Origin of the sequence: Streptomyces sp. TRM68416, from assembly GCF_014596915.1 — a bacterium.
GTDB lineage: Bacteria > Actinomycetota > Actinomycetes > Streptomycetales > Streptomycetaceae > Streptomyces.
In genome coordinates this window covers 1-57,671 of sequence record NZ_JACVWU010000011.1, presented here as the reverse complement: position 1 = coordinate 57,671, position 57,671 = coordinate 1, and the positions used below count along the sequence as shown (strand labels likewise).

The 57,671-nt window shown below is 69.7% G+C and carries 45 protein-coding genes, 1 tRNA gene and 1 riboswitch (1 of these 47 running past the window's edge); of the genes, 23 read left to right on the top strand and 23 right to left on the bottom strand.

All coding sequences use genetic code 11. The features are described 5' to 3' along the window. The 8 genes from ICC28_RS18895 to galU all read right to left on the bottom strand — a co-directional run. Positions 1–266 carry the 5' end (the start) of a bifunctional 5,10-methylenetetrahydrofolate dehydrogenase/5,10-methenyltetrahydrofolate cyclohydrolase gene (locus tag ICC28_RS18895; protein ID WP_188289787.1) on the bottom strand. 601 nt of this gene lie to the left of the window's left edge, so only the first 266 of its 867 coding nucleotides appear in the window; the start codon lies at positions 264–266; its stop codon lies off the left edge, out of view. A 21-nt stretch (positions 267–287) separates the two neighbouring features. After that, positions 288–374: riboswitch (ZMP/ZTP riboswitch) on the bottom strand. Between the two features lie 1,316 nt (positions 375–1,690). After that, positions 1,691–1,764 (bottom strand) — tRNA-Ala (locus ICC28_RS18890). A gap of 144 nt (positions 1,765–1,908) precedes the next feature. Next, a complete protein-coding gene (gene glpR, locus ICC28_RS18885) occupies positions 1,909–3,177 on the bottom strand; it encodes a gephyrin-like molybdotransferase receptor GlpR (protein ID WP_188289786.1) in 1,269 nt (422 codons plus the stop codon). Positions 3,178–3,361: 184 nt separating this feature from the next. Beyond that, positions 3,362–4,030 carry a GNAT family N-acetyltransferase gene (locus ICC28_RS18880; protein WP_188289964.1) on the bottom strand — a complete coding sequence of 223 codons (669 nt, stop codon included), beginning with the start codon at positions 4,028–4,030 and terminating at the stop codon, positions 3,362–3,364. After that, positions 4,027–4,575: a molybdenum cofactor biosynthesis protein B gene (locus tag ICC28_RS18875; protein WP_188289785.1), complete on the bottom strand. Its 549-nt coding sequence runs from the start codon at positions 4,573–4,575 to the stop codon at positions 4,027–4,029. The genes ICC28_RS18880 and ICC28_RS18875 overlap by 4 nt, the downstream gene beginning before the upstream one ends. Beyond that, complete coding sequence (moaC, locus tag ICC28_RS18870) at positions 4,572–5,051, bottom strand: cyclic pyranopterin monophosphate synthase MoaC (protein WP_188289784.1); 480 nt, start codon at positions 5,049–5,051, stop codon at positions 4,572–4,574. Before moaC ends, ICC28_RS18875 begins: the two co-directional genes overlap by 4 nt. Before the next feature lie 130 nt (positions 5,052–5,181). Then, a complete protein-coding gene (gene glp, locus ICC28_RS18865; protein ID WP_188289783.1) occupies positions 5,182–6,504 on the bottom strand; it encodes a gephyrin-like molybdotransferase Glp in 1,323 nt (440 codons plus the stop codon). A 5-nt stretch (positions 6,505–6,509) separates the two neighbouring features. Further along, complete coding sequence (galU, locus tag ICC28_RS18860) at positions 6,510–7,412, bottom strand: UTP--glucose-1-phosphate uridylyltransferase GalU (RefSeq protein WP_188289782.1); 903 nt, start codon at positions 7,410–7,412, stop codon at positions 6,510–6,512. Positions 7,413–7,505: 93 nt separating this feature from the next. Between galU and ICC28_RS18855 the strand changes: the two genes are divergently transcribed. Continuing rightward, positions 7,506–8,147 carry a 5-formyltetrahydrofolate cyclo-ligase gene (locus ICC28_RS18855; RefSeq protein ID WP_188289781.1) on the top strand — a complete coding sequence of 214 codons (642 nt, stop codon included), beginning with the start codon at positions 7,506–7,508 and terminating at the stop codon, positions 8,145–8,147. A gap of 194 nt (positions 8,148–8,341) precedes the next feature. Here the strand turns inward: ICC28_RS18855 and ICC28_RS18850 are convergent, their stop codons facing one another. After that, on the bottom strand, positions 8,342–11,149 hold the full coding sequence (locus ICC28_RS18850; protein WP_188289780.1) for a penicillin acylase family protein: 2,808 nt from the start codon (positions 11,147–11,149) through the stop codon (positions 8,342–8,344). A 239-nt stretch (positions 11,150–11,388) separates the two neighbouring features. Between ICC28_RS18850 and ICC28_RS18845 the strand changes: the two genes are divergently transcribed. The 6 genes from ICC28_RS18845 to mscL all read left to right on the top strand — a co-directional run bounded on the left by ICC28_RS18845 (position 11,389) and on the right by mscL (position 17,210). Further along, on the top strand, positions 11,389–12,933 hold the full coding sequence (locus tag ICC28_RS18845) for a potassium/proton antiporter (protein ID WP_188289779.1): 1,545 nt from the start codon (positions 11,389–11,391) through the stop codon (positions 12,931–12,933). Between the two features lie 333 nt (positions 12,934–13,266). Then, positions 13,267–14,556: an MFS transporter gene (locus tag ICC28_RS18840; protein ID WP_188289778.1), complete on the top strand. Its 1,290-nt coding sequence runs from the start codon at positions 13,267–13,269 to the stop codon at positions 14,554–14,556. Positions 14,557–14,623: 67 nt separating this feature from the next. After that, positions 14,624–14,935, top strand: coding sequence for an FmdB family zinc ribbon protein (locus tag ICC28_RS18835; protein ID WP_188289777.1), 312 nt, complete (start codon positions 14,624–14,626; stop codon positions 14,933–14,935). A gap of 99 nt (positions 14,936–15,034) precedes the next feature. Beyond that, positions 15,035–15,868, top strand: a complete 834-nt coding sequence (locus tag ICC28_RS18830; RefSeq protein ID WP_188289776.1) for an S-methyl-5'-thioadenosine phosphorylase — start codon at positions 15,035–15,037, stop codon at positions 15,866–15,868. A 184-nt stretch (positions 15,869–16,052) separates the two neighbouring features. Further along, complete coding sequence (locus ICC28_RS18825; RefSeq protein WP_188289963.1) at positions 16,053–16,595, top strand: hypothetical protein; 543 nt, start codon at positions 16,053–16,055, stop codon at positions 16,593–16,595. Between the two features lie 138 nt (positions 16,596–16,733). Beyond that, positions 16,734–17,210: a large conductance mechanosensitive channel protein MscL gene (gene mscL / locus ICC28_RS18820; RefSeq protein ID WP_188289775.1), complete on the top strand. Its 477-nt coding sequence runs from the start codon at positions 16,734–16,736 to the stop codon at positions 17,208–17,210. Between the two features lie 52 nt (positions 17,211–17,262). On the opposite strand, the gene ICC28_RS18815 is transcribed toward mscL, so the two are convergent. The 3 genes from ICC28_RS18815 to pflB are packed head-to-tail and all read right to left on the bottom strand — an operon-like array spanning position 17,263 to position 20,632. Then, positions 17,263–17,445, bottom strand: coding sequence for a hypothetical protein (locus tag ICC28_RS18815; RefSeq protein ID WP_188289774.1), 183 nt, complete (start codon positions 17,443–17,445; stop codon positions 17,263–17,265). A 52-nt stretch (positions 17,446–17,497) separates the two neighbouring features. Then, complete coding sequence (gene pflA / locus ICC28_RS18810) at positions 17,498–18,322, bottom strand: pyruvate formate-lyase-activating protein (protein ID WP_188289773.1); 825 nt, start codon at positions 18,320–18,322, stop codon at positions 17,498–17,500. 12 nt (positions 18,323–18,334) lie between these two features. Next, positions 18,335–20,632 carry a formate C-acetyltransferase gene (gene pflB, locus ICC28_RS18805; RefSeq protein WP_188289772.1) on the bottom strand — a complete coding sequence of 766 codons (2,298 nt, stop codon included), beginning with the start codon at positions 20,630–20,632 and terminating at the stop codon, positions 18,335–18,337. A gap of 228 nt (positions 20,633–20,860) precedes the next feature. Here pflB and ICC28_RS18800 point away from each other — a divergent pair, with 228 nt between their 5' ends. The 4 genes from ICC28_RS18800 (at position 20,861) to ICC28_RS18785 (ending at position 25,450) form a co-directional block, all read left to right on the top strand. After that, positions 20,861–22,087, top strand: a complete 1,227-nt coding sequence (locus ICC28_RS18800; RefSeq protein WP_188289771.1) for a low temperature requirement protein A — start codon at positions 20,861–20,863, stop codon at positions 22,085–22,087. Between the two features lie 37 nt (positions 22,088–22,124). Further along, complete coding sequence (locus ICC28_RS18795) at positions 22,125–23,162, top strand: P1 family peptidase (protein WP_188289770.1); 1,038 nt, start codon at positions 22,125–22,127, stop codon at positions 23,160–23,162. 166 nt (positions 23,163–23,328) lie between these two features. Continuing rightward, on the top strand, positions 23,329–24,546 hold the full coding sequence (locus ICC28_RS18790; RefSeq protein ID WP_188289769.1) for an Ig-like domain-containing protein: 1,218 nt from the start codon (positions 23,329–23,331) through the stop codon (positions 24,544–24,546). Positions 24,547–24,703: 157 nt separating this feature from the next. Then, on the top strand, positions 24,704–25,450 hold the full coding sequence (locus ICC28_RS18785) for a DUF6227 family protein (protein WP_188289768.1): 747 nt from the start codon (positions 24,704–24,706) through the stop codon (positions 25,448–25,450). Positions 25,451–25,586: 136 nt separating this feature from the next. Here the strand turns inward: ICC28_RS18785 and ICC28_RS18780 are convergent, their stop codons facing one another. The 4 genes from ICC28_RS18780 to ICC28_RS18765 form a co-directional block, all read right to left on the bottom strand. Further along, a complete protein-coding gene (locus ICC28_RS18780; RefSeq protein ID WP_188289767.1) occupies positions 25,587–27,620 on the bottom strand; it encodes a fructose-specific PTS transporter subunit EIIC in 2,034 nt (677 codons plus the stop codon). Between the two features lie 292 nt (positions 27,621–27,912). Continuing rightward, a complete protein-coding gene (pfkB, locus tag ICC28_RS18775; protein ID WP_188289766.1) occupies positions 27,913–28,860 on the bottom strand; it encodes a 1-phosphofructokinase in 948 nt (315 codons plus the stop codon). Beyond that, the gene (locus ICC28_RS18770; protein ID WP_188289765.1) at positions 28,857–29,618 is read right to left on the bottom strand and encodes a DeoR/GlpR family DNA-binding transcription regulator; all 762 of its coding nucleotides are present in this window, start codon (positions 29,616–29,618) and stop codon (positions 28,857–28,859) included. Before ICC28_RS18770 ends, pfkB begins: the two co-directional genes overlap by 4 nt. A gap of 215 nt (positions 29,619–29,833) precedes the next feature. Continuing rightward, the gene (locus ICC28_RS18765) at positions 29,834–31,387 is read right to left on the bottom strand and encodes an MFS transporter (RefSeq protein WP_188289764.1); all 1,554 of its coding nucleotides are present in this window, start codon (positions 31,385–31,387) and stop codon (positions 29,834–29,836) included. A 62-nt stretch (positions 31,388–31,449) separates the two neighbouring features. Between ICC28_RS18765 and ICC28_RS18760 the strand changes: the two genes are divergently transcribed. Then, positions 31,450–32,415: a helix-turn-helix transcriptional regulator gene (locus ICC28_RS18760; protein ID WP_188289763.1), complete on the top strand. Its 966-nt coding sequence runs from the start codon at positions 31,450–31,452 to the stop codon at positions 32,413–32,415. A gap of 81 nt (positions 32,416–32,496) precedes the next feature. Here the strand turns inward: ICC28_RS18760 and ICC28_RS18755 are convergent, their stop codons facing one another. Together ICC28_RS18755 and ICC28_RS18750 are read right to left on the bottom strand one after the other, a co-directional pair. After that, positions 32,497–33,252, bottom strand: a complete 756-nt coding sequence (locus ICC28_RS18755; protein ID WP_188289962.1) for a TetR family transcriptional regulator — start codon at positions 33,250–33,252, stop codon at positions 32,497–32,499. A 780-nt stretch (positions 33,253–34,032) separates the two neighbouring features. Beyond that, positions 34,033–35,031, bottom strand: a complete 999-nt coding sequence (locus ICC28_RS18750) for an RNA polymerase sigma factor RpoD/SigA (protein ID WP_188289762.1) — start codon at positions 35,029–35,031, stop codon at positions 34,033–34,035. Positions 35,032–35,237: 206 nt separating this feature from the next. Here ICC28_RS18750 and ICC28_RS18745 point away from each other — a divergent pair, with 206 nt between their 5' ends. Continuing rightward, entirely contained in the window at positions 35,238–35,768 is a 531-nt protein-coding gene (locus ICC28_RS18745) for a GNAT family N-acetyltransferase (protein ID WP_188289761.1), read from the top strand. 19 nt (positions 35,769–35,787) lie between these two features. On the opposite strand, the gene ICC28_RS18740 is transcribed toward ICC28_RS18745, so the two are convergent. Continuing rightward, positions 35,788–36,573, bottom strand: a complete 786-nt coding sequence (locus ICC28_RS18740) for a dioxygenase (RefSeq protein ID WP_188289760.1) — start codon at positions 36,571–36,573, stop codon at positions 35,788–35,790. 160 nt (positions 36,574–36,733) lie between these two features. Between ICC28_RS18740 and ICC28_RS18735 the strand changes: the two genes are divergently transcribed. Next, positions 36,734–37,249, top strand: a complete 516-nt coding sequence (locus ICC28_RS18735) for a MarR family winged helix-turn-helix transcriptional regulator (RefSeq protein ID WP_188289759.1) — start codon at positions 36,734–36,736, stop codon at positions 37,247–37,249. A 210-nt stretch (positions 37,250–37,459) separates the two neighbouring features. On the opposite strand, the gene ICC28_RS18730 is transcribed toward ICC28_RS18735, so the two are convergent. Then, positions 37,460–39,022 carry an MFS transporter gene (locus tag ICC28_RS18730; RefSeq protein ID WP_188289758.1) on the bottom strand — a complete coding sequence of 521 codons (1,563 nt, stop codon included), beginning with the start codon at positions 39,020–39,022 and terminating at the stop codon, positions 37,460–37,462. A 224-nt stretch (positions 39,023–39,246) separates the two neighbouring features. Continuing rightward, positions 39,247–39,894 (bottom strand): TetR/AcrR family transcriptional regulator, encoded by a 648-nt coding sequence (locus tag ICC28_RS18725; RefSeq protein ID WP_188289757.1) that lies wholly within the window; start codon positions 39,892–39,894, stop codon positions 39,247–39,249. A gap of 253 nt (positions 39,895–40,147) precedes the next feature. On the opposite strand from ICC28_RS18725, the gene ICC28_RS18720 reads away from it, so the two are divergent. From ICC28_RS18720 to ICC28_RS18705, 4 genes are all read left to right on the top strand, one after another. Continuing rightward, positions 40,148–41,425, top strand: coding sequence for a M6 family metalloprotease domain-containing protein (locus ICC28_RS18720; protein WP_188289756.1), 1,278 nt, complete (start codon positions 40,148–40,150; stop codon positions 41,423–41,425). A gap of 364 nt (positions 41,426–41,789) precedes the next feature. Further along, a complete protein-coding gene (locus ICC28_RS18715) occupies positions 41,790–43,352 on the top strand; it encodes a helix-turn-helix domain-containing protein (protein WP_188289755.1) in 1,563 nt (520 codons plus the stop codon). Between the two features lie 346 nt (positions 43,353–43,698). Continuing rightward, entirely contained in the window at positions 43,699–44,157 is a 459-nt protein-coding gene (locus tag ICC28_RS18710) for a hypothetical protein (RefSeq protein WP_188289754.1), read from the top strand. 12 nt (positions 44,158–44,169) lie between these two features. Beyond that, entirely contained in the window at positions 44,170–44,880 is a 711-nt protein-coding gene (locus ICC28_RS18705) for a hypothetical protein (RefSeq protein WP_188289753.1), read from the top strand. Positions 44,881–44,882: 2 nt separating this feature from the next. Here the strand turns inward: ICC28_RS18705 and ICC28_RS18700 are convergent, their stop codons facing one another. Together ICC28_RS18700 and ICC28_RS18695 are read right to left on the bottom strand one after the other, a co-directional pair. Next, positions 44,883–45,734: a hypothetical protein gene (locus ICC28_RS18700; protein ID WP_188289752.1), complete on the bottom strand. Its 852-nt coding sequence runs from the start codon at positions 45,732–45,734 to the stop codon at positions 44,883–44,885. Continuing rightward, positions 45,637–51,924 (bottom strand): ATP-binding protein, encoded by a 6,288-nt coding sequence (locus ICC28_RS18695; protein WP_188289751.1) that lies wholly within the window; start codon positions 51,922–51,924, stop codon positions 45,637–45,639. Before ICC28_RS18695 ends, ICC28_RS18700 begins: the two co-directional genes overlap by 98 nt. 291 nt (positions 51,925–52,215) lie before the next feature. On the opposite strand from ICC28_RS18695, the gene ICC28_RS18690 reads away from it, so the two are divergent. The 5 genes from ICC28_RS18690 to ICC28_RS40630 all read left to right on the top strand — a co-directional run. Beyond that, complete coding sequence (locus ICC28_RS18690) at positions 52,216–52,983, top strand: transposase (RefSeq protein ID WP_188289750.1); 768 nt, start codon at positions 52,216–52,218, stop codon at positions 52,981–52,983. A gap of 646 nt (positions 52,984–53,629) precedes the next feature. Continuing rightward, entirely contained in the window at positions 53,630–54,073 is a 444-nt protein-coding gene (locus tag ICC28_RS18685; protein WP_188289749.1) for a hypothetical protein, read from the top strand. A 71-nt stretch (positions 54,074–54,144) separates the two neighbouring features. Beyond that, positions 54,145–56,160, top strand: coding sequence for a hypothetical protein (locus ICC28_RS18680; RefSeq protein WP_188289748.1), 2,016 nt, complete (start codon positions 54,145–54,147; stop codon positions 56,158–56,160). Positions 56,161–56,163: 3 nt separating this feature from the next. Further along, entirely contained in the window at positions 56,164–56,931 is a 768-nt protein-coding gene (locus tag ICC28_RS18675; protein WP_188289747.1) for a hypothetical protein, read from the top strand. A gap of 330 nt (positions 56,932–57,261) precedes the next feature. Continuing rightward, positions 57,262–57,671 (top strand): hypothetical protein (locus tag ICC28_RS40630; RefSeq protein WP_223189079.1); only part of this gene is annotated, 410 nt, incomplete at its 3' end.

Genomic DNA, 57,671 nt, shown 5'->3' with positions numbered 1-57,671 from the left:
GCGGTGAGTGTGTCGACCAGTTCGGCGGTCGTGGTGGTGGCGGACAGAGGGACATGGCGGGAGGTGATGCCCGCCTTCGCGCAGCGCGCCTGCTTCATGCGGACGTACGTCACGGACGCTGGGTCCTCGCCCACCAGCACTGTCGCCAGGCACGGCGCCACGCCGGTGTGTCGTGAGATATGCGCCGCTCGGGCGGTGGTCTCCTCGATGATGCGCCGGGCGAGTTCGGTGCCGTTCATGAGCCGGGCCGTCTGCGTCGGGGACATGGTCGCCTCCAGGCGTCGTTGACCACTCGCCCAGGCGCACGGCATCGACCGATTCGTCAGACCGCTCCCCGGTGGTGCTCCACCTCAGCGCCAGTCACGGCCCACACTGCACTGTAGTGGACATGGATGGCCTCGGCGGGCCGGCGTCCGGGGTCGGAAGTCAGCGGGTCCTGGGCTGGGAGGCCACCTCCAGGTTGGATTCGATCGCTCTGACCTGGGCGGTGAGGTAATCGGCCCAGGCGCTTTCGGGGGAAGAGCTTGAGGTGGGTTCCGAGGGTGCCGGTGAGCATCCGGCGGAACTGGGCGAGGCGTTCGCTGATCCAGGCTCGTTCCCAGTTCTCCAGTTCGGTCTCGTCCGCGCAGAAGTGATAGTCGCGTTCGCGTGTCCACAGCAGGGGCGGCCGACGCTCTCCTCGTCGAAGGCTCCCTCGCCTGCCCTGCCCGAGGCCTCGTCCACGCCACCACGAACCTGGACGACAGGCCGTACGCGAAGCCGGCGAAGACGAACCGCTCACCCAACTGCCCGCAGCCCGCAGCCCGTTCTTCCTCAAACGCAAACAGAACCCCGACCCGCACGGCACGATCCGTCTGCAGTGCCCGGTCGCCGAGCCTTCGCCCGCGGTCCCCTGCGCCCGCTTCCACCAAGTCCGCCAGATCGCCGCCACCCGGCCGGTCACCGTCGGCCTCGCCAACCCGCGCGCCACCACCGCGCACACCGCGGCCGAGCCCACCGTCCCCGTCCCCACGGCCGAACAGCCGCGGCCCCCGGCTCCGGAACAACTTCCGAAGATCTGCCAACAACCGACTCTCACCGTCCGCCCCGGCGACCTCGGAAAGATCGACAAGTTCTGCCAGGATCGCCACTGCCTCCAGCCGTCCTGGCAGAACGCCTACCGGCCCGCCCGAGCCAATATCAAGGGACTGAACAGCAGAGCAAAGTCCCACGGCGTCAACATCGCCGACCCATCCCGACGACTCGCCCACGGCCGCGTCGCCCAGACCATCCTCCTCGCCCCGATGATCCTCACGATCAACCTCGACATCCTGCACAGTTGGACGCAGACCGATACACCCGCCGCCAACGAGGAGTTCACCGAGGAGAACACCAGGCGCGACGGACAACGGACCCAACTCGTCGGTCTCCGGAATTCCACCGCCCGCCGGCACCCGCACCACCCGGGCGACCTAACACCACCGCATCACGCCCCGGGCTCTGCCCTGCCCAGCCACGGCCTCGCCCCGCCGCCCGCACCGGATCACCACCGATTCCCCGGTGGAATCCCCACCAGCAGCCCCCCATGACGTCCCGCACGATCGGAAACCTCATCGAACACACCCCGGAAAACCAAAGATCCCGCCCGATCTTCCGATCGGACGGGATCTCGTCAACTATCCCTGAGCAAACTCAAGAACAGTTGTTGCGGTGGACCTGAGGGGATTTGAACCCCTGGCCCCCTCGATGCGAACGAGGTGCGCTACCGGACTGCGCCACAGGCCCTTGCAACGAGTGAAACTCTAGCATCCCGATCCGCCCCCTCGGAAATCCGCTCCGCGGAGGCGGATCCCCGTGGACTGCGGGCGGTCTCCGGCGGATCCGCAGGCAGTCGCGCCGCCGGTCGGGTCCGCGGCTCGGCCCCGCCTGCTACTCGTTGGCGGCCCGCGGCCGCCCGCCGTCCTCGTACTGGTCGAACAGCGGCGTGCGTCCCCGCTCGCGCGCCCGCCGGGCCGACGCCGCCCGGCGGGCGTCACTGCGCCCGCCGCCGTCCGACCTGTCCTCGGCCTCGTCTCCGTCAGCCTGCACGCCCGCTCCTCTGGCCCGGTGGCCCTCCTGGGCCTCCCGCCCGCCGGAACCGGCGCCCGCCTCCTGCTCCGGCGCCATCGAACCGGACCGCGCCGAACTCCACGCGTCCGGCGCCCCCAGGTCCACGTCCGCGGTCGCTCGCGGCGCGACGGGCGCGGTCACGTACGTCGGCAACGGCACCGGCACCGGATCCCAGCTGTCCCCGTGCCCCGGCCGCCGCTGCCGCTCCCGCTGCTGGTCGACCCACTCCGCGTGATCGGTCTGCTCGACGAGCGCCCGCCGGTCCGCGGCGAGCGCCGACAGCCCGGGGTCGGTCTCGGGTTCGGGCCCTTCGTCGTGCTGGTCGCTGTCCGCGCCGGCGTCCGCGGGTGCGCGCCGGCGCGACTGACGCGCCGCGCGCTCCCGCAGTCGCTGCGCCGCGACCTCGGCCCGGCGCCGGTCCATCTGGTAGGCGAAGCGTCGGCGCTCCTGGGAGCGCAGGTAGGCGATGTAGGCGCTGAGCAGCACGGCGGGCACGCCGGGCGCCCACAGGAACGCGAGCCCCCCGACGGCGGCGACGATCGCGCCGAGCGTGAAGGCGAGGAAGAGCATCACGGTGGTGCGCCGGCGGCGCGCGAGCACCTTCGTGCGCCGGGCTCGCGCCGCGGCCGCCTCGTCCGCGGGCGTGGACGCCGGGGGTGTGCGCCGCGCGGCAGGGACCTGTTTACGCGCCTTCCGCGCGGGCGCGGAGCTGGGCTCGCGCTCCGGCGCGGACGTCTGCGCGCGCGCCGGTTCCGGCCGCTCCTTCTCCTGCGGGTGCGCCGACACCACCGCCTGCGCCTGCGCCTGCGGACGGGTCGGAGGCATGGCAAAGGCCCGGACGTCCACCGATTCGGTGACGCCGTCCGGGTCGTCGGCGCTGGGCTCCCCCTCGTCGGCGGAGCGCGCACGCAGGTCCTTGGCGTACCGGCGCTCCATCCCCGCCCGTCCGGACAACAACCGGATGGCTGTGCTGAAGCGTTCCGTCGGACGGGCCTCGTTCAGCTCGTCCTGCCTACGGAGCCACATCGGCACCAAGTAGGCGGCCCAGGCCCCGACAATGACTGCGTAGATGAGGCCGCTGCTGCTCACGCCTCACACGGTAGAGGGGTTTGCGTGAGGCCATCTGCCAATTGAGCCGGTGTGTCGCACGATCTGGCTGATATTTCGAGCTTTTTTTGTGACCGATGCGATCACCTGGCCGCACAGGCTTCGAATTCAACGCTCCGAGCCGGTCAACAGGCGATCAATTTCGAACACTTATTCAATTTCGGAGCTACCCGGGATTCCCCTGAGTGTTCTGCGGGTTCCGCGGGCCGTCGTGCGACCGTCCCTGGGAGCGTGCCCGGTGCCAGCGGCTCAGCAAACCGTCGGGCACCTCTTCCGCGGTCAGCGCGAAGACGAGGTGGTCGCGCCAGGCACCGTCGATGTGGAGATAACGGGGCCTGAGCCCTTCCTCACGGAATCCGAGTTTCTCCACCACCCGGCGGCTGGGCCCGTTCTCCGGGCGGATGCAGACTTCGATGCGGTGCAGCCCCACGGTCCGGAAACTGTGGTCCACGGCGAGCGCCACGGCCGTCGGCATCACGCCCCGGCCGGCCACCTCCTCGTCCACCCAGTACCCCACGTGCCCCGAGCACATCGAGCCCCAGGTAATCCCGGCGACCGTCAACTGCCCGACCAGCCGTCCCTGGTACTCGATGACGAACGGCAGCATCCGTCCCGAGTTCGCCTCCGACCGCAGGTGCCGGACCATCTGACGGTAGGTCGGCCGGTGCGCGATCGGTCCGCCGGGCGTGGGCGGCGGAATGGTCGCCTCCCAGGGGCGCAGCCAGTCGCGGTTGCGCCGGTTGACCTCGCGCCAGGCCCGCTGGTCGCGCAGCTTTATCGGTCTCAGGACGACCTCGCCGTCCGTCAGTACGACGGGCCAGGACGGGCTGTTCAGCTCGCACCCCCACTGCCTGTGCCGGGTCTTGGGTGGTCACCGCCGCGGATCTGGTCGACGGCGTGGGCCAGCAGGGGTTCCAGAACGGCGAGCCCGTCCTTCACCCCGCCCGTGGAGCCCGGCAGATTGACGATCAGCGTGCTCCCCGCCACCCCGGCCAGGCCCCGGGAGAGTGCGGCCGTCGGCACCTTCTCCCGGCCGAACGCACGGATGGCCTCCGCGATGCCGGGCACCTCGTACTCGATCACCCTGCGGGTCGCCTCGGGCGTGCGGTCGGTGGGCGAGACCCCCGTACCGCCGGTGGTGACGACGACGTCGTACCCGGCCTCGACGGCTGCGCGCAGCGCGGCCTCCACCGGGTCCCCGTCGGGCACGATCTGCGGCCCGTCGACGGCGAAGCCGAAGCGCTTGAGTCCGTCGGCGACCAGCGGGCCGCCCTTGTCCTCGTAGACGCCCGCGGAGGCGCGGTTGGAGGCGGTCACGACGAGCGCGGCGTACGGCCCCACGAGAGCGCCCCCGAGCGGCGGCTCGGCCGGCGCCGTCATGCCCGACTCCAGTCGCCCGACTTGCCGCCCGTCTTCTCCTCCACGCGTACGTCCGTGATGACCGCTCCCTTGTCGACCGCCTTGACCATGTCGATCACGGTGAGCGCGGCGACGGAGACCGCGGTGAGGGCCTCCATCTCGACGCCCGTGCGGTCCGTGGTCTTCACGGTGGCCCGGATCTCCACGGCGTCGTCCGCGACCGACAGGTCCAGTTTCACACCCGACACCGACAACGGGTGGCACAGCGGGATCAGGTCCGGGGTGCGCTTGGCGCCCATGATGCCCGCGATCCGCGCGGTGGCCAGGGCGTCGCCCTTGGGGACCCCCTCGCCGCGCAGCAGCTCGACCACGCGGGGCGAGACCAGGACACGGCCGCTGGCGCGTGCGGTGCGCGCGGTCACGTCCTTGTCGGATACGTCGACCATGCGGGCGGCGCCCGCCTCGTCGATGTGCGTCAGTCGGTCCTGCGTACTCATGCTGTGTGGCGCTCCCGGTCCGGGCCCGTCGCGGTGCGGCGCACGGGCCTGCTGTGCGCGACACGGTACCGCCAAGTCGGCGCGCGCACCGGCGCAGGACCGCCCCGCGGGCCGGCACGCGCGCGCGTGCTCAGCCGAGCAGGACGACCTCGACGGCGGTGCCGGGCTCGACGGTCTCGACGTCCTCGGGAACGACGATCAGCGCGTCGGCATGCGCGAGGGCGGCGACCAGGTGCGATCCGGCGCCCCCGACCGGCGTCACGGTGCCCTCGGCGTACGTCCCGCGCAGGAACTGTCTGCGGCCCTTCGGCGAGGTCAGGGCCTTGTCCGCCGTGAGGGTCGCGGTGGTGCGCGGCCGGTGGACGTCGTCGAGGCCCATGAGGGTACGGATCGCGGGGCGCACGAAGACCTCGAAGGAGACGTACGACGACACGGGGTTGCCGGGGAGGGCCAGCAGCGGGGTGTGGTCGGGGCCGATGGAGCCGAAGCCCTGGGGTTTGCCCGGCTGCATGGCGAGCTTGCGGAAGTCGATGCCGCTGCCCGCCTCGTCCTCGTCGGCGACGGATTCGAGCGCCTCCTTGACGACGTCGTACGCCCCGACGCTCACCCCGCCCGTGGTGACCATGAGGTCGGCGCGGACCAACTGGTCCTCGATGGCGGAACGGAGGGTCTCGGCGTCGTCGGCGACGGCGCCCACCCGGTAGGCGATGGCTCCGGCGTCACGGGCCGCCGCGGTGAGGGCGAAGCTGTTGGAGTCGTAGATCTGGCCGTTGCGCAGTTCCTCGTCCGGCTGGACGAGTTCGCTGCCGGTGGACATCACGACCACGCGCGGGCGGGGGCGTACGCGTACCGTGCCGCGGCCGATCGCGGCGAGCAGGGCGATCTGCGGCGGTCCGAGGACGGTGCCGGCCTCCAGCGCGCGGTCGCCCGCCTTCACGTCGCTGCCCTTGGCCCGCACGTGCGCGCGTGCCTCGGCCGGGCGGTACACGTGCACCTGCCCCTCGGCGCCTTCGGGAGCGAGGCTGCGGGCGCGCATCCCGGTCACCGGGCCCGCGCCGAGACCTCCGTCGGTCCACTCGACCGGGACGACGGCCTCGGCGCCGGGCGGCAACGGGGCGCCGGTCATGATGCGGGCGGCCTGGCCGGGACCGACCTGGAGCAGCTCGGCCTGGCCCGCCGCCACGTCCCCGACGACCTCCAGGACGGCCGGGAACTCCTCGCTCGCGCCCGCGACATCGGCGACCCGCACCGCGTACCCGTCCATGGAGCTGTTGTCGAACGGCGGCAGGGACACCGGCACCGTGACGTCGTCGACCAGGACGCAGCCCTGGGCGTCGAGCAGTTGCAGCTCGATGGGTTCGAGGGGGCGGACGGTCGCGAGGATGTCCTCCAGGTGTTCGTCCACCGACCAGAGGTGGTCCTGGCCGGTGGTGCGGGGCGCGGCGCTGCTCAAAGTGGCTACATCTCCTCGGCTACGTAACTGCGAAGCCAGGTCCGGAAGTCCGGGCCCAGGTCTTCACGTTCGCATGCGAGTCTGACAATGGCACGCAGATAGTCGCCACGGTCACCGGTGTCATAGCGGCGGCCCTTGAAGACCACGCCGTGCACCGGGCCGCCGACCTTCTCGTCCGCCGCGAGCTGCTGCAGGGCGTCGGTGAGCTGGATCTCGCCGCCGCGGCCGGGCTCGGTCTTGCGCAGTATGTCGAAGACGTGGGGGTCGAGGACGTAGCGGCCGATGATCGCGTAGTTCGACGGGGCGTCCGCCGGGTCGGGCTTCTCGACCATGCCGGTCACCTTGACGACGTCGCCGTCCTCGGTGGCCTCCACGGCCGCGCAGCCGTAGAGGTGGATCTGCTCGGGCGCGACCTCCATGAGCGCGATGACGCTGCCGCCGCGCTGCTCCTGGACCTCGACCATGCGCTTGAGCAGCGGGTCGCGCGGGTCGATGAGGTCGTCGCCGAGGAGGACGGCGAAGGGCTCGTCCCCCACGTGCGGCGCGGCGCACAGGACGGCGTGACCGAGCCCCCTGGGGTCGCCCTGGCGCACGTAGTGCATGGTGGCCAGGTCACTGGACTCCTGCACCTTCGCGAGCCGTTCGGCGTCGCCCTTCTTCTCCAGGGCGGACTCCAGCTCGTAGTTGCGGTCGAAGTGGTCCTCCAGGGGTCGCTTGTTGCGGCCTGTGATCATGAGGACGTCGTCGAGGCCGGCGGACACGGCCTCTTCGACCACATACTGGATCGCCGGCTTGTCGACGACCGGCAGCATCTCCTTGGGAGTGGCCTTGGTGGCCGGCAGGAACCGGGTGCCAAGACCTGCTGCGGGAATGACAGCCTTGCTGATCCGAGGGTGCGACTGAGTCATGCCCGCAACCTTATCCGGTGCCTTTGTAGGGAATCTGTGGCTCCGGTTAATTGGCTCTCATATGAGCCTATTGGAAGGGTACGGGTACGACCTTTGAGTCACATCGGACGTCCGGCAGAGCCTGACAAGCGCGTGTTGCGGCGAGAGATCCTCGCGGTGAGGAACAGGTTGACGGCCGATGACGTGCGCAGGGCCGCCGTCGCGCTGGGCGAGCGCGCGCTCGATCTGCCCGAGCTGGCGCAGGCGCGCACGGTGACAGCGTACGTCTCGGTCGGGAGTGAACCGGGCACGCTCGCGCTGCTGGACGCGCTGCGCGCGCGGGGCGTGCACGTCCTGCTCCCCGCGCTCCTGCCCGACAACGACCTCGACTGGGGCGCGTACACCGGCCAGGGATCCCTCGCACGCATCCAACACGGCGGGAAGATGGCTCTCTTCGAACCGGCCGGCGAGCGCCTCGGACCCGACGCCGTGACCACCGCCGACGTGGTGCTGCTGCCCGGCCTGGCGGTGGACGCGCGCGGCAGGCGCCTGGGGCGCGGCGGAGGCTCGTACGACCGCGTGCTCGCCCGGCTGGAGCGCGCGGCCGCCCACCCCGCGCTGGTCGTGCTGCTCTACGACTCGGAGGTCGTCGCGCACGTGCCGGCGGAGGCGCACGACCGGCCGGTGCACGCGGTGGTGACGCCGTCGGGCATACGCCGCTTCCGCACAACCCCCGAGCGGCGCAGGGGAGCCTGATCCGCCGCGGGGCGCTCAGCCCCTGGTGGGGCGCGCGGATCGTGCCGTGCGCCCCGCGGCTGCACGCCGCGCCGGCACGCACAGCGGGCCGGGCTCCGCGCCCTCACACGAAAGGGGCCCTCCACGCGGGTTACGCGCGTGGAGGGCCCCTTTCACAGCGACGGCCGAGCGCCCTCGCCCCGAACACCGGGCCGCTAAGGCTCCAGCACCAGCGTGTCGCTGGTGTTCTTCTCGACTGCCTCGTCGGAGAAGGACCAGTCCAGCAGCTCGCCCTTGGCCCACTTGCCGGTCTGGTCGGTGTAGTGCGCGCTGTAGGCGTGCCCGGAGGCTCCGGTGAGGTTGATCCACTTCGACTTGTCGAGGTCGCCGAGGTTGACCACCATCCGCATCGACGGCACCCACACGACGCCGTAGCCGCCGGCGGCGTTCCAGCCGGTGGCGTTGACCGTCGCCTCGCCGCCGCTGAGCTTCCAGGGGCCGCGGTTGAGGATGTACTGCAGGAAGCCGGGGCCCTCGGTGCCGAGGGTCTGGTTCTTCAGGAACAGGCGGTGCAGCCGGCCCCAGCTCCAGGTGTCGATGTCCTTGCCGAGCTTGGCGGTCAGCTCCCAGCGGGCGTCGATCATGGCGCGCTTGAACAGCTCGTCACGGTTGTCGGCGGCGGGGCGGCCCGACCCCGACTTGGGCGTCTGCCACCAGTCGCTGTCCTGGTCGTCCATGAGGGTGCGCACGACCTCGAACCAGCGGTCGCCGCCGTCCGGCTGCGCCTGGTCGGCGTCGCGCTGGCCGCACTCGCGGACCTTCTGCACCTCGTCGGCGGGTCCGGTGGTGTTGACCGGGTCGACCCACAGGCACTGGCCCTTGACCCGGAGCTCCTTGGGCAGCTTGTTGCCGAAGGCGAGCTTGAGGGTGTTGCGCCAGACCGAGTTGAAGTAGGCGGCGGCCGCCGAGTCCGCGTCCTGGGTGTAGTCCCAGCCCTCCAGGAGCTTCTGCGCCTCGCGGACGTCCCTGTCCTCGATGTCGATCTTCAGCAGCTTGGGCACGAGCAGCTTGGCGATCTCGCTGCTGTTGTCCAGCTGCATCTGGCGCATGTCGTCGGTGGAGACCTTGCCGCCGTCGTCGATCTTCGACTTGATCAGGTCGGTGATGCGCTGGCTGCGCGTGCCGTAGCCCCAGTCCGTGGTGAGCGTGTAGGGGTACTTGTCCTCGTCGACCACGGCCTGGTTGGCGGTGACGATGTACCCGCGCGCGGGGTCGTACTCGTAGGGGAGCTGGTTCTGCGGGATGTAGCCCTTCCAGCGGTACTTGGAGTTCCATCCCGGCTGCGGGACCGAGCCGTCGACGCCCTCCGCGCGCGTGGGGATCTTTCCGGGGAGGGTGTAGCCGATGTGGTCCTTGGTGTCGGCGTAGATCAAGTTCTGCGAGGGCACGTCGAACAGGGCGGCGGCCTCGCGGAAGTCGTCCCAGTCGGCCGCCCTGTCCATCGCGAAGACGGCGTCCATGGAGGTGCCGGGCTCCAGGGCGGTCCAGCGCAGGGAGATGCCGTAGCCGTCGCCGCGGTCGGGTGCGGCGGTGTCGACGGTGGCCTTCTTGCCGACCTTCACCAGTTCGTCGCTGCGGTCGGACAGCAGGGGGCCGTTGCTGGTCTCGCGGACGACGATGGTCTTGGACTTGCCGCCGGCGACCTTGATGGTCTCCTCGCGCGTGGTGAACGGCTTGACCTTGCCGTCGTACAGGTAGCCCTCGCCGGTGAGCTTCTCCAGGTAGAGGTCGGTGACGTCGACGCCGGAGTTGGTCATGCCCCAGGAGATGTTCTTGTTGTGGCCGATGATCACACCGGGCATGCCCGCGAAGGTGTAGCCGGAGACGTCGTACTGGCACTTGCTGGAGACGCTGCGGCAGTGCAGGCCCATCTGGTACCAGACGGACGGCAGCGACGCCGACAGGTGCGGATCGTTGGCCAGCAACGGCTTGCCGGTGATGGTGTGGGCGCCGGAGACGACCCAGGAATTGGATCCGATGCCGTTGCCGTTCACTCCGACGGCCGCGGGAAGGTCCTCCAGGACCTCGTAGAGGCCCGACAGCTGGCTCTGGAGGGCCGTGGCGCCCGAGCCGGACGCGGTGTCCGTGGAGCCACTCGTAGATGCTCCGGCCGCTCCGGCCGCTTCGGCCGCCCCTGCGGTAGAGGTGCCCGTGCCGGTGCCCGACGTGCCGTCGCCCTGTTCGAACACCTGGGTGAGCTCGTCGTACTGGCCCTCCTGGACGATCGCCTTGTTCCGGTCGTACGGGTAGTCCGGATACAGGTCCTGGATCTGCTTGGGGCCGAGGCGGCTGGTCATCAGGGCGCGGTCGATCTCGTCCTGCATGTTGCCGCGCAGGTCCCAGGCCATCGCCTTCAGCCAGGAGACCGAGTCGACCGGGGTCCACTTCTGCGGCATGTAGTCGTTGCTGAAGCCCAGGGCCGCGTACTCCAGCGAGATGTCCCTGCCTTCCTTGCCCTCCAGGTAGGCGTTGACCCCCTTGGCGTACGCCTGCAGGTACTTCTTGGTGGAGTCCGACAGCTTGGTGTCGTACTCCTCCTTCGCGACGCGGTCCCAGCCCAGCGTGCGCAGGAACTCGTCGTTGTCGACCTGCCCCTTGCCGAACATCTCCGACAGGCGCCCCGAGGTCATGTGACGGCGCACGTCCATCTCGTAGAACCGGTCCTGCGCCTGGACGTATCCCTGCGCCATGAACAGGTCCTCGTCGGAGGAGGCGTAGATCTGCGGGATGCCGTAGCCGTCGCGCTTCACGTCGACCGGGCCCGACAGGCCGTCGAGCGTGATCGAGCCCTCGGTCTGCGGGAAGGAGGCGCGGACGGTGCTGATGGACCAGTACGCCCCGTACACGACGCCGCCGATGAGCGCCAGGACGAGGACGAGGACGATCAGACGGGCTCTGCGCCCCTTCTTCCTGCCGGACTTGCCGGGCTGCTGACCCGTAGAGGCGGTGGTGTTGGGGGGCATCGCTGTCCTTGCTGTCCTAACGCGAGCGGCAAAGCGGGCTGTCCTTTTGAATGAGCGCTGGAGCAACCATAGGCGCAGGGCCCCGCGCCACTTGACGCGGAGTCGGGAACCAGCGCGCACGAGCGTTCGATCATGCCCGGAGAAGCGTCAAGAAATCGTCAAGAGTTAGGTAAGGTAACGAAGTAGTTGGGTGCGGAGAACCACCACTTCGTGTCCTGTGTACGTGAGCTCACGCGCGCGTGTCCGTGAGCCAGGGAAGGGAACGGCCGCTGACTGTCCACGACCTCAACCAGCTCCTGCTCGTCTGCTCGCTCGTCCTGCTCATCGCCGTCGCAGCGGTCCGCATCTCCTCGCGCAGCGGGCTCCCCAGCCTGCTCGCCTATCTGGGGATCGGCATCGCCATGGGCCAGGACGGAATCGGCGGCATCAAGTTCGACAACGCCGAGCTGACGCAGGTCATCGGATACGCGGCCCTGGTCGTGATCCTGGCCGAAGGTGGTCTGGGGACGAAGTGGAAGGAGATCCGGCCCGCCCTTCCGGCCGCCTCCACGCTGGCGCTGGCCGGAGTCGCGGTGAGCGTCGGCGTCACGGCCGCGGCCGCGCACTACCTGACGGGGCTGGAGTGGCGCCAGGCCCTGATCATCGGGGCGATCGTCTCCTCCACGGACGCCGCGGCCGTCTTCTCGGTCCTGCGGAAGATCCCCCTCCCCGCGCGCGTGACGGGCACCCTGGAGGCCGAGTCCGGCTTCAACGACGCCCCTGTGGTCATCCTGGTGGTGGCCTTCTCCCACGCGGGCCCCGTCGAGCACTGGTACGTGCTGCTGGGCGAGATAGCGCTGCAACTGGCCATCGGCGCCGCCATCGGCCTCGCGGTGGGCTGGCTGGGCTCCTGGGGCCTGCGGCACGTGGCGCTGCCCGCCTCCGGCCTGTATCCGATCGCCGTGATGGCGATCGCCGTCGTGGCGTACGCGGGGGGCGCGCTGTCGCACGGCAGCGGCTTCCTGGCGGTCTACCTCGCCGCAATGGTCATGGGCAACGCCAAGCTCCCCCACTGGCCGGCCACACGCGGTTTCGCCGACGGGCTCGGCTGGATCGCCCAGATCGGCATGTTCGTCCTGCTCGGCCTTCTGGTCACCCCGCACGAGTTGGGCGACGACATCCTGCCCGCCCTCCTCATCGGCCTGGTCCTGACGATGGTGGCCCGCCCGCTGAGCGTCGTGCTGTGCCTCGTCCCGTTCCGGGTGCCGTGGCAGGAGCAGACGCTCATGTCCTGGGCCGGCCTGCGCGGCGCCGTCCCCATCATCCTGGCGACGATCCCCATGGTGAACGGCGTCGACGGCAGCCGCCGGATCTTCAACATCGTCTTCGTCCTGGTCGTCGTCTACACCCTCGTCCAGGGCCCGACCCTGCCGTGGCTCGCGCGCCGCCTGCGGCTCGGCGGAGACGCCGAGGCCGCCTCCGACCTCGGCATCGAGTCCGCCCCCCTGGAGCGGCTGCGCGGACACCTGCTGTCCGTGGCGATCCCCGAGCACTCGAAGATGCACGGCGTGGAGATCAACGAGCTGCGGCTGCCGTCGGGGGCCGCGGTGACCCTGGTCGTGCGGGACGGGACCTCGTTCGTGCCCCTGCCGACGACGGTGCTGCGGCGCGGGGACGAGTTGCTCGTGGTGGCCACGGATCCCGTGCGGGACGCGGCGGAGCGACGACTGCACGCCGTGGGACGCGGCGGCAAGCTGGCCGGGTGGCTCGGGACGGGCGGAGACGGCCCGGGCCCGAGGCGCTGAGCGGGGGTTCGCGCCGGTTCTGGGGTGGTGCATGGCCCGCTCAGAGGCGCACTCGGTCGTTACGGGCGCATTTCGCACTGTTCACGCCCCCCGCAATCGCAGGCGCCGTCCTGTGCGGTGCTCGTTTTCACAGGTGCGCCGGGCGTTGATCCCTGTACGATAAAGGCGCACGTTGATCGAACCAACTCTGCCTGACGCAGAGCTGGCGCGACCGTATGGCGGCCGGGACGCCCTCGCGCAGTGGGCGCCGGTATCTACCGCAGTTCCGCGCAAGAGGACAGCTCTCGGCGCCCCCGCACGGGCGCGCTACCAGGCGGCAGAAAGGCACGGGCCGTGGAATCCACGGTCACCACCGAGCCGTCGAAGACCTCGTCGGCCTCCCGCCCGGGATACGGACAGCTGCTGCGCACCCGCGGCGCCTGGACGTTCCTGCTCCCCGGCTTCGCGGCGCGCCAGCCGTTCGCGATGCTCACCATCTCCATCGTGCTGCTCGTGCAGCACACCACCGGCTCGTACGGCGCGGCGGGCGCCGCCGCGGCCGTCACCGGCGTCTCCATGGCGCTGTTCGCGCCGTACAGCGGCCGCCTCGCCGACCGGTACGGGCAGCGCGCCGTCCTGATCCCCGGCGTCCTGCTGCACACGGCGTCCGGCCTGACCCTGACCGCGCTCGCGCTGGCGGACGCGCCCCTGTGGGCGCTGTTCGCGGCGGCCGTGCCCACCGGCGCCTCGGTACCGCAGGTCGGCCCCATGGTCCGCGCGCGCTGGGGCGTGAAGCTCAAGGACTCCCCCCTGATGACCACGGCGGCGGCCTTCGAGTCCGTCACCGACGAGCTGACGTTCGTCGTCGGCCCGCTGCTCGCCACCGCCCTGTGCACCGCCGTCGACCCGGCCGCAGGCCTGGTCACCGAGGCTGCGCTGACGTTGGTCGGCGGCCTGCTGTTCGCCGCGCAGAAGAGCACGCAGCCCACCGTCGCCGTCGCCGGGCACGCGCGCGTGGAGCACGCGTCCGCGCTGCGCATCCCCGGTGTGCGTGTGCTGATCGTGACGTTCCTGGGCATCGGTTCCGTCTTCGGCGGCATGCAGGTGTCGCTGGCCGCGTTCACCGAGTCGATCGGCGAGCCGGGGCTCAACGGCGTCCTGTACGGCGTCTTCGCCGCCGGCAACATGCTCTCCGGTATCGCCTGCGGCGCCATCGCCTGGAAGGTGGCCCCGCAGCGCCGCCTCGTCCTCGGTTACGCCGCGCTCGCGCTGGCGGCCTCCGGGCTGTGGGCCGCGCACTCGGTGCTCGTGCTGGCCGGTCTCGGTCTCCTGGTCGGCATGTGCATCGCGCCCGCGCTGATCACCGGCTACACGCTGGTCGAGAGCCTGGTGCCGGCCGGTGCCCGCACCGAGGCCTTCACCTGGCTGACCGGCGCGGTGGCGCTCGGCCAGGCGGCAGCCGTCACGGTCGCCGGACAGCTGGAGGACCGCTTCTGGGACGGCGCCGGATTCCTGGTCCCGATGGGCGGCACACTGCTCGCCCTGGCCACCTTGCTGGCGCTGCGCTCGCGGCTGGCGACACGCCCCCACAGCCGTACCGTCGCACGTGGCGTCGGTCACCGCGTGCCGGTGACGGTGGACTGATCCCGAGGAATACGTCACTATGGACCGTCGTTAGCACTCATTGAGTGAGAGTGCCAGGAGGAAGACAGTGCCGACCTACCAGTACCAGTGCACCGAGTGCGGCGAGGGCCTCGAGGCGGTGCAGAAGTTCACCGACGACGCCCTGACCGAGTGCCCCACCTGTGACGGACGCCTGAAGAAGGTGTTCTCAGCGGTCGGCATCGTCTTCAAGGGCTCCGGCTTCTACCGCAACGACAGCCGCGGCTCCTCGTCGAGCAGCTCGCCGGCGTCGTCGAAGCCGTCGACGTCCTCGACCTCGACGTCCACGGCGTCCTCGGCGTCCTCGGACTCGAAGTCGTCGGGCACCAGCACCTCCTCCAGCAGCAGCTCCGCCGCGTAGCCGCGCGCTCACGGGACCCCGACGCCGTACGTCGTCGGGGTCCTCGGTGTTTTCCGGAGCCGGTCTCCGTGCGGCTCGGGCGCCGGATACTGTGACCGCATGGTGAACGCAGAGATCGGTGTCATCGGCGGTTCCGGGTTCTACTCGTTCCTCGACGACGTGACCGAGATCCAGGTCGACACTCCGTACGGGCCGCCCAGCGACTCGCTCTTCCTCGGCGAGGTCGCCGGCCGACGGGTGGCCTTCCTGCCCCGGCACGGACGCGGCCACCATCTGCCGCCGCACCGCATCAACTACCGGGCCAACCTGTGGGCGCTGCGTTCGGTCGGCGTAGGCCAGGTTCTGGGCCCCTGCGCGGTGGGCGGGCTGCGCCCCGAGTACGGTCCCGGCACTCTGCTCGTCCCGGACCAGCTGGTCGACCGCACGAAGTCCCGGGTGGGTACGTACTTCGACGGCCTGCCCCTGCCCGACGGCAAGGTGCCGAACGTGGTGCACGTGTCGCTGGCGGACCCGTACTGCCCGACCGGCCGGGCGGCCGCGCTGAAGGCGGCGCGCGGGCAGGACTGGGAGCCCGTGGACGGCGGCACTCTGGTCGTGGTCGAGGGCCCGCGTTTCTCGACGCGTGCCGAATCGTTGTGGCACCAGGCGCAGGGCTGGGCGGTGGTGGGCATGACCGGCCACCCCGAGGCGGCGCTGGCCCGCGAACTCGAACTCTGCTACACGTCGTTGACGCTGGTCACTGACCTCGACGCGGGCGCCGAGACCGGCGAGGGTGTCTCGCACGACGAGGTGCTGCGGGTGTTCGCGGCGAACGTCGACCGCCTGCGGGGGGTCCTCTTCGACGCGGTGGCCGCGCTGCCCGCGACCGCGGAGCGGGACTGCCTGTGCACGTCGGCGCTGGGCGGGATGGACCCGGGGTTCGAGCTGCCCTAGCGCCGGGGCAGGGCCGGACCTGTGGACAAGCGGGACTCAGACATCAGGCGGAACCTCCCGTTCGGGTGAGGGAGTTGTCCACAACCGCACGGTGGTCCACCGGCCTCGGCGGGCGGCTGCGCGAAGCCTCATCGTGGGCTTGCAAGCCGATCCCTCGATTCAGGTGGTGGTCCCCGTGTCCGTCCTGCCGTCCCCGTTCCCACCCGCGTCCTCCCCGTCCCTTGTTCCGCACCCGCGCACCGACACCCCGCCCACCTGCGAGGTGCCGCACTTCCCGCCCGTGCGGGTACGCGGCGGGCGGTATCGACTGCACCGGCTCGCACGGCACCGACGACGGGCCGTCGCCGCGGGCCTGGCGATCACGGCGGCCGCACTCGTGGCAGCCGGCCCGCAAGGCAACGACCGGACACGCGGCCATCCCGCGACCGAGCCCGTACGGGAACGGCGCGCCGTCAAGACGGTGTCCGCGCCGGTGCGCATCGCCGACGGTGCCACGGTGCGGTTGCTGCGCCCCGGTGACCGGGTGGACGTCATCGCGGCCGAGGAACCGACGGCGGGCGGGGACGCGCAGGTGATCGCGCGCGGGGCGCGCGTGACGGAGGTGCCCGAGCTCCTGGACGGCACGGTCGACAGCGGTGCGCTGGTCGTGCTCACGGTGCCGCGCTCGACCGCGGCGCGTCTCGTGGGCGCGAGTGCAACGGCACGGCTGGCGGTGACGCTGTGCTGAGCCATGTGATGCGCCTTCTGCGTGACTGTCTGTCAAGTCCCTCGTTCGAGCTACCTGATTGGACAGGGCGGCCCAGCACTGACGTAGGTTGCGGAGCGGTTTGTTCCACAACTGACGCGTGTGAGGAGAGTCCCCGAGGTGAGCGAGAAGAAGGAGTCGGGCGTCTGGCAGGGCTTCAAGGCCTTCCTGACACGTGGAAACGTCGTCGATCTGGCAGTCGCGGTGGTCATCGGCGCCGCCTTCACCAACATCGTCAACTCGGTGGTGAAGGGCGTCATCAACCCCCTCGTGGGCGCGATCGGGACGCAGAACCTCGACAGCTACAGCTCGTGTCTGAAGGGCCCGTGCGAGAAGGCCGCGGACGGCACCGTCACGGAGGGCGTGATGATCCTCTGGGGCTCGGTGCTGGGGGCGACGCTCAGCTTCGTGATCACCGCGGCGGTCGTGTACTTCCTGATGGTGCTGCCCATGTCGAAGTACCTGGCGAAGCAGGTGGCCCGGCAGAAGGCGAAGGAGGGCACGCAGGAGGTCATCGAGGTGACCGAGCTGGAGGTGCTCAAGGAGATCCGCGACGCGCTGGTCGCACAGCGGGGCTCCGGGCACGACGGGCGGTAGCGCAGGCGCTGGACGGGGCCCGGCGGACGGGAGCCCGCTGGGCCCGCCGGGTTCACAGGTGGTGGGGCGGCTTCTCGTCGAGGAAGCGCTTGAGGTCGGCCGCGCTGTCGCTCGTGGCGGTCGGCCGCTCGCCCCACCCGCGGTCCGTGTCGTCCGAGGACTGCTGGTCCAGCGGGTCGTCGAAGATCAGCGCGGCTTTCGGCTCGCGCGGCTCGGGGTCGGGGGCGGTGCTCATGCGTCCAGGGTACGGCCCCCGGGGCGACCGGACCGCCGGGCCGGCCGAGGACTCAGACCGCGTACAGCCCGTGGGCGGTGAAGACGCTCCTGGCCAGGGTGGTCTGCTCCGGGGTGGGGCAGGGGGTGTCGTGCAGGGTGAAGGGCATGCCGAGGGCCTGCCACTTGGCTTCGCCCAGCTTGTGGAAGGGCAGGACGTCGACGCGGCTGACGTTGCCGAGCGAGGCGGCGAAGGCGGCGACGCCCTCGATGTTGGCCGGGTCGTCGGTGAGACCGGGCACGAGAACGAAGCGGACGTGGACCTCCTTGCCGAGGTCGGCCAGGCGTCGGGCGAAGACGAGGGTGGGTTCCAGGGGGCGGCCGGTGACCTTGCGGTAGGTGACGCGGTCCCAGGACTTGATGTCCAGCAGGACCAGGTCGGTGTCGCGCAGCAGCGCGTCGGTGGCCCGGACGCCGAGGAAGCCGGAGGTGTCCAGGGCGGTGTGCAGACCGAGTTCGTGCTTGAAGCGGTGCAGCAGCTCACCGGTGAACACCGGCTGCAGCAGGGGCTCTCCCCCGCTGACGGTGGCGCCGCCGCCGGACGCCGCGATGAACCGCGTGTACTTTCCGGCCTCGGCGAGGACCTCGTCGGCCGTGGTGCGCTTGCCGTTGCGCATCCGCCAGGTGTCGGGGTTGTGGCAGTACAGGCAGGTCAGCGGGCAGCCGGACAGGAAGGTGACGAACCGGGTGCCGGGGCCGTCGACGCCGGTCGACAGGTCCCACGAGTGGACCGACCCCACGGCCGGGCGGCGGGTCGCCGCCGCGGCCGGGGTGGCCGCCGCGCAGGCGGGGCGGCCCCGCGCCGGCGGGGCCGACGCGGGCGGAAGAAGCGTGGTCATCGCTCCTCCCCCTTACAGCGATCCGTGGAAGGTGCGGTTGATGACGTCCAACTGCTGCTCGCGCGTGAGGCGGACGAAGTTGACCGCGTAGCCCGAGACCCGGATCGTCAGCTGCGGGTACTTCTCGGGGTGCTCCATCGCGTCCTCGAGGGTCGCCCGGTCGAGCACGTTGACGTTCATGTGGAAGCCGTCGCTCGCCGTGAAGCCGTCCAGGACGCCGGAGAGGTTGGCGATGCGCTCCTCGGGGCTGCGGCCCAGGGCGTCCGGGGTGATGGTGTTGGTCAGCGAGATGCCGTCCTCCGCGTCGTCGTACGGGAGCTTGGCGACGGAGAGCGCCGAGGCGATGTAACCGTGTTCGTCGCGGCCGTTCATGGGGTTGGCGCCGGGTGCGAAGGGGGCGCCGGCACGGCGGCCGTCGGGCGTGTTGCCGGTCTTCTTGCCGTAGACGACGTTCGAGGTGATCGTCAGGACCGACTGGGTGTGCACCGCGTTGCGGTACGTCGGGTACTGCCGGACCTTCTCCATGAAGTCGTGGACGATCCAGCGGGCGAGGTCGTCGGCCCGGTCGTCGTTGTTGCCGTACGCCGGGTAGTCGCCCTCGACGACGTAGTCGACCGCGAGGCCGCTCTCGTCGCGGATCACCTTCACGCGCGCGTGCTTGGCGGCGGAGAGGGAGTCCGCGGCGACCGAGAGGCCGGCGATGCCGCACGCCATGGTGCGCAGGATCTCCCGGTCGTGCAGGGCCATTTCGAGGCGCTCGTAGGCGTACTTGTCGTGCATGTAGTGGATGACGTCGAGCGCGTGGACGTAGGTCTTCGCGAGCCAGCCGAGCATGGCGTCGTAGCGGGCGAGGAGGGTGTCGTAGTCGAGGTACTCGTCGGTGATCGGCTCGAAGCCCTCGACGACCGTCTTGCCGGTGATCTCGTCGCGGCCGCCGTTGATCGCGTACAGCAGGGCCTTGGCGACGTTGACGCGGGCGCCGAAGAACTGCATCTGCTTGCCCATGGCCATCGCGGAGACGCAGCAGGCGATGGCGGTGTCGTCGCCGTACTTGGGCCGCATCAGTTCGTCGGACTCGAACTGCAGGGCGCTGGTGTCGATGGCGACCTGGGCGGCGTACTTCTTGAAGGCCTCGGGCAGGCGCGGGGACCAGAAGACGGTGAGGTTCGGCTCGGGGGCGGGGCCGAGGTTGTAGAGGGTGTGGAGGGCGCGGAAGGTGGTGCGGGTGACCAGCGGGCGCCCGTCCTCGCCGAGGCCGGCCATGGACCAGGTGACCCAGGTGGGGTCGCCGGAGTAGAGCTCGTTGTACTCGGGGGTGCGCAGGAAGCGGACGATGCGGAGCTTGATGACGAAGTCGTCGATGAGCTCCTGGGCCTCGGACTCGGTGAGCAGCCCGCGCTCGATGTCCCGCTGGAGGTAGATGTCGAGGAAGGCGTCGATGCGGCCGATCGACATGGCGGCGCCGTTCTGTTCCTTGACGGCCGCGAGGTAGGCGAAGTACAGCCACTGGACGGCCTCGCGGCCGGTGCGGGCGGGGCCGGAGATGTCGTGGCCGTAGGAGAGGGCCATGGCCCTGAGCTCTTCGAGGGCGCGGATCTGCTCGCTGGTTTCCTCGCGTTCCTGGATGACCTGCACAGAAGGCCATTCGGCGTCGAGGAGAACCTTGACCGCCTCTTTGGCCGCTATGAGCCGGTCGACGCCGTAGAGGGCGACGCGGCGGTAGTCACCGATGATGCGGCCGCGGCCGTAGGCGTCGGGCAGGCCGGTGATGATGCCGGAGGAGCGGCAGGCGCGGATCTCGGGGGTGTAGGCGTCGAAGACACCGTCGTTGTGGGTCTTGCGGAGCTTGGTGTAGATCTCCCGGACGGCGGCGTCGGCCTCGTACCCGTAGGCGTTCAGGGCGCTCTCGACCATCCGCCAGCCGCCGTTGGGCATGATGGCTCGCTTGAGCGGGGCGTCGGTCTGCAGGCCGACGATCAGGTCGAGGTCGCGGTCGATGTAGCCGGGCGCGAAGGCGTCGATGCGCGACGGGGTGGTGACGTCCACGTCGTAGATGCCGCGCTCGATCTCGGTGGGGAACATCGCGAGGAGCTTGTTCCAGACCTTGGTGGTGCGCTCGGTGGGCCCGGCGAGGAAGGAGCCGTCGCCCTCGTAGGGGACGTAGTTGCTCTGGACGAAGTCGCGGACGTCGATGGAGTCGCGCCACAGACCGCCCTTGAAGCCGGCCCAGGCCTCCGCCTGCGCCGACGTCTCCGGGGCCGTTCGGGCGACAGGGGTGGTGGTCGTGGTCTCCGCGGAGCTGGCAGTCATGGCGCGCACCTTCCGATTGGCTTCGCCGGTACGACTCCATTGCACGCCAGAGCGGAGGGCGCCGGGCGCAGCGTTGGTCCCCGTTTGCGGGCCAAAGGTCCCGGCGGCGGGCAGCCGCAGCACCGGAAAGGCCGTCTGACCTGGCATTTCAGCCGATCCTTTGGACCGACACACACTTGTGAATTCGTTCACAAGAAATTCGGCGCGGTATCTGCTGTGCTTGAACGCATGACGTCCAGTTCCTCCTCCCCCGGCGGACCCGGAAGCCGCGCGCCCCTGCGCAGACTCGTGGCACGCGGTCGCGGGGACACGCACCGGGCCGCCACCCCGCTGGAGCTCTTCTTCGACCTGTGTTTCGTCGTGGCCATCGCCCAGGCAGGCGTACAACTGGTGCACTCCGTGGCGGAGGCGCACACCGGCGAAGGCATCCTCAACTACTCGATGGTCTTCTTCGCCGTCTGGTGGGCGTGGATGAACTTCACGTGGTTCGCCTCCGCCTACGACAACGACGACGTCCTCTTCCGGATCGCCACCCTGGTCCAGATGGCCGGTGTGCTGGTTCTGGCCGCTGGCGTCGCCAGTGCGTTCGACCACGACTTCCTGGCCGTCTGGCTGGGCTACGCGATCATGCGCGTCGCGATGTCGGCGCAGTGGCTGCGGGCGGCCCGATCGAGCCAGGGCGCCGAGAGAACCACGGCGCTGCGCTATGCCGTCGGCATTCTCCTCTGCCAGATCGGCTGGCTGGGCCTGCTGGTCCTGCCCGAGGGCGCCCGGCCCTGGGTGTTCCTGGTGATGGCGCTCGCGGAGATGAGCGTGCCGCTGTACGCGGAGAAGGGCCACCAGACGGCCTGGCACCCGCGCCACATCGCGGAGCGGTACGGACTGTTCACGATCATCGTGCTCGGCGAGGCGATCGCCGCGGCCACGGTCGCCGTGAAGTCCGGTATCGAGGAGCACGACGCACTGGGCGACCTCGTGCCGATCGCCGCGGGCGGACTCCTGATCGTCTTCGCCGCCTGGTGGATCTACTTCGTGGTGCCGATCCACGGCCATCTGCGCTCCAACAAACAGGCCTTCCTGTGGGGTTACGGCCACTATCTGGTCTTCGCCGCGGCGGCCGCGATCGGCGCGGGCCTGGAGGTGGCGGTCGAGCAGGCCGTCGGCAAGGCGCACATCTCCGCGCAGGCCGCGTCGGCCGCCGTGACCCTGCCGACCGCGCTGTATCTGCTCACGGTGTGGGCACTGCACTCACGGCACTTCAAGGTGGGCATCGCCCAGCAGTTGGTGCTGCCCGTGACGGCCCTGCTGGTCATCGCCTGCACGGTCCTGGGCGACTGGGCGGTACCGGCGGCGGGCATCGTCATGGCGCTGGCGGTGGCGACCGGGACGACGCTGACGGCACGCATGGTCGCGCGGGAGAACGGGACGGAGAACAAGGCGACCTCGACCGTGTGATGCCTCCGGACGGCGCCGACTGGACATGATGGTCCTCATGACAGTTGACGCTCTGACCGACGTCGCCGGTGTGCGGGTGGGACACGCGACGCGCACCGGCGACGGTTGGCTCACCGGAACCACGGTCGTCCTCGCCCCGCAGGGCGGGGCCGTCGCCGCGGTCGACGTACGGGGCGGCGGTCCCGGCACCAAGGAGACCGACGCCCTCGATCCGCGCAACCTCGTGCAGAAGGTCGAGGCGATCGTCCTCACGGGCGGCAGCGCGTACGGGCTCGACGCGACCTCGGGCGTGATGGCCTGGCTGGAGGAGCAGGGGCGCGGGGTGCGCGTCGGAGCCGATCCGGCGCATGTCGTCCCGGTGGTGCCGGCGGCCTGCGTCTTCGATCTGGGGCGGGGTGGCGACTTCCGGGCCAGGCCGGACGCGGCCACCGGGCGGGCCGCGGTCGAGGAGGCCGCGGCGAGCGCGGTCGGCGCCCGCGTGCGGGAAGGGTGTGTGGGCGCGGGCACGGGGGCGGCGGTCGGCTCGCTGAAGGGCGGAGTGGGCACGGCGAGCGCCGTCCTCGACTCCGGGGTGACCGTGGGCGCGCTGGTGGTGGCGAACGCGGTGGGCGACGTCTTGGATCCGGAAACCGGCGTGCTGTACGGCGAGTTGTTCCAGGGGCGCGTGCAGTACCCGCCGGCGCACGTTCATGAAGCCGCGCGCCGGCGCCTCGCCGAGACCGCGGCGAAGAACGCGGCTCCCCCGTTGAACACGACGCTCGCGGTGGTCGCCACCGACGCCGAACTCTCCAAAGCACAGGCGCAGAAGCTGGCGGGCACGGCGCACGACGGCATCGCGCGCGCCGTGCGGCCGGTGCACCTGCTGCACGACGGGGACACGGTGTTCGCGCTGGCGACGGGGGCACGTCGGCTCGACCCCGAGCGCCCGCTGGCGCTGAACGAGATCCTCGCCGCGGGCGCGGATGTGGTGACCCGCGCGATCGTCCGGGCCGTGCGCGCCGCCGAGTCCGTGGACGGCGTGGGTGGAGTGTGGCCGTCGTACGGGGAGTTGTACGGGGGCGGCGCGGGGGGCTGAAGAGGCCGGGGTCACCACATCCGCGCCCGCTTCAGGCAGGCGATTGTCCCGGTTCTGTCACGTGATGGCGTCCACCGGAAACGGAGGGAACCCGACCTGTCGGGGTCTCCCTCTTTCTGCACGGAACACGTCGGATGACGCACATCACGCGAACCTGGAGCAGACTGTGACAACGCCGAACAAAACAGCGCGGCGCACACTCGGGGCCTGTGCCGCCCTGATGGTCGGCGCCCTCAGCCTCAGCGCCTGCAGCAGCAGTGCCAGCGCCGACAACGACGACAAGGGCGGCGGTACCGGGTCCACGAAGACCTCCGCCGCAAAGATCCTCATATCGGCGAAGGACGGCTCGACGGGCGCGTCGATCAACACGACCGGTGTGAAGGTCAGCGACGGCAGGCTCACCGGCGTGAAGATGACGGTGGCCGGCTCGGGTGAGACCGTGCCGGGGGCGATATCGGCGAACGGCAGCAGTTGGAAGCCGAAGGAGCAGTTGGAACGCGGGACGAAGTACGAGATATCCGCGACCGCGAAGGACGCGGACGGCAGGACCACGGCCACCGACTCGACCTTCACCACGGTCACGCCGGAGAACAGCTTCATCGGGACGTACACGCCGGACGAGGGCACGACGGTGGGCGTCGGGATGCCGGTGTCGTTCACCTTCGACAAGGCGATCAGCAACAAGAAGGCCGTGCAGTCGCACATCACGGTCACGTCGAGCAGTGGGCAGGAAGTGGCCGGGCACTGGTTCGGCGAGCAGCGGCTCGACTTCCGGCCCGAGGAGTACTGGAAGGCCGGCTCCAAGGTCACGATGAAGATCGACCTGGACGGGGTCGAGGGCGCGAACGACGTCTACGGGGTGCAGAAGAAGACCGTCACCTTCACCATCGGGCGCTCCCAGGTCTCCACCGTGGACGTGAACACGCAGACCATGACGGTCGAGCGCGACGGGAAGACCCTCAAGTCCGTTCCCATCTCGGCGGGCAGTGCGGAGTTCCCGACGTACAACGGGCAGATGGTGATCTCCGAGAAGCTCATCCAGACGCGGATGGACAGCCGCACGGTCGACCTCGCCAACGCCTACGACATCCCGGACGTGCCGCACGCGATGCGGCTGACGACGTCGGGAACCTTCATTCACGGCAACTACTGGTACAAGGGCACCCCGCCGTTCGGACGCCAGGGCACCAGCCACGGCTGCGTCGGCCTCCAGGACGTGCAGGGCGGTCAGGGCGACACGCCTGCCAAGTGGTTCTACGACAACTCCCTCGTCGGGGACGTGGTGATCGTGAAGAACTCCCCCGACAAGTCGGTGACGCCGGACAACGGGCTCAACGGCTGGAACATGCCGTGGAGCGAGTGGACCTCCGGAAGTGCCGCTTGATCAGCGGATTCTGACGGTTTGTAGGGTCGTGCGGGAACCGTCCGCGCGGCCCGCGCGTTTTACATGCGTACGTTTTCTCGGTTCCCGGACATGATGTCCGACCGAGGGGCTACGGTATGCACCCACAAGGTGACATGCAGCAACGCCGGGAGAAACCTTGAGCGTTCCGTACGAGACGACAGCGTACGAACCACATGAGTCGCCCGAGTCTCCGGAGGAGCACCTCGCGCGACTGCTCGGCCGTGCCCTGAACTCCTTCGAGCTGCCCGACGAGGCGATACGGCGGCTCGACTGCGCCCTGGCGCACGACAGTTCGCTGCACTCCGCGCACCACAGCGCGGGCCTGCACCGCGAGACGTACCGGCACACCTGGCTGCTCGCCGACGGCTCGGCGCTCACGCTGTGGGAGCTCGTGCACAACACCGCCCCGGGCAGCGCTCCGCAGCACGAGGTGTACGTCGACGAGGAGGAGCTGCGGGCCGCCACCGCGCGCCTGCCGTTGCCGCCGGACGCGCCGGACTTCGAGCTGCCGGTGACGGTCCAGTTGTCGCCGATCCACGCCCCCCGGCACGCGTACGTGCCGGACGACTCGGCGGACCACGCACGCAGGCTCCTGCGCCGCGCGGAGAACGCGGACCGGCCGGACACGGAAACGGCCGCCCTGCTGCGCACGGCGTTCGCCCACCAGATCACGCAGGCCTTCGGCCGCCCCCGCCGCGCGGGACGCGCCGGGCTGTCCTACGCGCTCTACGAGCACGCGTTCCTGCTGCGCGACGGCGAGGAGATCTCCCTGTGGGAGGTCGAGCACACGGCGACGCCGGACGGGCGACACATGTGCGAGGTGTACGTCGACGAGGACGCGGCGCGCGATGCGATGGAGCGGCGGGCGGCGCAGGTTTCCTGAGACCGGGAACACGGAAGCCTGTCACGGCTCCCTGGGCCCCCGTCCCGCCCTCAAGGTGCACCTGACAGAGCCAACGGCCTGCACACCCCTACGGTGGTGTGCAGGCCGTCTCGTATCCGGACGGGTGTCTCGCGGCTTACGCCGCCACCGGCTGCTTCGCTCCCTCCGCTGCCGCGTCGGCCCCCGAGGCCGAGGTCGCCGGAGCCGTCTTGCGCATGCTCTTCAGGAGGATGACCAGGCCCGCCGTCACCGCCGTACCGACCGCGACGGCCAGCAGGTAGAGGAACGGATTGCCGATCAGCGGGGTGACCCAGACGCCGCCGTGCGGGGCACGCAAGGTCGAGCCGAAGGCCATGGCCAGCGCGCCGGTGACCGCGCCGCCCGCCATGGAGGCGGGGATGACGCGCAGCGGGTCGGCCGCGGCGAACGGGATCGCGCCCTCGGAGATGAAGGAGGCGCCCAGGACCACGGCGGCCTTGCCGTTCTCACGCTCGGCCGTGGTGAACAGCTTCTTGCGGAGGAAGGTCGCGAGGGCCATGCCCAGCGGGGGCACCATGCCGGCCGCCATCACGGCCGCCATGATCTTCATGGCCGAGTCGCTCGGGTCCGCGACCGAGATGCCGGACGTCGCGAAGGTGTACGCGACCTTGTTGACCGGGCCGCCCAGGTCGAAGCACATCATCAGGCCGAGCAGGACGCCGAGCAGGACGGCATTGGTACCGGAGAGGCTGTTGAGCCAGTCGGTCAGGGCCTTCTGCGCCTCGGCAATGGGCTTGCCGATGACCACGAACATCAGGAAGCCGACGACCGCCGAGCCGACCAGCGGGATCACCACCACCGGCATGATGCCGCGCAGCACCGGCGGGATGTCGATCCGCTGGATGCCGAGGACGACACCGCCGGCGATCAGACCGGCAGCCAGGCCCCCGAGGAAGCCGGCACCGATCGTCAGGGAGATCGCACCGCCGACGAAGCCAGGGACGAGGCCCGGCCGGTCCGCCATGCCGTAGGCGATGTACCCGGCGAGGACCGGGACGAGGAAGCCGAAGGCCGCGACTCCGATCTGGAACATCAGGGCGCCCCAGCTGTGGGCCTGGGTCCAGTCGAAGTGCTCGATGACCGGCTGCGCCTTGTCGATCTGCCAGCCGCCGATCGCGAAGCCGAGGGCAATCAGCAGACCGCCGGCCGCGACGAACGGGACCATGTAGCTCACGCCTGACATCAGCCACTTGCGCAGCTTGGTGCCGTAGCCCTCGCCGGGCTCGCCGGCGCGTTCCACCGGGCTGCCGGGGCGGGCGGCGGCGGTGACCTCACCGCGGGCCGCCTTCTCGCGGACCTCGGCGATGAGTTCGGCGGGGCGGTTGATGCCCGCCTTCACGCCGGTGTCGACGGTCGGCTTCCCGGCGAACCGGCCCTTCTCCCGTACGGCGACGTCGTGGGCGAAGATCACGCCGTCCGCCGCCGCGATGACGTCCGGGTCGAGGCGGGTGAAGCCGGCCGAGCCCTGGGTCTCGACGACGACCTCGACGCCCGCCTCACGGCCCGCGTTCTCCAGCGACTCGGCCGCCATGTAGGTGTGGGCGATGCCGGTCGGGCAGGAGGTGACGGCGACGATGCGGAAGGGACGCTCGTCGGGGGCGTCGGAGGTGGTTCCCGTGGCGCCGTCGGAGGAGGCCGCCTCCGACGACGCCACGGAGTCTGCGGGTTCTTCCGAAGCGGCGGCCGCGGGCTCCTCGCCCCGGATCAGTGCCGCCGCCGACGCCACGTCGCCCGCCGAGCGCAGCGCGTCCGTGAACTCGGTGTTCATGAGCTGTCTGGCCAGCGACGACAGGATCGTCAGATGGGCGTCGTCCGCGCCCGCCGGGGCCGCGATCAGGAAGATCAGGTCGGCGGGGCCGTCCGCCGCGCCGAAGTCGATCCCGGCGGCGCTGCGCCCGAAGGCGAGCGTCGGCTCGGTGACGTGTTCGCTGCGGCAGTGCGGGATGCCGATGCCGCCGTCGAGGCCGGTCGGCATCTGGGCCTCGCGGGCGGCCACGTCGGCGAGGAAGCCCTCCAGGTCGGTCACCCGGCCCAGGGAGACCATGCGCTCGGCGAGGGCACGCGCCGCCGCTTCCTTGGTGTCGGCGGACAGGTCGAGATCGACCAGGTCCGCGGTGATCATGTCGCTCATCGCGGGCTCCTTCGCACGCGTATCGCCCGGCACGTGGGGTGGGCGTAAAGGGGGACGGGGGTGCTGTGGGGGGTGGCGGTGCAGTGGGGGGTGGGGCGGGTGGTGGAGGAGGCGGGGCCGGGGAAACCCCGCCTCCCCTGGGCGGCGGGGCGGCACGGGCGGCCCCGCCTCCCTTCTGCCGCGGCGAGTAACGGGGAGGCTCGCCGCTTCGGAGCCGGTGCGCCGGGGACAGCGGGGTGGCTCATGACACCGGGTCCTTGCTTCGGGGCCGATACGGGAACAGCGGGGTGGGTCATGTCACCGGCTCCTTCAGTACGCGGTCCACCGGCACCTCGGCCGTGACCGTCACCGCCGACGGGTCCAGGTCGGCCGGCGTGGGCATCACGCTGCCGGGCAGCTGGACGGCCGCTGCGCCGTGTGCGACGGCGGACGCGAGCGCCTCGGGGCCGCTGCCGCCCGCGATCAGGAAGCCGGCCAGGGAGGAGTCGCCGGCGCCCACGTTGGAGCGCACGGCGTCCACGCGCGCGCTGCCGAACCAGGCGCCCGCGTCGTCCACGAGCAACTGCCCGTCGGCGCCCAGGCTCGCGAGCACGGCGCGCGCGCCCATCGCGCGCAACTCCTCGGCCGCCTTCACCGCGTCGCCCACCGTCGCCAGGGGGCGCCCGACGGCCTCCGCGAGCTCCTCGGCGTTCGGCTTCACCACGTCGGGCCGCTCGCGCAGCGCCTCCAGGAGCGCACGCCCCGAGGTGTCCAGCGCGATCCGCGCGCCCCCGGCGTGCGCCCGCGCGACCACATCGGCGTACCACGACGGCGCGAGCCCCCGCGGCAGGCTCCCGCAGCACGCGATCCAGTCCGCGTCACGCGACTGCTCGCGCACCGTCTCCAGCAGCAGCTCCTGCTCGGCAGGCGAAAGCTCGGGACCCGGCGCGTTGATCTTCGTCAGCACGCCGTCCGACTCCGCGAGCGCGATGTTGGAGCGGGTGGCTCCGGCGACCGGGACCGGCGCGACCTCAATGCCCTGCGCGTCGAGCAGCTCCGCGACGAGCGCCCCCGGCGCACCACCCAGGGGCAGTACGGCGACCGTGCGCCGCCCGGCGGCCGTGACGGCGCGCGAGACGTTCACGCCCTTGCCGCCCGGGTCCATGCGCTCGCCGGTGGCGCGGATGACCTCGCCGCGGTCGAGCGAAGGGACCTCGTAGGTGCGGTCCAGGGACGGGTTGGGGGTGACGGTGAGGATCATGCGCGCACTACTTCCGTGCCACCGCGCTCGATGGCGGCGGCGTCTTCAGGGCTCAGCCCGCTGTCGGTGATCAGCAGGTCCACGTCGCTCAGGTCACCGAAGCGGGCGAAGTGCTCCTGGCCGTGCTTGGAGGAGTCGGCGAGCAGCACCACGCGGCGGGCGGCGGCCACGGCCGCGCGTTTCACCGCCGCCTCGGCGAGGTCGGGGGTGGTCAGGCCATGGTCAGCGGAAAAGCCGTTGGCCGCCACAAAGAGGACATCGGCCCGGATCTCGCCGTACGCGCGGAGCGCCCAGGCGTCCACGGCGGCGCGCGTGCGGTGCCGTACGCGCCCCCCGACGAGGTGGAGCTGGATGCCGGGGTGGTCCGCGAGGCGGGCCGCGATCGGCAGGCTGTGCGTGACGACGGTGAGCGAGGCCTCCAGCGGGATGGCGCCCGCGACGCGCGCCACGGTCGTACCGGCGTCGAGGATCATCGTGCCCTCGCTCGGCAGCTCGGCGAGGGCGGCCTTGGCGATGTGGTCCTTCTCGTCGGCGGCCGTGGACTCGCGCTCGGCGAGGTCCGGTTCGAAGTCGAGGCGGCCGACCGGGATGGCACCACCGTGCACCCGGCGCACCAGGCCGGCGCGGTCGAGGGCCTTCAGATCGCGGCGGATGGTCTCCGCCGTCACCTGGAACTCCTCGGCCAGGGACAGGACGTCCACCCGCCCGCCGTCGCGCGCGAGTCGGAGGATCTCCTGTTGCCGCTCCGGTGCGTACATGTCCGTTCGCCTCCGACCTGTGCCCGAACTTGTGGTTTCGCTTGGAGGCTACGCCTGCATTTCCGGAAAGTAAACAAGTTCGGGCCTGATTCGGGCATGAACGGACGTAGGCACGAAGAACCGGTGGTAGACACGAAGAACCGGCAGCGAAGAACCGGCACATGAAGAAGGGCCCGACGCCCCCGGCGCCGGGCCCTCCCTCCCCATCAGCTCGCTCAGGCGACCGCCACCGGCTCCCGCTCCTCCTCCCGCGAGCCGGGCTGCCCGTCAGAGACCCCCTCCACATGCTGGGCCGGACGCCGCGGCAGCGCGAACATCAGCAGGAAGATGACGCCCATCACCGCGGCCACCCAGCCCAGCGCGTGCTGGAAGCCGTCCACGAAGGCCTGCCCGAGGCCCGCCTCCACGGGGGCCCCGCCCGCACCGAGCCGGTCGTCGATGACGCCGAAGAACACCACGGAGACCAGTCCGAGCCCGAGCGCGTTGCCCATCTGCTGCACGGTGTTGATCAGCCCGGACGCCGAACCGGCGTGCTCACGCGGCACCTCCGACAGCACCGCGTCCGTCAGCGGAGCGACGATCAGCCCCATGCCCACGCCCATCACGACCAGCGGGAGCGCCATCTGCCACGGAGCGATGCCGAGGCCGTAGTGCCCGGACTCCCAGATGTAGAGCAGCACGCCCGCGGCCAGCACCAGCGCGCCCGTCTGGAGCACCTTGCGGCCGAAGCGGGGGACGAGCTTCTGCACGGAGACACCGGCCGCCACCGAGACGGCGATCGAGAACGGCACCCCGGTCAGCCCCGCCTTCAGCGGGCTCCACCCCAGGCCGATCTGCATGTACAGCGTCCACACCAGGAAGAAGATGCCGAGCCCGATGCCGAAGACGGTCTGTACGGCGATGCCCGCGGCGAAGCTCTTCACCCGGAACAGGGACAGCTCGATCAGCGGGGATCCGTCCCGTACGGTCTTGCGCTTCTCGTACGCCACCAGCGCCGCCAGGACGACGAGCGCACCGCCCATCGACACGTACCCCCACAGCGGCCAGCCCAGCTCACGGCCGCGGGTCAGCGGGTAGAGCAGCATCAGCAGGCCGAGCGTCACCAGCACGACGCCCACCAGGTCCAGCTTCGGGGCGCGCGGGGCCCGGGACTCGGTGATGAAGCGGCTGCCCAGGATGAGGCCCGCGATGCCGACGGGCAGGTTGATGAGGAAGATCGGGCGCCACTGGAGGCCGAACAGGTTCCACTCCGTCAGCAGGGCGCCGAGCAGCGGTCCGGAGACCGCGCCGAGCCCCACGACGGCACCGAAGAGACCGAACACCTTGCCGCGTTCGTGCGCCGGGAAGGTGGCGTGCACGATCGACAGGACCTGCGGCACCATCAGCGCGGCCATCGCGCCCTGGAGGATCCGGGAGGCGACCAGCATCTCCGGGTTCGCGGCGAAGCCGCACAGGGCGGAGGCGAGGGTGAAACCACCGATGCCGATGAGGAACAGCCGCTTGCGGCCGTGGATGTCGCCGAGGCGGCCACCGGTGATCAGCCCGGCGGCGAAGGCGAGCGCGTAGCCGGCCGTTATCCACTGGATCTGGGAGTCGGACGCGCCGTCGTTCTCCTGCATCGACGGGATCGCGATGTTGACGATCGTGACGTCTACGAGGTCCATGAAGGCCGCGGTCATCACGATGGCGAGAGCGAACCAGCGGCGGCGGTCGCCCACGGCGGACTGCGCGTCGGCGGCGCCCGGAGAAGTGGTCTCGGTGGAGGTCATGCTTCGAAGTTAGGCCCCTATTAGGTCAGATCGTGTCCTAGTTGCCGGGCATCCTCGAACTCATGACGACGGACACACCGGCCCGGCTCCTTCAACTCCTCTCCCTCCTTCAGACGCCCCGTGAGTGGCCCGGCGGCGAACTCGCCGAGCGGCTCGGGGTGTCGCGTCGTACCGTGCGGCGGGACGTCGACCGGCTGCGCGAACTCGGCTATCCGGTCCAGGCGACCCTCGGGGCCGACGGCGGCTACCGGCTGGTCGCGGGCAAGGCCATGCCGCCGCTCGTCCTGGACGACGAGGAGGCGGTGGCCATCGCGGTCGGGCTGCGCGCGGGCGCCGGGCACGCGGTGGAGGGCGTCGACGAGGCCTCCGTACGGGCGCTGGCGAAGCTGGAGCAGGTGCTGCCGAGCAGGCTGCGCCACCGCGTGTCGACGCTTCAGGCCGCGACCACACCGCTGACCAGCGGGGACGGGGCGAGCATCGCGCCCGAGACACTGACCGTGATGGCGTCCACGGTGGCCGGGCGGGAACGGCTCAGGTTCGCCTACCGCGCGGGCGACGGCACGCAGTCACGGCGGCTGACGGAGCCGTACCGACTCGTCTCCACCGGGCGGCGCTGGTACCTCGTCGCGTACGACCTCGACCGCGCGGACTGGCGGACGTTCCGGGTGGACCGGGTGAGCGAGCCGTTCGCCACGGGGGCACGGTTCACGCCGCGCGAGCTGCCCACGGGGAGCGCGGCGGAGTATCTGCGGCAGTCGATGTACCGGCGGCAGGAGACGTACGCGTTCTCGGTGACCTTCGCGGCCCCCGCCGCCTTCGTCGCGGCCCGCCTGCCGGCCTGGCTGGGGACACCCGAACCGCTCGACGAACAGAGCTCCCGGATGCGCGCGACAACGGGCGACTCCGTGCAGTGGCTGGCGGTACGGCTGGCGATGCTCGACTGCGAGTTCACGGTGCACGAGCCGGACGAACTGGTCCGATGCGTACGGGACTTGGGCGGCCGCCTGACCCGGGCGGCGGGTGGCTGAGGGGCCGGGGACGGCACGTACGCCGTCCCGGCCGAGGGACAGCACGTACGCGGGCCTCGCCGCCCGGGATCCGCGTCTACGTCACCCACGGCTCGCCCCCGTCACCTCCCCCCAGGGAAAGTCCCGCAGCGCCGAAAGGTTCCGCAGGGCCAGCGCTGCCGGTCCGTCCGGGCCCTCCGGGCGGGCCTCCCCCGCGGCCCACGCCTCCACCGCGACCCGTACGGCAGCGCTGGCCGTCGCGGCGGCGAAGCGCAGCTCGGGGGCGAGGGCGGCACCGACGCCATCGGCCACGCCGGCAACGTCGGCCACGCCGGGGACGCCAGCCGCACCGCCCCCACCACCGGCACCACCAGCACTACCGCTACCCCCACTAGCGCCGGCACCACCGGCACCACCAACACCGGTGGCCGACCTGGCAACGTTGTCGACACTTCCCTCCCCCAACCGCCCCGCAAGCACCCCCGCGAGGTTGCGCTCCGACGCATGGCACACCTCCGCCCAGACCTTCCCCAGCGCAGGGCTGGAACCGGCGAGGCGGATCAGGGTCCGGACCCATTCCCAGGAGGCTGCCGAGACCCCGGCCCCCGGCGTCAGCGTGTGCCGCACGGCCAGTTCCAGCGCCTCCGGAACGGTCAGTTCGGCGGGAGCCTCGTGCAGGGCCCGCATCCAACGTTCGGCGCCCGCCGCGTAGAGCGGGGCGACGGCCTCCTCCTTCGTGGCGAAGTACCTGTAGAAGGTGCGCGGGGCGATCCCCGCGGCCTGGGCGATGTCCTCGGCGCGGGTGGCCCGCAGGCCCTGCCGGGCGAAGAGGCCGGCCGCTGCGCGGGCGATCTGCATACGCGTCTCCGCTTTGCGCCGCTCGGTCAGCGAGAGCGGCGGAACCGCGGAGAAGGGGGCGAAGGGGGCGGACGGGGCGTTGCTCGGTACTGGGGTGGGACTGCTCACGTTCGGCAGGCTATGCCCATGTGACACAATCTGCCATCCGGCGGGCCACCCCGGGGTTCAGGTACGGGGTGGCCCGCCCTCCAACGTGCCCAAAACCCCCACCCAGGCCCTCCACCGCCCCATCCGGGCCATCCACCGCCCCATCCACACCCGGCCCATCCACGCCCGCCCCATCCACACCCGGCCCACCCAGGCCATCCGCCGACCCACCCGAGCCCTCCCCAGCCCATCCAGGCCCTCCCCCCGCCCCGTCCACGCCCGCCCCCGCCTCATCCATGCCGTCGGCCCCCGTACAGCCCCTCTCCCCCCCAGCCCCACCCCAAAAAAGAAGCCGGGCCCCGGCGCCCAGGGGGGGAGGGCGCCGGAGCCCGGCTCGGGGAGAGTCCCGGCGCCGGGGGGGATTGCGTCGGGACTTGGGTCAGGGCGGGCCCGCGAGGGGGGATCGCAGGGCCCGAACTCCTGGACCCTGAAGGTTTGTTCCCATGGGTCCGTCGGTTGAAGCGGCGTTACATCGCCATGTTTGCGCGGTCTTTCGCCACCCGGCGTACGCGGCGGGGGCGTTCGCACGCCCCCGAGCCGCGGCCCCGAGCCACGATCCGGAGCCGCGATCCCGGGCTCACGCCCCGGCCCGCGCCCGGCCCGCGCCCGGCCCGCGCCCGACTCACGCCCGGCTCACGCCGCCGCGTCGAACCCGGTCTGGTGGGCCAGCTTCTTAAGCTCCAGCAGCGCGTGCTTCTCGATCTGCCGGATGCGCTCGCGCGTCAGGCCGTGCTCCTTGCCCACTTCGGTCAGCGTGCGCTCGCGGCCGTCCTCGATGCCGTAGCGCATCTTGATGATCGAGGCCGTGCGCTGGTCGAGGCGGCCGATCAGGTCGTCCAGTTCCTCGCTGCGCAGCAGCGTCAGCACCGACTGCTCGGGCGAGACGGCGGAGGTGTCCTCCAGCAGGTCGCCGAACTGGGTGTCGCCCTCGTCGTCCACCGACATGTTCAGCGAGACCGGGTCGCGGGCCCAGTCGAGCACATCGGTGACGCGCTCCGGCGTGGAGCCGAGCTCGGCGGCGATCTCGGCGGGCTCCGGGTCGCGGCCGTGCTCGCGGTTGAACTCGCGCTGCACGCGCCGGATCCGGCCCAGCTCCTCCACCAGGTGGACGGGCAGGCGGATGGTGCGGGACTGGTCGGCTATCGAGCGGGTGATCGCCTGACGGATCCACCAGGTCGCGTACGTCGAGAACTTGAAGCCCTTGCGGTAGTCGAACTTCTCGACGGCGCGCACCAGGCCCGCGTTGCCCTCCTGGATCAGGTCCAGCAGGGGCAGGCCGCTGCGCGGATAGCGGCGGGCGACCGCGACGACCAGGCGGAGGTTGGACCGGATGAAGACGTCCTTGGCACGCTCGCCTTCGGCGATCAGCTCCTCCAGCTCCTCACGGGAGGCGTCCGCCTTGGACTCCTCGTATCCGTCGAGGACCTGTCGCGCGAACACACCCGCCTCGATGATCTGGGACAGCTCGACTTCCTTGGCGGCGTCGAGCAGCGGTGTGCGCGCTATCTCGTCGAGGTACATGCCGACCAGGTCGCGATCGGCGATCTCGCCGCCACGGGCGCGAACACTGTTTGCCGCGGCGTCCGTCTCGCCGGTGGCGGACTGACGACGGGCGACGGCACGGGTTGCCATGCGTGCTCCCTTGCGAGTGAGGGTCCCCCCGCTCGAGCGAAGTCGAGAGTGGGGGAGGGCTGGCGGGCGGTTCTCAGGTGCTCGGCACTCTCCTCGGGTGCCCGGCATCTGATGGAAACAACGACTGGAATCAGGACAGAATTCCCAACCCGCACCTCTATTTTTCTGATCATGCAGTACCCTGTGCCGCCACATGAGGAGGCCCGATGTCGTCGGAACGTACAGAGGTGCAGGTCAGGCCGGGTGTCGAGAGTGACCTCGAAGCCCTCACGGACATCTACAACCACTACGTACGTGAGACGGCCATCACATTCGATACCGCGGTCTTCACGCCGGAAGAGCGCCGCCCTTGGCTGCTCTCCCACCCTGAAGACGGGCCGCACCGGCTGATGGTTGCCGTGGAGAGCGGTCCCGAAGGCACTTCACAGCGGATTCTTGGCTACGCCACATCCAGCGCCTTCCGCCCGAAGCCGGCCTACGGGACCTCCGTCGAGGTCACGATCTACCTCGCGCCGGACGCCGGGCGCCGCGGCATCGGCACGCTCCTCTACAAGACCCTGTTCGAGGCCCTGGCCGAGGAGGACCTGCACCGGGCCTACGCGGGCATCGCCCAGCCGAACGAGGCCTCCGCCCGTCTGCACGAGCGCTTCGGCTTCCGGCACATCGGCACGTACCGCGAGGTGGGCCGCAAGTTCGACCGTTACTGGGACGTCGCCTGGTACGAGAAGGAGTTGTGAGCCGTCGTCCCGGGAGCCCTCAGCCGAACTGCACCGACCGCTTGGCCAGCCCCATCCAGAACCCGTCGATCACCGACTTCTGCGTGTCCAGCTCGCCGCCGGCCTCCGCCGCGCCCATGGTCACGAACAGCGGGGCGAAGTGCTCGGTGCGCGGATGGGCGTAGCGGCCGGCCGGGGAGGCGTGGAGGAAGTCCAGCAGCGCGTCCCAGTCCCGGTTCTCCAGCGCCCGGCGGCCCCAGTCGTCGAACTCCGCGGACCAGGCGGGGATGCCGCCCTGGCGCAGCGCGGCCAGGTTGTGGGTGAAGAACCCGGAGCCGACGATGAGCACGCCCTCGTCGCGCAGGGGGGCGAGCTTGCGACCGATCTCCATGAGCCGGACCGGGTCGAGGGTCGGCATGGAGATCTGCAGGACGGGGATGTCGGCGGCGGGGAACATCTCCACCAGCGGGACGTACGCGCCGTGGTCGAGGCCACGGTCCGGGATGTCCTGCACCGGCATGCCGGGGGCGCGCAGCAGCTTGCGTACGGAGTCGGCGAGGGCGGGGGCGCCGGGGGCGTCGTAGCGGACCTGGTAGTAGTGCTCGGGGAAGCCCCAGAAGTCGTAGACGAGGGGGACGGGGTCCACGGCGCCGAGGGCCAGCGGGGCCTCTTCCCAGTGGGCGGAGACCATGAGGATCGCCTTGGGGCGGGGCAGTCCGGCGGACCAGGCCGCGAGTTCGCCGGGCCAGACGGGATCGTCGGCGAGGGGCGGGGCGCCGTGACTGAGGTAGAGCGCGGGCATGCGCTCCTGGGTGGCGACGGACATGGCGCGACTCCCTCCGGACGATTACTTGCGGCCCCTGCTTGCGACCGCTTGTGACCGCTCGTGATAACCCACGACTACTTGAAGTCTAAAACTTCTGGATACGAAGGAGCGTACGCGACCTTTGTTTAAACTTCAAGGAGCGCTCTCGTACAGTGGACGCATGAACACGGCACCCACATCCGCACGCACCGACGAGCCCCGCTGGCTCACCGACGACGAGCAGGGCGTCTGGCGCTCCTACCTCCAGGCGACCACGCTGCTGGAGGACCATCTCGACCGCCAGCTCCAGCGTGACGCGGGCATGCCGCACATCTACTACGGGCTCCTCGTCAGGCTCGCCGACTCCCCCGACCGCCGGCTGCGGATGACCGAGCTGGCCAGGGACGCGAAGATCACCCGCTCCCGGCTGTCCCACGCCGTGGCCCGGCTGGAGAAGAACGGCTGGGTGCGGCGCGAGGACTGCCCCTCGGACAAGCGGGGCCAGTTCGCGGTGCTGACGGACGAGGGCATGGCGGTGCTGGACCGGACCGCGCCGGGTCATGTGCGGGCCGTGCGGGGCGCGCTGTTCGACCGGCTCACGCCGGAACAGGCGAAGTCCCTCGGCGAGATCATGCAGATCGTCGCCGAGGGACTTCAGCCCGACGAAGCGGGTGCGGACCTGCCCTGGCTCCGCTGAGCCGCTCAACTCAGGCGGGGCCAGGGCAGATCCCGGGTCGTACGTACGGAGCGTCCCCATCCCCGTACGTACGGGGCGGTCGTCCCGAAGGGATACGCGGTCGTCGTCGGTGGGCGACGTATGCGGTCGTCGTCAGTGAGCGACGTGCGCGGGCGTCGCCAGTGGACGACATACGCGGGCGTCGCCAGTGAACGACATACGCGGTCGTCGTCAGTGGGCGACGACCGGCACCGCCAGCTCCTCCTCGGCGCCGTCCTCGGACGAGGCGACCGGGTTGCCGCCCGGCTTGCCGGCGTTGACGAAGGTGAAGGCGATGAGCGCGGCGGCGACCAGGATGCCGACGGCCGCCCAGATCGCGGTGGTGTAGCCCTGGACCATGCCCTCCAGCTGGACCAGCTGCTGCTGGGACCGGGTGGCCGCACCGCCGATGTGGTCGGCGACGTAGGTGGTGGTGGCCGAGGCGGCGATCGTGTTCAGCAGGGCCGTACCGATGGCGCCGCCCACCTGCTGGGAGGTGTTGACCATCGCGGAGGCGACACCGGAGTCCTGCGGCTTGACGCCCATGGTGGCCAGGGACATGGCCGGCATGAACGCCGTACCCATACCGAGGCCGAGCAGCAGCATCGACGGCAGCAGCAGGGCGGAGTAGGAGGAGTCGACCTCCAGCTGGGTCAGCATCAGCATGCCGATGGCGGCGACCAGGAAGCCGGGGCCCATCAGCAGCCGCGGCGCGACCCGGGTCATCAGACGGGTGCCGATCTGGGTCGAGCCCACGATCATGCCCACGATCATCGGCAGGAAGGCGAAGCCGGTCTTGACCGGCGAATACCCCTGCACGATCTGCAGGTAGTAGGTCAGGAACAGGAACAGACCGAACATGCCGATGATGGCGAGGCCCAGCGAGAGGTAGATCCCGCCGCGGTTGCGGTCGGTGACCACGCGCAGCGGCAGCAGCGGGGCCTTGACCTTGGCCTCTACGGCGACGAAGGCGGCCAGCAGCACGGCGGAGCCGACGAACATGCCGACCGTCACGGAGTCGCCCCAGCCGTCGGACTCGGCGCGGGTGAAGCCGTAGACCAGCGCGACCAGGCCCAGCGTGGAGAGCAGGACGCCGGGGATGTCGAGCGGGTTGCGGTTGCGGCCGCCCTCGGGCTCACGGATGACGAACCAGGCACCGGCGGCGGCGATCACGGCGAACGGGATGTTCACGAAGAACGTCCAGCGCCAGTCCAGGTACTCGGTGAGGAAGCCGCCGAGGATGAGGCCTACGGCACCGCCGGCACCGGCGATGGCTCCGTAGATGCCGAACGCCTTGGCGCGCTCCTTGGCGTCCGTGAACATCACGGCGAGCAGGGAGAGCGCGGCGGGCGCGAGCAGGGCGCCGAAGACACCCTGGAGGGCGCGGGCGCCGAACATCATGGCCTCGTTGGTGGCGGCGCCGCCGAGCGCGGAGGCCGCGGCGAAGCCGACGAGACCGACGACGAAGGCGCGCTTGCGGCCCCACAGGTCGGCTATCCGGCCGCCGAAGAGCAGCAGACCGCCGAAGGCGAGGGCGTAGGCCGTGACGACCCACTGCCGGTTGCCGTCGGAGATGCCGAGGTCCTGCTGCGCGGAGGGCAGCGCGATGTTCACGATGGTCGCGTCGAGGACGACCATCAGCTGGGCGAGTGCGATGAAGACGAGCGCTTTCCAGCGGTTGGCGTCGCCGGTGTTTCCGGCGGTGCTCCCGCCGGTGTTCTCGGCGGCGCGAGCCGTTGAGGCTGATTCAGACATGGGGGTACCCACTTCGGGACTTCGAGACTTCGGGACTTGGTAACGGAAAAGTCGAGCTACGGGACGACGTAGTGAAGGAAACGTCGAGCTACGGGACGCGATGACGGAGAAGTCGGACTACAGGACTTGGTGACGGAAAGGTCGGGCTACAGGACTTGGTGACAGAAAAGTCTGTCGGACTGCAGGACTTGGTGACGGAGAAAGACGTGTGATCGGTCAGTGACTCAGGGGCGCCGGCGCAGCTCCTCCAGGTTCACGGCGGTGCCGGGAAGTTCGGAGCGGGCCGGGGCCCGCAGCCCGTCCAGGAAGAGCTGGATGTGCCGGTGGACGAACCGGTCGGCGCTGAGGCAGGCCGTTCCGGCCGGGGGCCGGCTCAGCTGGGCCACGGCGACGAGGAGGTCGCCCACCCCGACGTCGGTGCGGAGCTGCCCGGACGCCTTGGCGCGCTCCATGATCTCCGCGACGATCTGCTCGACCCGCTCGCGCGCGGCCTCCAGATCCGGGTGGTGCTGGTCGAAGACGCTGGACGCCATCGGACACAGCGCACTGATCCGCTCGTCGGCGGAGACGTGCACGAAGCGCTCCAGCGCCTCGAACGCGTCCCCGTTCTGGGCGAGTTCGCGCTCGGCCGCCGCGACCATCCGGTCCAGGACGGAGCAGACGACCTCGCGGACCAGTGCGTCGCGGTCGGGGAAGTTGCGGTACACCGTGGCGTTGCCGACGCCGGCCCGGCGGGCGATGTCGTCGAGCGGTACGTCAGGCCCGTACTCGACGAACATCTCCCGGGCGGCGGTGACGATCCGCTCCCGGTTGCGCAGGGCGTCGGCGCGCGGCCGGGTCACCTTGCGCTGAACAGGGGCTGCGGTCTGCACGGCGTACTCCTCGGAAGACATGAGGCGCGATCCGGGGAATGGATCCCCGTTTCGCTCGGACACAGGTCTAAACGGGGAGACGCTCCCCGGTTATTTCGGGTTGACGGAGATTATTCATGTGACCTGAGTCACAACGGCCCGGGCGGGAAACCCACGTTCGGGCTCTTCCAGCGCGCGCCCGCGCTCACCTCGGTCGAGGGTGATCGCAAGGGCGCAGCCAGACCGGCGGCTGCCGCGGACGAAGGGCCCCTGCATGCAGCCGTCCAGCCGTCGGATACGTCCCCGCCGCGTCGCCGCCCTCGCCTCCGTGACCGTGCTGACCCTGGCGGTCAGCACCTCGGCCGGTACGGGACACCTCACCGCGGGCGGTACGACGGCGAAGGCCGGACCGATCGCCCTGGCCCGCTCCTCCGCCCTCGCGCCCTGCATGATCAGCGGCGACCCGGCGGTCCAGATGTCGGAGGGCCTGCCCACCCCTGGCGGCTACGCCCGCTCCACCGGCACCGTCCGCGCCCTGACCCTGATGATCGACTTCCCGGACGCCCGCGGACAGGGCCGCGCCACGAGCCGGTTCCGCGAGTTCTTCCCACAGACCCAGGACTGGTTCCACACCAGCTCCTACGGCCGCCTCGACTACCGCGCCGAGACCCCGATCCGCTCCTGGCTGCGCATGCCGAGACCGTTCACCGCGTACGGCATAGAACGCGGCGCCCCCTTCGACCCCGGCTACCGCGACCTGGTCCAGGACATCGTGAGCGCGGCCGACCCCAAGGTGGACTTCCGGCGCTACGACTTCCTGAACGTGCTGGTGACGCCGAACGCGGGCCCGTCGGCCCTGGACACGGTCCTGTCGGTGACGTTCGCCGGCAACACCGACGCCCCGGTCGCCGACGGCGTCCCCGTGGCCAACGCCTCCTTCGTCTACTCCCGCCAGGACGACGGCTCCGGCTCCTACGACCGCACCGGCTACCGGGTGCTCCCCCACGAGAACGGCCACGTCTTCGGCCTGCCCGACCTCTACACCCAGGAGGGCGGCGGCGCCGTCGGCCACTGGGACATCATGAGCGAGGACTGGGGCGCCAACAACGACCTGCTCGGCTGGCACAAGTGGAAACTGGGCTGGCTGGACGCCTCCCAGATCAGCTGCGCGGCCGCCCCCGGCACCACCGAGTACACCCTCACACCGCTGGCCCGCCCCGGCGGCCCGAAACTGGTCTTCGTCCCCCTGAACGGCCGCACCGGCTACGCCGTCGAACTGCGCACCCGCGAGGGCAACGACGAGACGGTGTGCCGCCCGGGCGTCCTGATCTACAAGGTCGACGCCGACGTCGACACCGGCCGCGGCCCGGTCAAGGTCTACGACTCCCGCACCGACAGCGGCGGCTGCACCCGCTCCCCCAACGTCCACGCCGAACTCTCCGACGCCCCCTTCACCCCCGGCGAGGACTTCAGGGACCCCCGCCACGGCCTGCGGATCGCGGTATCGGCGGAGGTGGCGGGAGGGCATGTGGTGCGGGTTACTCGACGGTGAGGGGCGGGCCAGTGCGCGGCCTGCACCGAAGGCTGGCGCCGGCAGCCCGGCGGTGAAGGCTGGGGGCCAGTGCAGATGACCTGCACCGAAACCTGGTGCCGGCAGCCCGATGCTGAAGGCTTGGGGCCCTACCGCTACCCCGGCGCTGAAGACCCGGGGCCCATGCCGGTAGCCGATGCTGAAGACCCAGGGGCCATACCGGCAGCCCAACGCCGAAGACCCGGAGCCCATACCGGCAGCCCGACGCCGAAGACCCAGGGGCCATACCGGCAGCCCAACGCCGAAGACCCGGGGGCCCGCGCCCGCCATTACGGTAGGCCTGCCGAGACCGCCGTACCGGCGTGACCGCCGTACCGGAGAGACGATGCCCGCACAGACCATGACGACCGCCGCCCCCGCGTCCGAGGTGGTCGCGCCGTTGGTCCGCGGGGTCGCCGTACTGCGGGAGCTGACGGAGGCCGGCGGGACGCTGAGCCCGAGCGGGCTGGAGCGGGCGACGGGCCTCGCCCGCTCCACGGTCGACCGGATCACCGCGACCCTCGCCCGCATGGGGTACGTCCGTCTCGACGGCCGGGACGCGGTCCTGACCCCCCGGCTGATGGAACTCGGCAACGCCTACCTGGCCTCCCTGCGCCTGCCCGCACTCCTGCGTACGCACGCGGACGCGCTCGCCGACGAACTCGACGAGTCGGTGTCGCTGGCGGTCGCCGACCGGGACGGCATCCGCTTCATCCACCAGGCCACCCGCCGCCGCGCGATGTCCCTGAGCTTCCGCATCGGCGACCTCCTCCCGGCCGAACGCACCGCCCCCGGCCCGCTGTTCGCGACCCAGTGGACGGACGAGGAGTGGCAGGCCTGGCACGAGCGCCGGGCGGCGGACCCCCTGGCCGCGTCCTTCTCCGCCGTACCACCCCGCAAACGCGCCTACGGGGAGCAGGAGTTCCCGCACCGTGTGGAACGGGCGCGGGAGGACGGCTGGGCGTTGGACGACCAGCTGATCGAACCGGGCCTGGTAGCCCTGTCCGTTCCCGTGCGGGAGCCGGGGACGCACCGGATCGCCTGCGTGGCGAGCGTGGTCAGCCACACCAGTCGGCACACCGCGGCGGACCTGCGCGAGACACTGCTGCCGCGGCTGCGGACGGCGGTGGCGGCGATGGAACGGCAACTGCGCGAGGCGCCGCCCCCCGAACCGGCGGTACGGCCCTCGGGCCTGGCCGCCTGGACGGGCGCGTCGAAGCAGGAACTGGGCCGAGGCTTCGTCGAGTCCCTGGCGCGCGGTCTGACGGTCCTCACGGCCTTCGACGAGGGCAGGGCCCACCTGACCCTGACGGCGGTGGCCGAGGCGACCGGCCTCGCCCGGGCCACGGCCCGCCGCGCACTGATCACCTACGAACACCTGGGCCTGGTCCGCCGCCTGCCCGACGACCGCACCTTCGCCCTCACCCCCCGGGTCCTGTCCCTGGGCTTCCCCCCGCTCTCCCGCACGTCCCTCTCCCAGCTTGCGACCCCGCACCTGACCGCCCTCACCGACCGGATCCACGAGTCGACGGCACTGGCCGTCCTGACCCCGTCCGGCGACGAGATCCACTGCACGGCCACGGTCACCGCCCCCCACGTGATGAGCGTCCGCATCCCGCCCGGCACCCGCCTCCCGGCCCTCTCGACCTCCCTGGGCCGCGTCCTCCTCGGCCACGCCCCCCACGTCCTCCTCGACGAGGAACGCGAACACGGCCTGCGCACCCTCGCCGTCCCCGTCCGCGACCGCGCGGGCCGGGTCGTCGCCGCGGTAGGCACCGCCCTGCACGCCGCCCGCCACACCCCCGAGGACTGCGAAACCCACCTCCTCCCCGCCCTCCGAGCCACCGCAACCACCCTCACCACCGACCTCCACGCCGCCTCCCGCTTCACCCACGTCCCCATGTCCTGACCCACCACCGAACAGATCCGGTACGCTGACGCCTGTGGCCTCACCGGGCCACCGTCCGCCTTCGTGGGATGTGTGGGAAATACCGTCGCCGCAGGCCAGGCCTGGTGGTGTGCGACGCCCCAAAACGCGGCAGCCCTGAACCCCAAACGCCTTTGCAGTGTTTTCGCAGCTCATGACGGGTGCACAGGGTGCAGTGCAGCGCCCGAATTCAGTGCAACCTGTGCGCGCCGGCGGGAGCAGACGAGCCACGGTGCGCGGCGCGCATCTGGCACTGCCCGAGTGAACCTGTCACCCATGGGACGGCATCCAGATTGCTACTTGAGTAGCTAGACGGCAGCCTGACCACATGGCAACCTCCCACGCCCCGTCGGTCGCCGACCGCCGTGCCCTCCTGCTCCTCCTGGACGACCAGAATCGCCTGATGTTGTGCGGCGGATGCTGCGGTGGCTGGACGGTCCCGCAGGCGCTGCTCGCTGCTGGCACCGATTTCAAGGACGGAGCCGCTCAGTATCTCGCTGAGCGATTTCACATCGAGAATCCTCACTTCGGATCCCTCTACGGCGTTCACGAAACACGGGAGTCCGACTGCTGGGAACATGACCAGCGAACCGTTTCCCGCGTTTTCATCGTGAGGATCAGCGCGGAAGAATCGGACGCTTTTCAGGCAATGTCTCCTTCACACGCCCGGTGGAAAGTCAGCCAGCTCAAAACTCGCCACCGAGATGTCTCACCTGAAGGCGTGGCGCTTCTGGTCTCCGGATACGTGGAAGGTTGGCTTCCCGACGGCCCGATCTCGCTCTACTGATCTGGAGTCCCCATGCCTCTGCACGCAATTGAGATCATCCTGACCCGGACCGTACGCGGAGTCGAACTGAAGGTCGCGCGGCGGATCAGCGGTATGCCGATGGCATCGTCGCACGACGGGAAGAGCATCGCCGTTCTCGTGTCGGCGCGAGACGAGGAGCTTGCCATCAGGAAGGTGTGGAGACGTCTGCAAGACTCCCTTCCCATTGACGTACTGTGCACGCTTTTCCCTGGACCAGACGGAATACTGCGGATGAGTATTCCGTTCACCTACGGGGTCAAGAGACGAATCCGCTCATGGGCGAGAGCGGCAGGGAAGAGTCCGGAGGAGTTTTTGAGCACGGCGGTCAAAGAAGCGCTGGCCCGCGATCGTTCAACTGATGCAGCAAGTCAAGATTGTGCACTCAACTTTCTATTGCACAGCTGCACATGGCTAGATTTACCGCTTGAAATCACCGACCGTCTCGCGGTGTCAAGACTACCTCTTCCCTTGGAGAACCTTGTCCGGAGGATCTCCACGTCAGGCAGTCGTCTCGCTATCACCGGCGACGCTGGCCCCATCGCTACGTTGGTCAGCGAGCAAGAACTGAAGCGGCTCGATGACCTGCTCGCCATTACCGAAGGCGAGCGTGGAGAGCGCGACAACGTATCCGGGGCCCGAGGACACAAGTCAACGCCAGAGAAATGTGCAGGCGAATCGCCTCATGTTGAGGAGCCACCTTGACCTCAGCCCTCTTCAATTCCAGGCTCACTGTCGGTGGGCGGAGCCTGCGAGCTCGCAGCTTCGCCGTCTCGGCTTTCATCAGGTACAGGTCCATTGACGATTGGGGCATTGGTCTTGGAGGTTTGCACCAAGTCGAGGACGGCATCACGGTACGCGTCAGCGAGCTTGACCAACGGGTGTGCGTCGGCACCCTCGGCGACTGCGTCAGCATCATGGTCTTCCTCCTCCTCGACATCCATGTCGAGGAGCGCGTACAAGTGGTCCAGGTGCAGCAACGCGTCCAGGCGCCTAGGTTTTCCGGCGGCCCGCCGGAGCATGACGGCCTCGTCTTCAGTGAGGTGGTCACCGTACGCGTCGAGCCACCCCTGCTCGATGTCCACGGAGGCATCACCGGTGGCCAGGTCGACAAGCGCAGCGAGGACGTGGTGATGGATGTCGTGGAGCCGTGCCGGGACGGTACGGCGGTACCACTCGTCGGCATCGAGGGAGGGCAGCCCATCCAGGAGCCTGGCCGTCTCGGCCGCCTGGGGTGGTGGCCACCCGCTGGGCCAGTCGGAGCGCGCGTGCCAGAGCTGCAAGATGGCCTCTCGTGCCTTGGCCTCACAGGCATCGGCATCAGGCGCGTTGGCCGCCTGTGCCTGATCGGCGGCTTCAATGAGACGGGCGGTGTGGTGGGCAAGCCAGCGAGTCAGCGTGTTGTTGGTGCGTTCTTCGCCGAGTTCGGTGAGAATGCGTTCCCCGAGGGCGGCGACAGAGTCAACTGGCGGTGACTCGGCCGGCGGCGTCGACGAGGTAGATCCTGCTTCTGGGGGCTCGATAGCCGCTGTCGGCGGCGTCTGATCGGTATCGTCCAATCTGGACCTCCACAATGAGGTTGGTACCGGCGTGAGCGAGATGGTTCAGCAGCGCTGTGCGGTCGACGTGGACGCGATATCCGCGTGACGTGGCTTGGCGTTCGTCGCTGTTGTAGTCAGGGTCCGCCCACTGTTCTGCGCGGGCGACGGTCGCTCCGTCCTGCGTGACCAAGGTGAAGCCGTGTGGGCCAGTGGTTGCCCGGGCAGCGTCACGAAACCTGCGACCGGGCAAGGGAAGCATGGCTTGCATCCCGTGCGCATACGGATCGTGTTCGGCGAGCGTCTCTCTCGGGTCATTCGGGTCGGCGAGCCATCCGCGCAGATCAAAGGCGCCGTGGCCGACCTCGAACCGCTCCTCGCCTTCGGCGGGCAGCTTCCAGTCGTGCGGATCCGATGCCGAAGCAAGAGCGCGCTGGAGGTCTCCGGCATGGTCAGGTGCCACAAGGGCCGACCAAACACGGATTTCCTCACGGCCTTCGGGCCTATGCTGCGTCACGCTGCTAGCAACCAAGGCGCTATCAGGCAGGTCTCCGTTCACGAGCCTAAGCACTCGGTCGTACGCAGCTGGTTCTGGGGCAGTCTGGTCGCCGTCAGGAAATGTAAGCGGGCCGAAAAGCTCAGGCTCAACGGGAACAGGAACGCCCAAGTCTCCGAGCCAGGGCCCAGCAGGAGGAAGGTGCCGCGCAATCCACTCCTCCCATGGATCGCCCTCGTCCGAGTCCCACGCTCCGACCCGTACTGGACGTCCCGTATCCGCGAGCTCGCCGGCTGCAGTCATCATGGCGTGATACTCAAGGTAGAGCCGCAAGCTCTCCTCCCGGGGAATCACCCCCTGCCTGTGGCTCATTCGCCCCGCAGTTCTTTCGCTGCGCAGTTCACGCTTGTCGGTCCACCAGTCCTGCTGGCTGAGCCCCCACTTGTCGAGGATCCACGGCTCGGCGACCTTGGAAATGGTGTCAACGGGAACGTCGAAGACGCTGGCGAGCGGGCTGTACCAGTACGGCAGCGTGTCCATCTGATCGAAGTCGTAGCGGCGGTCAGTCGAGCCGCGGCGGTCATGGTGCCCGTTCTGACGTTTCCGGTCCGCGTAACAGCGGTCCGGCTGATTCGCCAGGCCTAGAACGTCTGTGTCCAGCCCACCTGGTGACGCAAGGTCGAGAGCCGCTTGGCGGGCAAGTTCCCTGATCTGAGCGTGCGGCAAGTCTGAACTTGTCGCATGGCGCACCAGGTCAGCCCTGTGCGGGGCGAGGATCGCGGGGCGCTCGGCAGCGATTCTTCGTAGCGCGACGAGCAGTCCTGCGCTCGCCGACAGCCGGTAGAAGTGCAGGTCCCGGTCGCGATATGGCCCTGTATCGCTGAGGTCAAGGCACTGCACAAGTTGGGTGGCGAGTGGGGCGGCAGCAGGAACGTCTGGGTGGGTGAGCAGATCCCTGGTCGCGTACGCGGCACGCCAACGGATGTCGCGGCGTGGGTGTCCGAAGGCACTCCACAACAGCATGGGCACTGGCTCCAACGGAGTCGATGGAGCTGGGTCAACGACCGGGGCTTCCTCGCTGATGCGGTCGTCGAGCAGACCGAGCAGCGCTTCGGCAGCGGAAGCAGGTTCACAGAGCCGGCCCAGCAGGGAGGCGATGTTCTGCCATCCGTATGCGGTGAGGCGCGTGCGGGCTTGCGGAAGGCCAAGCAGTATGGCATTGCGGATCATGCCGTCGCTTCCGAAGGCGCGGAATTTGCGGATGATCCCGTCAACGTCGTTATGCCACGCAAGGTCGGGCAGGAACCTGGCAACCAACGAAGGCAGCGCGGACTCCGCCCACGCAGCAAGACCAGGCCAGCCCCGCCAGCCGTCCAAGCGGTCAGCGAGCACGGTCATCACGGTGGCAGCGTCCGGGCCGGACAACGCCCCGACGGCCTCGAGGACTTGGACGCGCTCATCCATCGGAGCATGGCGCACAACAGTGCTGATGAACCCATTCAACTCGTCGCCGTACACGTGCGCGGACCGCAGAGCAGTGACATCTTCTGGGAGCGTCCGCCAACCACGAGAGGCAGGGTCCGCGAGCAGGGCGGAGGTCTCTGGTGTCGTCTCGTCGCCGTACCAGCGACGGCTGGTGGGCATGGCGTCCGACTCGTTCGAGTCAGACGTGCTTTCGATGGCGAGTACGGGATCGAGTACCGACCGGATCGTCCCTTCAAGCCCTCGTTCCGCAGCTGCTTCGAAAAGCTGCCTCGCGAGTGCTGGCTGGTCACGGGCAGGTGCCCTCCGACGCAGTGAGCTGGCCGCTCTGGTCAGCACCGTACGAGCGGATGCATAGCCTGCGGCGCCGGTAGTGGTCAAGTGCAGCGCGACGTCGATCTGGTACGTCAAGCGACGCCTGTCGTCGTCGATGAGGTGGTCCAAGCAAAGGGCCTGCCATGCCGGCACAGCACCGGTGCTGACCGCGCCTGTCAGGGCTCCCGGAAGGCTCGCGGCGAGTGGCAGCCGGTCCTCGTCGTCCCAGCGGCTTGCGGCGGCCATTCCCGTGGCGGCGTCGAGCCTGGCAGCAGCGGCGACTATCGCCTCGTAAGGGATGACGTTCGTGTCGGTGACATGCGGTGCCACGGCCTCGGCGACACGGATCAGGCGTGCGGCGACGGCAGCACACCGTGCAGGCTCGACGGTGGCGCGCTGTGCCAGGTCTGCATGGACGGAAAGCAGACGAGCGGCGTCATCGTTGATGCCAGTGGCCGCATCAACCGCTTGGTCAAAAAGATGCTTGCCCAAGGATGGAGCGACCGTAGCTGCGATGGCCGAGCTGCGCGCGAGCAGCTCCAACCGGTCGGAGGCAGAGTACGGCTGCGCACGCGCGTGCTCTGCGGCGCGCATGCACAAGGCGGCTGCGCGTTCCTCATGGCCGCCGTGTCGGCTGAGGACATCGGCCATGTCCAGCCAGAGCTCGGGCGAACCGTCTCGAATAAGCTCCAGGGCTGAGTCTGCCAGCCGGTCCAGAAGCTCAGGCGAAGCATTTGTATCAATCACCGCTTTGGTTACAAGTGTGGCCCAGGGCCGGTAGGACCGGTCGAAGGTGAACCAGCGGTATCTCTTGCGCTCGGCATGGCCGGCGAAGACCGGCTCGCAGAACTCCGAGACTTCGGCACTGCCTGCTTGGCCGACCGCAGTGCGGGCGAGGAGGACCACGGCCCCAGCAAGCGGATCCACGACCTCACGCCACTGAACACGCTCATGTTCACGAGGATCCACAGCGCGGCCCCCGTCCGCCTGCCGTGCGCGCAGTGACTGCGGGACGAGCTCGCCGACATTCAAGTCGGTTCCCGCTAGAACAGCGGCTGCGGCATGGCAGCGCAAGGCGAGGACTCCCTCCGCGGACTCAGTGGTGAATGACCACCGGTAGGCGGGCAGTTCGTGGGGCGACCAATGCCGCGCCAAGGCAGCCGCTGTGTCCCCGTTGCCGTGGCGAATCACGGCGTCCAGCACTTCCAGATGCCAACGCTGGAGTTCGGGAGCTGCGACAGCAAGGAGCCCCTGGGCCACCTCATCGACCCATACAGGATCGGGAGCCGTGGACGATGACACCGCGTGCGCGAGAAATGGAGCCTGGGCAGCAGGCGGAACGCTATTGGCGCGCAGCACGTCCCGAGCCTCATCCGGGGAGATCTCACCCGCCAGGCGGGCTGCGAGAGCTGCCGTGACATCGTGCACGAAGGAAGTGGGGCGCCATCGGCGCAGTTCGTCGACTGCCCCGGCGACACCATCGAGCCGGTAGCGGGCTTCCGCAGCGGCGGCAACATCGTCGACGTCGACAGTCCAGTGCGCACTCTCCCCGTTGCGCCCATCCTTCCAGCGCCGCAGCCAAGCCTCGGCGTTGTCGAGCGCGGCACGTGCCTCAGTGTGGCGCTCGGGATCTCTCGACAGCGCACCCGCGATCCTCATCTGGACGGGACCGAGCCAGGTTCTGTGACTCTGTCGGAGCGCGTAAGCATGGAGGAGTTCAACGTCCACGTATTGCGCGACCAAGTCGAGGTGGGATTCGACTAGCCGGGAGAGTGTGTCGGAACGCGAGGCGGTGTCGCATCCGCGAGCAGCCACGCGAACGGCCGCAACCGCGCTGCCCGTCCGGGCGGCGGCGCGCGCTGCCAGGTCGAGTCGACGGCCCTGTACTTGCTCGCGACGAAACCCGTCGGCGATTCCCGCGGGAGTGTCCTCGTCCAGCACGAGCTGAAGCAGCTCATCGAGGCGATCAGCTGCGAACAGGTGGTCGGCGACGTGCGCCGCCGCGTCCGGGTCAGCCGCGCGCGAGGCCAGGAACATGTCCGCGAGCCGGTGATGCGCGGCAACCACATCAGAAGGACTCACACGGCCGCGGACATAGGTTTCGAAGTCCTCGTCGCGGAACTGGACCAGGTCGTCAACGACTTTGACCCCCGGTACAAGGCCTCCAGCGAATGCGGAGACAGCTGCCATGTCGACGTCGAGCGCGGCTGCCAGGGTAGCGATGCTCACAGGGCGCGCCAGGGCGAGCATGAGCGCGAGCCATCGCTGCCCGCCCGCATCGGCGCCACTGACCTGCAACGCGGAGCTGACCAGGTCTGCGAAGAGCGGCTCGGGAGTCCGCTCGCATTCCTCCAACAGAGCTGGCACGTCCAGCCCATTCGCATCGGCCTGCGCCAACGCGTAGAACTGCGACCGGGGATTGCCTCCCGTTCGGGTATGAAACTCGCCTGCCTCAGTGTCGGAGGCTGCTGCCCGATGCCTACGCAGGTGCAGCGCAGACGTCGGTGCGTCGAAAGGAGAGATCTCCACTGTTTCTGCAGGATCTGCACCCAGCGAGGGCACACGGTGACTTCGCGCCGTGAGAACCAGCACCACCCGCTCTGGCAGAGGAAGGCGAACGAGGCCCGACAGGAATCCTCGGTCTCCACGCTCGTCAGCGGCGACCACCGCGTTGTCCGCCGCATCCACCGCCACGACCAGCACGGCTCCAGGGGCAAGCGAGCCAGAAGCGCGCTCCAGGGTCCTGTTTAGCCACCGCCACAGATCCTCCTCCACCTGGGGCGGCTGGATGAGCAAGGGAGTTCCGCACTGCTGGGCCAGCTCATTGACCACCTGAGTCACGAACCGTCGGGGCGTGTGCCGCTCCTCACCCGAGCTCAAGTAGTCGCCGCCGCCATAACAATCGAAGAGCACAAGGGCGGAGCCCTCAGGAAGGTGATCTCCCATTTGCCGCAGAGTCGTCGTCTTTCCGGCGCCAGCCTCGCCGTGCGCGACCACATGCTCGCCCAGGTGCTCCAGTGCCGTCTCAGCGAGATCGCGAGCGCTTGGTGCGGGAAGCGGGTCGGGAACATCCGGAAGTCGGGATGGTGCGGGGTAGAGGTCGACCACCTCGGGTGCGCCGAGCGTGACAAGCACGTCGTCCACGGTAATTCCGTCCCGGCTCGCCTCGGGAAGGGCCTGTCTTCGGACGAGGTCGAAGAGACGCAGCGCGGAGTCCGGACCGTGACCCGGCGTCAGCTCACTGGCACCAGCACGCACTGCACGCGCCAGGGTCGCCCGGTCCATCATGCCTGTCTGGGACAGATCCAGAACGGTCAGAAACCGGCAGAACTCGCTGCTGGACAGTCGGCCGCCCACGGCGGTCGACAATTGCCGAATCACAGCCCCTTGCTCGCCAGGCAGTTCCCTGAGAAGTGCTGCTCGCTGGACCTCTCCGTCCTGTGCTCGTACCCACTCCTCTGCGGCTTTGACGCTTGCCAGCAGGTGAGGGTCGCCTGGGCAGTTGCTTACCAAGGCAATCCGGGACTTCCCGACGGCTTCAGTCCCATGGTCGTCACGCAGCCGCCGATAGGCATCCGCGAGATCAGCAACAACAGAACGGGGAGCGGTCGCAGGCCCGTTCTCAGTACGACGGCTGCGCCGCTCACAGAGACGAGAAGCCGTCCACGGCTGGTCAGGGTGACGGGTGCTGTACTTGAGCTGCGACATCACAAGGGTGTGCGCGTCCCTGACATCGCTCCCGCCGTAGTACTCCGCGACATCGACGGTTTCGTATTTCTCGTCAGGGTCATCGACCCTGGCGAGTCCCTCCAAGCTGACCCGGCAAAGATCAGAATTTGGATTCAGTAGTTCGAGCGCGCGGCTGGCAGCCCACCAGAAGTGAAACTCGTCTCCGGCGTTTGACTCCGGTGCCCCCATGCGCTCTCCTCTCATGGCATCGGCCCCCGAGCGCCATGGGCACCCACGATATCCCGCCATTAGGTGCTTCTCACGACCGGACGTTAACCATCGAGCCTTCAAAAGCACCACGCTGTTCAGGTCCCAGCCTCGGAATGGGAGCAGTATCTGCGGGTTCTGCACCATTGGCCCCGAAGGTCCCGAGCTGAGCGCGACGCACGCTGGTCCGGTACAGGAGTCGACCCAAGGCCCTGATGCGTTCGGCTAGAGGTTGTCCCGTAACTGGTGGGGCGGTTGATGCGTTGGCTGGGTATGGGTGGGGTGATCTCAGCGGATGATCCGAAGTGGATCGAGCCGTTCTCCGGGCTGACCGAGTCGCAATTCACCAGGGTGGTGGCGTTGGTGCGGCGTCGCGGTGGTGACGTTCGGCGCGGCCGTCCCTGGCGGCTGCCGCTGGAGAACCGGGTGTTGCTGGTGGCGACGTACTGGCGCACGAACCTGATATTGCGGCAGGTGGCGCCGCTGTTCGGGGTCTCGAAGTCTGCGGCCGACCGCATCCTCGATCACCTGGCGCCCTTGCTGGCCATCTCGCCGGCCCGCCGGCCACGCAAAGACACCGTCTACATCGTCGACGGGACCCTGGCGCCCACCCGTGATCGCAGCGATTCCGCCTCCAGCAAGAACTATCGGTACTCGACGAACGTGCAGGTCGTGATCGACGCCAACAGCCGCGTGGTGGTGGCGATCGGCCTGCCGCTGCCCGGCAGCCGCAACGACTGCCGGGCGTACACGGAGTCCGGCATCGACCGGGCCTGCCGCGGCGCACCGACCATCGCCGACGGCGGATACCAGGGCACCGGCCTGCTCATCCCGCACCGCAAACGACGTGGTCAGACACGCCTCAGCCCACAGCAGGAAGCGGAGAATGCCGTCCACCGCCGTGCGCGGGCCCGGGTGGAACACGCCCTGTCGCGGTTGAAAAACTGGAAGATCCTGCGGGACTGCCAGCTCAAGGGCCACGGCGTTCACCAGGCCATGCTCGGCATCGCCCGGCTCCACAACCTGGCCCTCACCGGATAACTCACACCTCATACGGGACAACCTCTAGCCACAGGGAACCGACCCCGTCTCGACCGGCGGCCGTCCCCGTGGTGTACGCCGACTGCCCTCGCGACGCCGACCTGTGCTGACCGGAGTCTGAGTGGGACGCGTCCTTGGCCAGTGCGGCGCGGATGGCGCACAGGGCAGGTATCTGCACCTCCCAGGAGAGGACACCGGGCCAGGGCGGCACTCCCACGAAATCGAACGACACCTAGAGGTTGGATCACCCCAGAAGCCCGCGCAGTGAACGATGCCCCTAGGCGGCCGGACCACGCCGTCCTGGTCGATGACGAGGGCGGTCCCTTCATCACCGCGCGTATACCGGACTCACTCTGCTCACACCACCATGCTCTACCCACTTCCGGACAATCACCCAAAGTGACACTTTGGCCAAGTTACGCCGTAGCTGAGACCTGAACTGCCGCCCACCCTGGGGTCCACGGACCTTTTCTCAGCGCAGCACTTCGCGACTCGGATCCGAACCGGCCGGATCCGTCCGTCTGATACTTTCCGATTCCGGTATGTGGCAAATATTTTCGATTGCCACCTCTCACGACGACATCCACCCTGATGTGTCGAATATGCCGCCGACCCCTGCACGCCTCGCCGGGCAGGGGAATCGACTATGGGGGACGCGTTGGACATCATGCAGGTCGCGGGTGTGGGAGCTGCTGCTCTCGTCACCGAGATGGTCAGGACCACCTGGGACTCGGCGCGGGGTGCTGTGGCCCGCATCCTTCGTCGAGATGGCGAGCAGGGTGCCGGGCAGGTACTGCAACTGATCGACACGGCACGGCAGCAACTCGTCGACAGCCCCGAAAGTGAACGTGGGGCGGTGGAGGAGCGGCTGCGCCGTGACCTGCTGATCCAGTTGGCGGCCTTCATCCAGAGGCATCCGGACGCGGCGCAAGAGCTTCAGGAGTTGGCCGACAAGGTCCAAGGAGACGACGAGGGTTCCGGCGCGCGGACGAGCGTGCACCACAACACCAACAGCCAGGTCGTCATCGCCGGCGGTGCCATCAACGCCTCGGGCGGCTTCCACTACGGGACGCCGGAGGGAGGCCGGTGAACGAGGAGACTTTCCCGGGCCCTGTCCCGCCTCCGCCACCCGCTCCTCCCTTCACCGTCCCGGTGCCCGGCATGCGGGTGGACGTAGGCAACAACCAGAACTCGAAGATCATTGTGGCCGCCGGCTCCGTCACCATGACGAGCAAGCCGCAGCTGCCCGTGACCGATATTCCGCAGGCCGATCTCGACGTCGTACGCCTCGCCTGGGTAGGCCTGAGCTCGCGGGACGAGGAGGTGCGGACGGCGAGGGAAGCCATCGATCGTCTCACCGGAGGTGGGCCTCGACTGGCCGTCGTCGCTGGGCCGGGCGGCTACGGCAAACGGACTGCCGGCATCAAAGCCTTGTGGGAGATCTCCCAGAAGGAACAGGCGTCTCCTGGTAAGCCGCTGGCCCTACGGGAGATCCGTCCCGACTGGGAGAAGCCCCGCTCCCCGGACATCTCTGTATTGCCCGATGAGCCGGGCACGGGATATCTGCTGGACGTGGCTGCGGAGATCAGTTCGTGGCACAACGCGGGCAACTTCGCGGAGCAGCTGGTGAGTTATGCCGAGGGACTGCTCTATGTGGGCTCGTATCTGGTCGTGATCGCCGACGAGCACGGGTGGCCCGAAGCCGCCTCCGGAACGCTGGCCCGGGTCGTCGCCCGTGCAACGACCAGGCCCTGCGCCCAACGAGTGGCACGGACACACCTGGAGTACGTGCATCGCAAGCCGGATCGGCTCCGCTGGCTGAACACGGCTTCCTCCGGGACCGGTCTGGTCGGCGAGGCCGCGCATCTGCTGACCGATGGCAGCCGTCCCGCGGATGGCTCCCGCCTGGCTGACAAGCTCGCCTCCGCAGAGGACTCCGCCGAGGGGTTGAAGGCGGCCCTCAGCGCCTTCCAGGAGTGGCGGTCCGACGTCCAAAAGGTGTTCGCCGAGACGGAGGACAAGCCGGAGGACCGCGCCCTGCTCGTCTCGACCCTGTTCCTCAACAACAAGGACGCGCTGACCATCCAGGACGGCTCCAGGATGCTCCTGGATGAGCCTCGGGAGACCAGCGTCCGGACGATCCTGACCGGACCCGATCTGACCACCCGGCTCAAGGCCTTGGGCGCGAAAGTAACCGGGCGGACCGTCACGCTCGACCACAAGCGTGGCTACGCTCGTGCCGTCCTGCTTCATCTCTGGCAACAACGCGCGGACATCCACCTGCCATTGCTGGCCTGGCTCGACACCATCACGTCGCCCAAAGGGCCGGGCGCCGATCGACTCGCCCCCATCGGCGACCTCCTGGTCGAGCTGGCGGTCGCGGAGAGCGACATCCGCGTCATCAAGCAGATCCACGCCTGGATCGACAACGGCGACAACAGCCCCGAGCACTGGGAGCTGATCGCTCGCGTCCTCACGGTCGCCGCCGAGGCGGACACCCTGGGCGCCGAGGTCCGTGCCTTGTTGCTGGACTCGGCACAAGAGACCTCGGAAGCCGTGGCGACCGTCGTCGCTCTGGTCTGCCAGGGCGAATTCGCGGACCACTACCCCCGCCAGGCCCTCGTCCGCCTGCGGCACATTCTCGACCGGCCCCACCCCGGTGGCGCCGTACTCGTGGCCCAGCGGGCGCTGCGAGACATCGCCGCGCGCGACGGTCAACTGCCCCGCGTGTGGAGCACCATCATCAAGTGGGCCACCGAGAAGAAGCACCTGGCCGGCCACCGGGCCTTCCTCTCACTCCTGGATCCACGGGTTGACCCGTACGTCCTGCAGGTGATGCTGGCGGCCGCGGAGCAGAAGGACGACGTCAAAGAGGCGCTCATCCAGGGCTGGAATGTGGCGCTGGCCGACAACCGGGTCGACGCGGAGTGCCGGGAGCTGCTGACCGCCTGGGCGCAGTTCCGGCAGGTGGCAGAAGTGTCGCGCGAGCTCGTGACGGAGATCCTCAACGAAATCGTCGTGCAGCACCTGTACTCCACGCCGATCTCGGCGCTCATCTTCGGCGAACCCGGCGTGGCCAACGACGAGGCCGTGATCGAGCTGCGCAAGGACCTCAGACTGCCCGCGGCGCTGTCGGCCGCACGGTTCGATCACGAGCCCGCACCCGTGGAGTCCTGAACCGTGGCCTCCTCAGCCTGGTCGCGCCGCCGTACGCGTAAGGCAGTGCGGCGCGGCCTGACCAACTTCGAGGTTCGGCTGCGCAGTTCGCGTGCGGGGATCGGCTTCGCCGCCCGCATCACGGCCACGGTCCTCACCGAACCGCCGTACCCGGCCACGAGCGAAGAGATCGCAGCGGCCGTCCGTGCGATCCTCCGGAAGGCGGCAGCCGATGTCGCGGTGACGTGCGATCCTGCCGACCTCGCCACCGCGCGGGATGTCGTCGGGGAACACCTGCGCGGCAAGCGCTCGCTGTCCACAGATCCGCCTGTCGACTTCCGGGCCTCGCTCGCGCTCGATCTGCCCCCCGATGACCAGGCCGCCGTCGTCGCTCTGCTGGCCGCGCAGCGACAGCAGGCCATGACCGACATCCTGCGCCGGCAGGCGGCCGAAGCGATCGCCGCCGAACTCGCAGACCCCGTGGCCCTGTTGCTGCGATGGGTCGAGAGGGACGACGCGGACTGGTCCAAGCTCTCCACCGTGCTCGGCGACGCGCACAAGGTGGCGGAGGTGTTCGCCCGGTACCGGCCTGAGCACGAGCGGACGGTCGAGCATCAGGCTCTTGAGGTACTGCGCGAATTCCTGGCCAGCTTCCCCGAGCCCAGTCAGAAAAGCATGCTCTACACGCTGCTGGCCGCGGGCATGGCGAGCGCCCAGCGCCCTCAGCACGCCTTGAAGGCACAGGCGTTGCTCAACGGGCACACGTCGTCCGTTCCGGCAGGTGACGCGTGACCGGCCCGGGGGCTCCTCGCCCTGTGCACGAGATGGCGGTATGCCGGTGAGCACTCTTGTACTGCGGTGGCTGCTGTCGCCGCGGACCAGTTGGCATGCGTGGCGCCTGGTGCAGGCCAGTAACGGCACCGTCTCCTTCGATACCGCGTGGCGGCGGACGCGAGTGGAAAGGCACCCTGGGGAAAGGCCCTACCAGGAGTACGGCCACCGCTCTCCTGGCGACCCGGCGCCCCGTAGCGGCCTGCCTCCGCACGCAGCTCGCCCGTCCGACGGCGAGCGGTGAGCTCGCGCCACACAGCCCGCCCAGGCACAAGCAAGCAAAATGGCCGTATGCAAGAACCTCATGTCAGAAGCGGGACGCCTGCTCGGCACCTACCGGATCGACTGTGCGCAGTCGGTCCCGGCTGGCACCCGCTGCTGCTGCGGCTGCATGAGCGACTCCTCGCCGTTGAGACGGACTATCGAATCGAGGACCTGAAGGAAAAGCTCGGCGAGGTCCGGGTCCATGTCACGACGCCTTCTGCCACTGCGCGCTCAGAGATGCGCGGCCTCATCACTGAGGCCGAGAAGCAGTCCGCGACCATCTGTGACTTCTGTGGGGAGCCCGGGCGCCGCAGGAGACGCAACGATGGAGCCGCGGGCTGGATCAAAACGGTCTGTGACAGCTGCCACGCCGCGTGGTCTCAACACACGATCTTGATCATCAACGGGGTGGTGCGGCATCGCCTCCCGAGAAGCCT

Excerpts from the sequence above, each read along its gene's own strand:
- ICC28_RS18685 (WP_188289749.1), top strand. The coding sequence starts at position 53,630 with ATGGGGGACGCGTTGGACATCATGCAGGTCGCGGGTGTGGGAGCTGCT.
- ICC28_RS18745 (WP_188289761.1), top strand. The coding sequence starts at position 35,238 with ATGTCGTCGGAACGTACAGAGGTGCAGGTCAGGCCGGGTGTCGAGAGT.
- ICC28_RS18830 (WP_188289776.1), top strand. The coding sequence starts at position 15,035 with ATGGTGAACGCAGAGATCGGTGTCATCGGCGGTTCCGGGTTCTACTCG.
- ICC28_RS18705 (WP_188289753.1), top strand. The coding sequence starts at position 44,170 with ATGCCTCTGCACGCAATTGAGATCATCCTGACCCGGACCGTACGCGGA.
- ICC28_RS18750 (WP_188289762.1), bottom strand. The coding sequence starts at position 35,031 with ATGGCAACCCGTGCCGTCGCCCGTCGTCAGTCCGCCACCGGCGAGACG.
- galU (WP_188289782.1), bottom strand. The coding sequence starts at position 7,412 with ATGACTCAGTCGCACCCTCGGATCAGCAAGGCTGTCATTCCCGCAGCA.
- ICC28_RS18800 (WP_188289771.1), top strand. The coding sequence starts at position 20,861 with ATGACGTCCAGTTCCTCCTCCCCCGGCGGACCCGGAAGCCGCGCGCCC.
- ICC28_RS18755 (WP_188289962.1), bottom strand. The coding sequence starts at position 33,252 with ATGCAGATCGCCCGCGCAGCGGCCGGCCTCTTCGCCCGGCAGGGCCTG.
- pfkB (WP_188289766.1), bottom strand. The coding sequence starts at position 28,860 with ATGATCCTCACCGTCACCCCCAACCCGTCCCTGGACCGCACCTACGAG.
- ICC28_RS18795 (WP_188289770.1), top strand. The coding sequence starts at position 22,125 with ATGACAGTTGACGCTCTGACCGACGTCGCCGGTGTGCGGGTGGGACAC.
- ICC28_RS18710 (WP_188289754.1), top strand. The coding sequence starts at position 43,699 with ATGGCAACCTCCCACGCCCCGTCGGTCGCCGACCGCCGTGCCCTCCTG.
- ICC28_RS18760 (WP_188289763.1), top strand. The coding sequence starts at position 31,450 with ATGACGACGGACACACCGGCCCGGCTCCTTCAACTCCTCTCCCTCCTT.
- ICC28_RS18680 (WP_188289748.1), top strand. The coding sequence starts at position 54,145 with ATGCGGGTGGACGTAGGCAACAACCAGAACTCGAAGATCATTGTGGCC.
- ICC28_RS18730 (WP_188289758.1), bottom strand. The coding sequence starts at position 39,022 with ATGTCTGAATCAGCCTCAACGGCTCGCGCCGCCGAGAACACCGGCGGG.
- pflA (WP_188289773.1), bottom strand. The coding sequence starts at position 18,322 with ATGACCACGCTTCTTCCGCCCGCGTCGGCCCCGCCGGCGCGGGGCCGC.
- ICC28_RS18875 (WP_188289785.1), bottom strand. The coding sequence starts at position 4,575 with ATGACGGCGCCGGCCGAGCCGCCGCTCGGGGGCGCTCTCGTGGGGCCG.
- ICC28_RS18690 (WP_188289750.1), top strand. The coding sequence starts at position 52,216 with ATGGGTGGGGTGATCTCAGCGGATGATCCGAAGTGGATCGAGCCGTTC.
- ICC28_RS18770 (WP_188289765.1), bottom strand. The coding sequence starts at position 29,618 with ATGTACGCACCGGAGCGGCAACAGGAGATCCTCCGACTCGCGCGCGAC.
- ICC28_RS18735 (WP_188289759.1), top strand. The coding sequence starts at position 36,734 with ATGAACACGGCACCCACATCCGCACGCACCGACGAGCCCCGCTGGCTC.
- ICC28_RS18715 (WP_188289755.1), top strand. The coding sequence starts at position 41,790 with ATGCCCGCACAGACCATGACGACCGCCGCCCCCGCGTCCGAGGTGGTC.
- ICC28_RS18815 (WP_188289774.1), bottom strand. The coding sequence starts at position 17,445 with ATGAGCACCGCCCCCGACCCCGAGCCGCGCGAGCCGAAAGCCGCGCTG.
- moaC (WP_188289784.1), bottom strand. The coding sequence starts at position 5,051 with ATGAGTACGCAGGACCGACTGACGCACATCGACGAGGCGGGCGCCGCC.
- ICC28_RS18765 (WP_188289764.1), bottom strand. The coding sequence starts at position 31,387 with ATGACCTCCACCGAGACCACTTCTCCGGGCGCCGCCGACGCGCAGTCC.
- pflB (WP_188289772.1), bottom strand. The coding sequence starts at position 20,632 with ATGACTGCCAGCTCCGCGGAGACCACGACCACCACCCCTGTCGCCCGA.
- ICC28_RS18720 (WP_188289756.1), top strand. The coding sequence starts at position 40,148 with ATGCAGCCGTCCAGCCGTCGGATACGTCCCCGCCGCGTCGCCGCCCTC.
- ICC28_RS18695 (WP_188289751.1), bottom strand. The coding sequence starts at position 51,924 with ATGGGGGCACCGGAGTCAAACGCCGGAGACGAGTTTCACTTCTGGTGG.
- ICC28_RS18850 (WP_188289780.1), bottom strand. The coding sequence starts at position 11,149 with ATGCCCCCCAACACCACCGCCTCTACGGGTCAGCAGCCCGGCAAGTCC.
- ICC28_RS18740 (WP_188289760.1), bottom strand. The coding sequence starts at position 36,573 with ATGTCCGTCGCCACCCAGGAGCGCATGCCCGCGCTCTACCTCAGTCAC.
- ICC28_RS18780 (WP_188289767.1), bottom strand. The coding sequence starts at position 27,620 with ATGAGCGACATGATCACCGCGGACCTGGTCGATCTCGACCTGTCCGCC.